The sequence below is a fragment of the Xanthomonas sp. F10 genome (assembly GCF_014206815.1).
Lineage (GTDB): Bacteria > Pseudomonadota > Gammaproteobacteria > Xanthomonadales > Xanthomonadaceae > Xanthomonas_A > Xanthomonas_A indica.
The window spans coordinates 618806-674888 of record NZ_JACHNP010000001.1; the positions used below are offsets into that span (position 1 = coordinate 618806).

Below are 56083 nucleotides of genomic sequence, written 5' to 3' on the forward strand. Positions count from 1 at the left end.
CTCCTGAAAAATCTACTGGCTCCGACTCTGCCATGGCTGCGGCCGGGCCACAAGCAGCGCAGAAACCCGTTGACAGCCGCCCGCTTCTCCATAAGAATTGGCGGTTCACCAGGGCTATGTAGCTCAGCCGGTTAGAGCACAGCACTCATAATGCTGGGGTCGGTGGTTCGAGTCCACCCATAGCCACCATGGTGTGTACGCCCAAGGCGTGCGATACTTGCAGTCCACATTGCCCCGTCGCCAAGCGGTAAGGCACCTGACTCTGACTCAGGCATTCGGTGGTTCGAATCCATCCGGGGCAGCCAAACACACAAAAAAGGCCGATCGAAAGATCGGCCTTTTTTGTGTGTTTGGCTGCGGGTTCGCGCAGGCGCGCAGCGCCTGCGCCCCACACCTTGCTGCGCAAGGTGCGGGCCCCGGCCTCCGCCTCCACATCCCCGCGCCTGTCGGCGCGCCCCCTTGGACTCCAACGGGGCTACTCCACCAGATGGAATTCGATCCACCGAAGCGGGCGCTGACGAGAGAACGAACTCATTCGACCCATGCCGACGGGACGCACGCGCCCCTGACCCTGCAGACATGCGACTCCGCAGGCATGAGCCTCTTGCGGCGACACCGGGTCTTCGGGCCAGACGGGCAATCACCCGAATGCCATGCGCAAATCCAGCGCGCCAAACCGGCGACGGCACACACGTGCTTCCAGCCCAAGCCCGCGGACCCAGAACGACAAAAGCCCGGCCGAAGCCGGGCTTTTGCGTGGTCCCAGCAGGCTCCCGAAGGAGCCCACGCCAGGCGCGATGGATCAGCGCTTGGAGAACTGGGTGGCGCGGCGGGCCTTGTGCAGACCGACCTTCTTACGCTCGACTTCGCGGGCGTCGCGGGTCATGAAGCCGGCCTTGCGCAGCTCGCTCTTCAGGGTTTCGTCGTACTCGACCAGCGCACGGGCGATGCCCAGACGGATCGCACCGGCCTGGCCGGTGGTGCCGCCGCCGGTGGCGGTGACGACGATGTCGAAGCTCTCGGTGTTCTTGGTCAGCTCCAGCGGCTGGCGCACGATCATGCGCGCGGTCTCGCGGCCGAAGAACTCGTCCAGCGGACGGCCGTTGACGGAGATGTTGCCGGTGCCCTTGCGCAGGAACACGCGGGCAGTGGAGGACTTGCGGCGGCCAGTGCCGTAGTTTTGCGAAATCGCCATGATTAGATATCCAGAACCTGCGGCTGCTGAGCGGCGTGCGGATGCTCCGCACCGGAATAGACCTTGAGCTTGCGGTACATCGCGCGGCCCAGCGGGCCCTTGGGCAGCATGCCCTTGACCGCGATTTCGATCACGCGCTCCGGGTGGCGCTCCAGCGCCTGCTCCAGGCTCTCGGTCTTCAGGTTGCCGATGTAGCCGGTGAAGCGATGGTACTTCTTGTCCTTGAGCTTGTTGCCGGTGACGACGATCTTCTCGGCGTTGATCACCACCAGGTAATCGCCGGTATCGACGTGCGGGGTGTAGACCGGCTTGTGCTTGCCGCGCAGGCGGCGTGCCAGTTCGGTGGAAAGCCGGCCCAGCGTTTTGCCGGCGGCGTCGACGAGATACCAGTCGCGCTGGACGGTCTCGGACTTAGCAGTGAAGGTGCTCATTATAAGACTCGGTTGGTCGGGCGGATTCCTGCAGCGAACGGCCGGAACTTTGCCACGCGTTGTGAATTGCAAAAACGCAAGAGGCGAAATTCTACGTGGCCCGGCCGCGGCGCGCAAGTCCACCCCTGACCGGCGGCCGCAGGCCCGGCGGCACGCTTGGCAGTGCGCCGGCCGGGGGCCAAAATCGAGGGCCCCACCGCTTCGGGCTTTCCCCATGATCGCCAGCCGCCAGCATTCCCCGCTCGATCGCGCCCTGGTCGAGGCCCAGCGCGCGCTGGAGACCGTGTTCGGCGACCCGCCGGCGCAGCGCCCCTACCCCGCCGCGGCCACCGCCGACGTGGTGCTGGCGCCGGACGAGCGCCGCCACGCCGCCGGCCTGATGCGCATCAACCACGTCGGCGAGGTCTGCGCCCAGGGCCTGTACTTCGGCCAGGCCGCGGTCGCGCGCGATCCGGCTACCCGCGCGCACCTGCTGGAGGCGGCGCAGGAGGAGACCGACCACTTGGCCTGGTGCGCGGCGCGGCTGCGCGAGCTCGACAGCCGCCCCAGCCTGTTCAATCCGCTGTGGTACGCCGGCAGCTACGCGATCGGCACCCTGGCCGGGCTGCGCGGCGATGGCTGGAACCTGGGCTTCGTGGTCGAGACCGAGCGCCAGGTCGAGGCGCACCTGGACGAACACCTGCAGACCCTGCCGCCGGCCGATCTGCGCAGCCGCGACATACTGAACGTGATGAAGGCCGACGAGGCCCGCCACGCCGAGCACGCCGAACAGGCCGGCGCACGGCGCCTGCCGCCGCCGATCCCCACGGTCATGGCCGCCGCCTCGCGGCTGATGAAGGCCGTCGCCTATCGGCTGTAGGCGTCCGCCGGTCGGGCTGGCGCCACCCCGGCTGGCATTACCGGCTCGATCGCGTTAAAGTGAACGAACGCTGACTGATTCCACGTCGGCGCACGCCGTTCGAGCCGCGGTGCGTCCCTCGTGCCGTCCGCTCTCCGAAGTACCCGCGCCGAGTCACGCACGCGTGCGCTCCGCCTGCCGATCGCCATGCCCGCATCTTCGCTCCATCTACCGTCGCCCCGCACCCGCTGGTTGTCGCGCCTGCTGTTCGCGAGCCTGTTCGCGCTCGGCGGCGGCGCCCTGCTGCATCACCTGCTCGGCGACTATCGCCAGGCCAGCGCGATCCTGCGCGACCACTCGGTCGCCACCGTGCCGGTGATCGCCGACGGCGCCTTCGGCATGCAGACCCAGCCGCTGGTGCGCTATCGCTTCCATTACGTGTTCGAGAGCAAGGGCCGCCTGCACAGCGGCGCCTTCGAAGCCAGCGGCGCCGAAGCCGCGCCGCTGCTGCTGGACGGCGCCACCGTCGAGATCGCCTACGCCAATGCCGATCCCTCGCGCTTCGGGCGCCTGGACCAGCTGCAGCACGCCGGCAATCTCGGCAGCGTGTTCACCCGCGCGATGATCGCGCTGTCGATCGCCGCGCTGCTGGCGGTGGTCGCGCACCGGATGCTGATCGGCCGGGTCCTGACCCGGCGCCGCATCGCCGCCTGAGTCCTGCGCTCGCACGCCGCGCTCAGTGGCCGACCAGCTTCAGGCCGATCACCCCGACCACGATCAGGCCGATGCAGGCCAGCCGCGCCGGCGAGGCGCTGTCGCCGAACAGGACCACGCCGAGCACGGCCGTGCCCAGCGCCCCGATCCCGGTCCAGATCGCATAGGCGGTGCCGAGCGGGATGTGCTTGAGCGCCTGGGTCAGCAGCCATAGGCTGAGGCCGGCACCGGCCAGGGTCGCCACGGTCGGCCAGGGCCGGGTGAAGCCTTCGCTGTACTTGAGGCCGAGGGCGAAGCCGATCTCGAACAGGCCGGCCAGCAACAGGTAGATCCAGGGCATTGTCTTTCTCCGTAGACAAATCCAAATGAAAACGGCCCGATGTCTGCACATCGGGCCGCCGTCGGCAGGGGTCGCAGCGCAGGCTGCGGGCGGGCCGTCCCGCCGATTCGAGGTCGCTTACTCGGACAGGTTGCGCCCGTGGAACAGCTCCTCGATCTCGCGCTTGAGCAGCGCCTCGATGCGCATGCGCTCCTTGAACGAGAGGTTCTTGGCCTTTTCCTCGAACAGGTACTGGTCCAGGTCGAAGTCCTTCAGGTGCATCTTGGTATGGAAGATGTTCTCCTGATAGACGTTGACGTCGAACATCTCGTAGCGCGACTTGACGTTCTTGGCCAGGAAGTTCTGGATCGAGTTGATCTTGTGGTCGATGTAGTGCTTCTTGCCCTTCACGTCGCGGGTGAAGCCGCGCACGCGGTAGTCCATGATCACGATGTCCGATTCCAGGCTCTCGATCAGGTAATTGAGGGCCTTCAGCGGCGAAATCACGCCGCAGGTGGCGACGTCGATGTCGGCGCGGAACGTGGCGATACCGTGCTGCGGATGGGTTTCCGGGTAGGTATGGACGGTGATGTGGCTCTTGTCCATGTGCGCGACCACGGCGTCGGAAATGATCTCCTTGCCCGCCGCCTTCTTGTCGATGACCGGCTCTTCGGAGATCAGGATCGTCACCGAAGCGCCCTGCGGATCGTAGTCCTGGCGCGCGATGTTGAGGATGTTGGCGCCGATGATCTCGGCCACATCGGTGAGGATCTGGGTCAGGCGATCGGCGTCGTACTGCTCGTCGATGTACTCGATGTAGCGCTGGCGCTCCTCTTCGGAAATCGCGTAGCAGACGTCGTAGATGTTGAAGCTCAACGCCTTGGTGAGGTTGTTGAAACCTTGCAGCCTCAGGCGAGGCAACGGCTTGACCACGGCGTGGATCCTCTGGAAGTGGGGGGAAAGACACTCAATTATGAGCCAAATGGCCCGACTGCGAAACGTGGCGCCCGTCTCTTGTTTGCCGCCGCGAACGCGTCCCGTTAAGCTTCAGGAATTACGCCGTAGCGAAGCCGCCATGAGCCCCGGAAACACATCGACTGCAGCACCTGTGCGCATCGCTCCAAGTCCTCTGACGTTGGACACCGCCACCATCGACCGCTTCCTGGCCCACAGCCACCGTCGCCGCTATCCGGCGCGGACGGACGTGTTCAGGCCAGGCGATCCGGCCGGCACCCTCTACTACGTCGTCAGCGGCTCGGTCAGCATCATCGCCGAGGAAGATGACGACCGCGAGTTGGTGCTGGGCTATTTCGGCAGCGGCGAGTTCGTCGGCGAGATGGGCCTGTTCATCGAATCCGACCAGCGCGAGGTGATCCTGCGCACCCGCACGCCCTGCGAGCTGGCCGAGATCAGCTACGAGCGCCTGCACCAGCTGTTCCTGGGCTCGCTGTCGTCCGACGCGCCGCGGGTGCTGTACGCGATCGGCGTGCAGCTGTCCAAGCGCCTGCTGGACACCTCGCGCAAGGCCAGCCGCCTGGCGTTCCTGGACGTCACCGACCGCATCGTGCGCACCCTGCACGACCTGGCCCAAGAGCCGGAGGCGATGAGCCACCCGCAGGGCATGCAGCTGCGCGTGTCGCGCCAGGAACTGGCGCGGTTGGTCGGCTGCTCGCGCGAGATGGCCGGCCGGGTGCTGAAGAAGCTGCAGGTCGACGGCATCCTGCATGCCCGCGGCAAGACCGTGGTGCTGTACGGCGCGCGCTGACCGCCATGGGGCGCTAGGCCCGGTGCGATGCTGCTGAGCGAGACCTTCTACTGGTTCGTGCTGGTCGGCCTGGCCGCGCAACTGGTGGACGGCGCGCTGGGCATGGCCTTCGGCCTGGTCTCCTCCTCGGTGCTGCTGAGCCTGGGCCTGCCGCCGGCGGTGGTCAGCGCCAGCGTGCACAGCGCCGAGGTGTTCACCACCGGCGCCTCCGGCCTGTCGCATCTGGCCCTGGGCAACGTCGACAAGCGGCTGTTCCTGCGCCTGGCGCTGCCGGGCATGGTCGGCGGCATCGCCGGCGCCTATGTGCTGACGCAGCTGCCGGGCGAGCTGATCCGCCCCTTCGTCTATCTGTACCTGCTCGCCCTGGCGGTGCTGATCCTGCTGCGCGCGGCCGGCCGTGCACTGCCGCGCCGCGAGGTGCAGCGGGTGCCGCTGCTGGGCTTCGTCGCCGGCCTGCTGGACGCCAGCGGCGGTGGCGGCTGGGGGCCGGTGGCGACCTCGACGCTGCTCGCCCGCGGCGGCCAGGCCCGCACCACCATCGGCACGGTCAACGCCGCCGAGTTCCTGGTGACGCTGTCGATCTCGCTGACCTTCCTGCTGACGATGGGCCTGCAGCACCTGGACATCGTGCTCGGCCTGCTGGTCGGCGGCATGCTCGCCGCGCCGCTGGCGGCGCTGTTGGTCAAGCGCGTGCGCGAGCGCTGGGTGCTGGTGGCGGTCGGCCTGCTGGTGCTGGGCATCAGCCTGTATCAGGTGGGCGGGGCGCTGTATCGCTGGCTGGGCTGACGCCCGGGATTTGGAAGTCGGGATTGGGGATTCGCAAAGGCGGTCTCCGCGGCGCCTGAAGCCGTTGCGCTGGTGATCCGATCTGCGGTCAGGCCGCGTTCGCTTTTCCCTGGGCGGGCCGCGCGATGATCGCGGCCGGGACGCTGCCGCCGATGGCTGTGCGTCTCACCACTCCCCTGCCCCGCGAGACCGCCATGCGTGCCATCCCGTTGCTCCTGGCCCTGTTGTGTCTGGCGCTGCCGGCGCCGCGCGCGCAGGCCGACGACGCCTTCGCCCGGCTCGGGCGCGGGGTCAACATCCTCGGCTACGACCCGCTGTGGAGCGACCCGGCGAAGGCGCGCTTCCGTCCGCCGCTGTACCGCACGATCCGCGACGGCGGCTTCCGCACGGTCCGGGTCAACCTGCAGGCCTTCGCGCACATGGACGCCGCCAACCGGCTCGACCCGACCTGGCTGAAGACACTGGACACGGTGGTCGACCAGGCCACCGCCGCGGGCCTGAACGCGATCCTGGACGAACACGACTTCCACCCCTGCGCCGCCGATGCGGCGGTGTGCCGGACCAAGCTGCTGGCGTTCTGGAGCCAGGTCGCCCCGCGCTACCGCCACGCACCGGCGTCGGTGCTGTTCGAGATCCTCAACGAGCCCAACGGCCAGATGACCAGCGCGGCGTGGAACGACCTGCTGCGCGATGCGCTGCAGGTCATCCGCCGCGACAACCCGACCCGCACCGTGGTGGTGGGCCCGGCCAGCAGCAATTCCTTCACCGCGCTCGACAGCCTGCGCCTGCCCGATGACGATGCGCACCTGCTGGTCACCGTGCACTACTACAACCCGTTCCGCTTCACCCACCAGGGTGCGCCGTGGGCGCCTGCGGACATCCGCGACCACACCGGCGTGGCCTGGGGCAGCGCGGCCGACCGGACCAAGCTGTACGGCGAGTTCGACCGCATCGCGGCCTGGGCCACGGCGCACCATCGGCAGGTACTGCTGGGCGAGTTCGGCGCCTACGAGCAGGCGCCGCCGGCCGATCGCCTGGCCTGGACCGTGGCCGTGGTCAATGCCGCGGAGAAGCGCCATTTCGCCTGGGCCTACTGGGAGTTCGAGGGCAGCTTCGGCGCCTACGACATCGACCGCGGCCAGTGGGTCGCGCCGCTGCACCATGCCTTGGTGGGCAGCGACAGCGCTTACGCCAGGTCCGGCGGCTGATCGCCGCAGCGGGCGCACGCAGGGCCATGCGGACGACGTTGGCCGTGACGAGCGCTGCGCGGTCGCGGCGCCCGACGGCAGCAGCGGTTAGCGGCCGGCGCCCTCGCCACCGCGGTCGCGGCAGCCCCAGTTGAGGATCGGCGTGCCGGACGGCAGCAGCCGGCGGAACACCGCCACCGCGCTGTGCTTGGGATTGACCACCACCGGCGTGGCCGCGGCCTGCAGCAGCGGCAGATCGGCGGTGCTGTCGGAATAGGCCATGGCGATCTCACCGTAGCCCAGTTCGCGCAGCATGCGCATCTTTTCCTCGTTGTGGCAGTGGCGCGTGGCGGTGACCGCGCCCAGGCGCGGGCCGATCAGGCTGCCGACCACCGGCACGTCCTGGTGCGCGACGAAGCCGAGGATGGCGCGCGCCAGTTCCGGCGGCGCGCCGGTGGCGACCACGACGCGATCGCCGGCGGCGCGGTGCCGGGCGAACACCTCCAGCGCCTGCGGCAGCAGCCGCTGGCGGATCTGCGCCTGATGCTGCAGCACGTACTGGTCGATGATGCGATTGAACTCGCGGGCGCGGCGCAGACCGAAGCTGGCGATCCAGACGTAGCCGGAGATGCCGGTGCGCCGGGTCGGCAGCATCGCCACCAGCGGCCCCAGCAACGGCGTGGCCAGCACCGCGGCGGCCAGGCGCAGCGGATTGCGCTTGATCAGCCAGGCGAACAGGTGGCTGCCGGAGTCGCCGTCGTACAGGGTGTGGTCGAAATCGAACACCACCAGCGGCGCATCGGCGCGCGGCAACGGGTAAGGACTCGGCGCCTGCCCGCTCATGCCGCGAAGAACAACTGGCGCAGCGCCTCGCCCGGCTCCTCGGCGCGCATGAACGCCTCGCCGACCAGGAACGCGTGCACGCCGGCACCGCGCATCAGCGCCACGTCGTCGGGGCCGAGGATGCCGCTTTCGGTGACCAGCAGGCGGTCGCGCGGCACCGCGTTCCGCATCGACAAGGTGGTCTGCAGCGACACCTCGAAGGTGCGCAGGTTGCGGTTGTTGATGCCGATCAGCGGCGCCGGCACCTGCAGCGCGCGCTCCAGTTCGTCGATGTCGTGCACTTCCACCAGCACGTCCATGCCCAGTTGCAGCGCCAGCGACGACAGCTCGGCCAGTTGCAGGTCGTCCAGCGCCGCCACGATCAGCAGGATGCAGTCGGCGCCGAGCGTGCGCGCCTCGTACACCTGGTACGGATCGATGGTGAAGTCCTTGCGCAGCACCGGCAGCGTGCAGGCGTCGCGCGCCTGCTGCAGATAGCGGTCGTGGCCCTGGAAGAAGTCCTCGTCGGTCAGCACCGACAGGCAGGCGGCGCCGCCGAATTCGTAGCTGACCGCGATGTCGGCCGGATGGAAGTCCGGCCGGATCACGCCCTTGGAGGGGCTGGCCTTCTTGACCTCGGCGATCACCGCCGGGTCGCCATTGGCGATGGCGGCCTGCAGCGCGCGGGCGAACCCGCGGGTGGGCGGCATGGCCTCGGCGCGGGCGGCCAGCTCGGCCAGCGGCACGCGCGCGCGGCGCGCGGCGATCTCGTCGGCCTTGCGCGCGAGGATGGTGCGGAGAATGTCGCTGCTCATGCGGTGGGGATCCTGGGGGATGGCCGGATTATCGGCGATGTGGGGTTAAAGAAGGGATCGGGACCTGGGACCTGGGAGCTGGGACCCGGGACCCGCAACAGCCTGGGCAGCCACGCACGTGTTGCAACTGACGACTGGATGGGCGAGCGCCAATCGCCCCAGATCCGCGAACTGCGCTCCTACCGGGTCCCGGGTCCCGGGTCCCGGGACCCGACCAACCGCTGCGTACACGCCACATACGCCTCCAGCTTGGCCCGCGCACGCCCATCGGCGATGACCGCGCGCGCCAGGGCGATGCCGGCGCCGATGTCGTCGGCCAGGCCGGCCACGTACAGCGCCGCGCCGGCATTGAAGGCGACGATGTCCAGGGCCGGGCCCGGCACGTTGTCGAGCACGGCGCGCAGCATCGCCATCGATTCGGCGGCGTCGGCGACCTTGAGGTTGCGGCTGGCCGACATGGCGATGCCGAAATCCTCCGGATGCACCTCGTACTCGCGGACCTGGCCGTCGCGCAGCTCGCCGACCAGGGTGCCGGCGCCGAGCGAGAGTTCGTCCATGTCGTCGCGGCCCCATACCACCAGCGCGCGCTCGGCGCCCAGTTCCTGCAGCACGCGCGCCTGGATGCCGACCAGGTCGGGGTGGAACACGCCCATCAGGATGTTCGGCGCGCCGGCCGGGTTGGTCAGCGGGCCGAGGATGTTGAAGATGGTGCGCACGCCCATCTCGCGCCGCACCGGCGCCACCACCTTCATCGCCGGATGGTGCACGGGCGCGAACATGAAGCCGATGCCGGTGGCCGCCAGCGCCTGCGCCACCTGCTCGGGCTGCAGCTCGATCGCCGCGCCCAGCGCCTCCAGCGCGTCGGCGCTGCCGGACTTGGAAGAGACGCTGCGGTTGCCGTGCTTGGCGACCTTGGCGCCGGCCGCGGCGGCCACGAACATCGCGCAGGTGGAGATGTTGAAGGTGTGCGAGCCGTCGCCGCCGGTGCCGACGATGTCGACCATGTGGGTGCGGTCGGCGACCGGCACGGTGCGCGAGAACTCGCGCATCACCACCGCCGCACCGGCGATCTCGCCGACCGTTTCCTTCTTGACCCGCAAGCCGGTGAGGATGGCCGCGGTCATCATCGGCGACACCTCACCGCGCATGATCTGCCGCATCAGCCCGACCATCTCGTCGTGGAAGATCTCGCGGTGCTCGATGGTGCGCTGCAGGGCTTGCTGGGGGGTGATGGTCATGGGGAGGATCTGCTCGTAGGCTGAAATATGTGAGGCGCCGCGCCGGATGCGCTCAGCGCGCCTGCGTCGGCCGCGGCATGCGCAGGCGCCCTTGCGCCAGCACCTCGAAGTAGTCGGCCGGACCGCCGGCACGCAGCAGGGTGGCGACCGCGGCCGGATCGTAGATGCCGTCCTGCAGCGCGTGCGTGGCGATGTGCACGCCGACCACCTCGCCCAGCACCAGCCAGGTCTGGATCGGCTCGCCGCGCGCGCTCTGCAGCGGCAGCAGCTGGCTGAGGCGGCACTCGAAGCTCACCGGGCTGGCGGCCACCCGCGGCGCGCCGATCAGGCGCGACGGCGCGGCGGTCAGGCCAGCCAGGGCGAACTCGTCGACCTCCGGCGCCACCGCGGCGGAACTGGCGTTCATCGCCTCGGCCAGCGGCCGCGTGGCCAGGTTCCAGGTGAACTCGCCCGTGGCCTCGATGTTGCGCACGCTGTCCTTCCAGCCGATGCTGGCGAAGCCGACGATCGGCGGGACGTAGTTGAAGGCGTTGAAGAAGCTGTAGGGCGCCAGGTTGGCGACGCCGTCGGCGCTGCGCGAGCCGATCCAGCCGATCGGCCGCGGCCCGACGATGGCGTTGAACGGATCGTGCGGCAACCCGTGGCCGTGGGCCGGTTCGTAGAAGTGGAAGGCGTCGGTGCGATCGTGCATCGGCAGGGTCCGGCAGTGACGGAAGGCGGGCGGCGCCGTCGCGGCGCGCTCAGCGCTCCAGGAAGTTCTTCAGCAAGGCGTGGCCGTGCTCGGTGAGGATGGACTCGGGGTGGAACTGCACGCCCTCGACCGGGAACTGGCGATGGCGCAGGCCCATGATCTCCTCCACCGTGCCGTCGTCGTGTTCGGTCCAGGCCGTCACTTCCAGGCAATCGGGCAGCGTGGTCTTCTCCACCACCAGCGAGTGGTAGCGGGTGGCCTCGTAGCGGTCCGGCAGGCCGGCGAACACGCCGCGGCCTTCGTGGCGGATGCGCGAGGTCTTGCCGTGCATGATGGTGCCGGCACGCACCACCTGCCCGCCGTAGACCTGGCCGATGCTCTGGTGGCCCAGGCACACACCCAGGATCGGCGTGCGCTGGCCCAGCCGCTCGATCAGCTGCAGCGACACCCCGGCCTCGTTCGGCGTGCACGGCCCCGGCGAGATGACGATGCGCTCGGGCGCCAGGCGCTCGATCTCGTCCACGCTGAGCGCGTCGTTGCGCACCACCTTGACCTCGGCGCCGAGCGCCTGCAGGTACTGCACGAGGTTGTAGGTAAAGCTGTCGTAGTTATCCAGCATCAGCAGCATGGCGAAGGTCTCATTGCGCGATCAGGAAGACCGCATAGACGTTTTCGGAAAGGGTGAGGGTGCCGGCTTCGAGGGATTCGGCCATGCCATCGGCCGCACGCGCTGCCACGAGGTCGATAACCGGCGATGGCGGCGCACTCACCAACTGCATCCTGACTGGCTCGGAGGGCCAATGCCCGGCCTGGATGCCATAGGCGAAGTCCGGCGCCACCTCGGAGATTGTGTACAGGCCGCCCAGGCGCACGCCGTAGGCCTTGGCCAGGGATTGCGCGGAGCTGCGGGTCTGCTCGGCCGCCTGGCGCTTGAGCTCGGCGCGCAGCGCGGCTTCGCCGCTGTAGCGCGGCGCGATCCCCGACACCTGCAGTTCCTCGCTGGTGACCAACGCGCCCAGCAAAGCGCGTACATCGTCCAATGCGGCGAAGTCGGCCGAGAGCGTGCGCTGCACGCGCGTGCCTTCGAACAGCTGCTTGTCGTCTTGGTAGCGACGCTCGGGCGCGATCGACAGCGTCGTGGCCTGCACGCTGCCGGCCAGCGCGTGGTGCTGTGCGAACCCGGCCAGCACCTTCTCGGCATTGGCCTGCACGCGCTTGCGCGCCGCACCCGGGTCGGCATCCACGGCGCTGAGGGTGATGGTCAAACCGAAGCGGTCCGGCACCACCTCGCGCTGCGCCTCACCCTTCACCAACAAGTGCGGCTGCGACGGCAGGCTGTTGACCTGTGCGCTGGCGATGGCCGGCAAGGCCAGCACCGCGGCAACGGCCCAGGCACCAAACGTGCGAATGTTCATCTTCCTCTCCTTGGCGGAATGTCAGCCGGCCGCACGCTGCGTGCCGGACCGGGTCAGCGCAGCGAAATCCACGATCAACGTATCGACCGCCGCGTCCTGCGTGGCCCACGAGGTGACGAAGCGGATCACCCAGCGGCCGTCGCCCAGCCGTTGCCAGCGCTCGAAGTCGTAGCGCTGCGCCAGCAGTTCGACCGCGGCGGCCGGCAGGATCACGAACAGCTGATTGGTCGGCGAGTCCGAGGCGAACTGCGCGCCGGCCGCGGCGAGCCCGTCGCGCAGCCGTGCGGCCATGCGGTTGGCGTGCGCGGCGAGTTCGTAGAACAGGCCATCCTCGAACAGCGCGGCGAACTGGGTGCCCAGCACCATGCCCTTGGCCAGCAGCGCGCCGCGCTGCTTCAGCAGGTAGCGGAAATCCGCTTTCAACACCGGGTTGAGGATCACCAGCGCCTCGCCGAGCAGTGCGCCGTTCTTGGTACCGCCGATGTAGAACGCATCGGTCAGCGCAGCGATGTCGGCCATGCGCAGGTCGTTGCCCTCGGCGGTGAGCGCGCTGCCGATACGCGCGCCGTCCAGGAACAGCAGCAGGCCGTGCGCGTCGCAGAACGCGCGCAGCGCCTGCAGTTCGTGCCTGCGGTACAGCGTGCCGACCTCGGTGGTGTTGGACACGTAGACCAGCCGCGGCTGCACCAGGTGCTCGTTGCCATGCTCGGCCAGCAGCGGCGCGATCCGCTCAGGCGTGAGCCGACCATCGCTCGCGTCCACGGTGAGCACCTTGTGCCCGGTGGCCTCGATCGCGCCGGTCTCATGGGTGGCGATATGGCCGCAGGCCGCAGCGATCGCCGCCTGGTGCGGACGCAGGAACGCGGCGATCGCGGTGAGGTTGGTCTGGGTGCCGCCGACCAGCAGGTGCACGTCGGCGTCGGCGCAGCCGATCTCGGCACGGATCAGCTCGGCGGCGCGCGCGCTGTGCCGGTCCAGCCCATAGCCGGCATTCTGCTCGGCGCTGGCGGCGGCCAGCGCGGCGAGCAGGCGCGGGTGCGCGCCTTCGCTGTAGTCGTTGCGGAAGCCGATCCGCGGCGCGGCGGCGCTCACAGCCCCTTCGCCGCTTCGGCGACCGCGCGGAACAGCGCGCGGCCCTTGTTCATCGTCTCGTCCCACTCGGTCTGCGGGTCGGAGTCGTAGACGATGCCGGCGCCGGCCTGCACATGCAGGCGGCCGTGCTTGATCACCGCCGTGCGGATGGCGATGGCGGTATCGGCGTCGCCGTGCCAGCCGAGGTAGCCGATGCTGCCGGCATAGACGTTGCGCTTGATCGGCTCCAGCTCGCGGATGACTTCCAGCGCGCGGATCTTCGGCGCGCCGCTGACGGTGCCGGCGGGAAAGGTGGCGCGCAGCACGTCGGCGTAGCTGAGCCCGGGCAGCAGAGTCCCGGTGACCTCGCTGACGATGTGCATGACATGGCTGTAGCGCTCGATCACGAAGCGCTCGCCGACGGCGACGCTGCCGGCCTGCGAGACGCGGCCTGCATCGTTGCGGCCCAGGTCGATCAGCATCAGGTGTTCGGCGCGCTCCTTCGGATCGGCGAGCAGCTCCGCCTCCAGCGCCTGATCCTCTTCCGGGGTCTTGCCGCGCGGCCGGGTGCCGGCGATCGGGCGCACGGTGACCTGGCCGTTCTCCAGCCGCACCAGGATCTCCGGCGAGGAGCCGACCACCTGGGTGTCGCCGACGTCGAGGAAATACATGTACGGCGACGGATTCAGCGCACGCAGCGCGCGGTACACGTCCACCGGGCGTGCGGTGAACGGCACGCTCAGGCGCTGGCTCAGCACCACCTGGAAGATGTCGCCGGCGCGGATGTAGTCCTTGGATTTCTCCACCGCGGCGATGAAGCCCTCGCGGGTGAAGCCGGAGACGAAGTCGCTCTCGTCCAGCACGTCGCGCGCCAGCGGCGCGGGGTAGCCGGCGCCGGGCTGGCGCAGCGTGGTCGTAAGCGCATCCAGACGCGCCTGCGCGCGCTCCCAGGCGTCGGCCTCGGCCGGGTCGGCATGCACGATCAGGTACAGACGGCCCTTGAGGTTGTCGAAGACCGCCACTTCCTCGGACAGCATCAGCAGGATGTCCGGGGTATCGAGCTCGTCGCGTGCGACACCACCGGCCAACCGCGGCTCGATATAGCCGATGCATTCGAAGCCGAACCAGCCGACCAGGCCGCCGGTGAAGCCGGGCACGCCTGCGAGCTTGGGCACGACATGCTGCGCGCGCAGCGCCTCCACTTCGGCAAAGGGATCGGCGACCTCGCGGCGCTCGATCAGCTCGCCATGGTCGCGCACGTCCAGGGTATGGCCGCGGAAGGTGTACACGCGGCGCACCGGCAGGCCGATGATCGAGTAGCGACCGAAGCGTTCGCCGCCTTCGACCGATTCGAACAGATAGGTGTGCGGGGCGTCGGCGAGCTTGAGATAGACCGACAGCGGCGTGTCCAGATCGGACAGCACTTCGCGGACGACGGGGATGCGGGTGTGACCTTTAGCGGCGTAGCGCTGGAACTGCTCGCGGGTAATCAAGACGGCTTTCCTTCCGGGACTCGGTGACAGGGCGGACGACGGCTGCAGGCCACCATCGCCACGCACGGCGAGCGGAAGTGAAGGAACGCGGGGTCGTCAGGCTGGACACGGCGGCTACTTTACCGCAACTGCGGCGACTGGCAACGGTTGCAGACGCCACCAATCGATCGCGGCGCGGTGGTGGTCGGTGAGGATGTCGCGTCGGGACTGAAGTCCCTCCCACAAGGGATTCATTGCCTGGGAACATCTCCGTAGGAGCGGCTTCAGCCGCGACGGGCGTTACCGGGAATGCCGGTCGCGGCTGAAGCCGCTCCTACGAGAGCAACACGCGAGCGACACGATCGCAGATGGAAGGCGTGCGCTGCGGCGTTCGCTAGCGCCCGCGTGCCTGCAGCAGCGGCGACTCCGGCGGCAGGTGCATGCGCAGGCGGCCGGGCACGCAGTCGATGCGGAAATGGCGCGAGGTTTCCGGTTCGCCATCCAGGTTCAGGGTCAGCGGCTGCGCCGCTTCGATCCGCAGCCACGGCAGGCGCGCGCGCACCGCCACCCGCTCCAGCGCGGCCTGTTTGCCGGACGTGACCAGGGTGCCGAGGGTCGCGGCGACTTCGCCGGTCAGTTCCGGCACCAGGGTCAGGTCGAGCAGGCCATCGTCGAGCAGCGCGTCCGGGCACAGCACCTGGCCGCCACCGGCCTGGCGGCCGTTGCCCAGGCCGAGCGCGATGAAATCGCCTTCCCAGGAAAATTCCGGCCCCTCGAAACGGGCCCGGATCGGATCGATCCGGCCCAGCCGGCTCATACCGGTGACCAGGTAGGCCAGCCCGCCCAGCATCTTCTTCAGGCCTTCGTCGGTCTCCACCGTGACCTGGGTACCGAAGCCGCCACTGGCGACATTGGCGCACCAGTGCGGGCCGTGCTCGGCCTCGATGCGCAGCAGGTCAATCGGCCGTGCCGGCGTGCGCGCGATCAGTTCCAGCGCCTCCAGCGGCGGCAGCGGGATGCCGGTGGCTGTGGCGAAATCGTTGGCCGTGCCCAGGGCCACCAGGCCCAGCGCCGGCAATGCCGCGGCCGGCTCCTGGCGATGCGCCAGCGCGCTGGCGACCTCGCTCAGGGTGCCGTCGCCACCGGCGGCGACGATGCAGGCGGCGCCATCGGCCACCGCCTCGGCGACGTAGCGCTCGGCATCGCCCTGCTCCCAGGTGACCCGCACCTGCAGCGCCACGCCGCGTGCACGCATGTCCATGACCGCCTCGCGCAGCGTCTCGTCGCCGGCCGACTTGCCGTTGAGGATCAAACGCCAGTGCGCTGCAGCCATGCGAACCATCCCGGGATGAGGCGCCCACGCTAACGGGCGCGGCATGGGCGATGCGTGAATCCCGGCGCGGCCGTTGTCATACGCACGTCACCGTGCGTCCGGAACATGGAAGGCCATAGCAAGGAAGACGGATGGAGGCAGGATCAGCCTCCGATTTCTCTCCCAGGGGCCGCACCGGCGACGGTGCGGTTCTTTTCTTTTGGTCGCCCGGCGCCGCTCAACCGGCGGCAAACCTGGCCAGCGCCTCGCCCTGCAGCCGGTACACGGTCCACTCGTCCTGCGCGAGGGCGCCGACCGCTTCGTAGAAATCGATCGCCGGCTGGTTCCAGTCCAGCACCGACCATTCGAAGCGGCCGCAGCCCTCGGCCACCGCCTGCCGCGCCAGATGCTGCAGCAGCGCCTTGCCGGCGCCCACGCCGCGGTGCGCCGGGTCCACATACAGGTCTTCCAGGTACAGGCCGTTGCGGCCCAGCCAGGTGGAGTAGTTGTAGAAGTACACGGAGTAGCCGATCGGCTGGCCGTCGGCCTCGCAGATCAGTGCCTGCGCGCGGGCGTCGGCGCCGAACAGGCTGGCGCGCAGGCCGGCCTCGTCGGTCTGCACCGCGTCCTCGGCGCGCTCGTAGCGCGCCAGGTCGCGGATCAGGCGCAGGATCAGCGCCGCGTCGTCGGCCACCGCCGGGCGGATGTGCAGGACCGCCACCTCAGCGCTCCGCCACCGCGGCGCGCATGCGCGCGATCACCTCGGCATAGTCCGGCGCATTGAAGATGGCCGAGCCGGCGACGAAGGTGTCGGCGCCGGCGGCGGCGATCGCGGCGATGTTGTCCGGCTTGACCCCGCCGTCGATCTCCAGCCGGATCGGCTTGCCGCTGGCGTCGATGCGGGCGCGGATCGCGCGCAGCTTGTCCAGCGCCGAGGGAATGAAGGCCTGGCCGCCGAAGCCCGGGTTGACCGACATCACCAGCACCAGGTCCAGGTCGTCCAGTACCCAGTCGAGGATGTCCACCGGGGTGGCCGGGTTGAGCACCAGGCCGGCCTTGCAGCCGTGCGACTTGATCAGCTGGATGCTGCGGTGCACGTGGCGGCTGGCCTCGGGGTGGAAGCTGATGATGCTGGCGCCGGCCTCGGCGAAATCCGGGATCAGCCGGTCCACCGGCTCCACCATCAGGTGCACGTCGATCGGCGCGGTGACGCCGTGCTTGCGCAGCGCCTGGCAGACCATCGGGCCGATGGTCAGGTTGGGCACGTAATGGTTGTCCATCACGTCGAAGTGGATCCAGTCGGCGCCGGCGCGCAGCACGGTATCCACTTCCTCGCCGAGGCGGGCGAAATCGGCGGACAGGATGGACGGGGAGATGATGCAGTCGGACATGGCGGGGTCTCAGCGCTTGCGCAGGGTGCGGATACGGTCGTAGGCGGTGTTGAGCTGGCTGGCCTTCTTCTCGGCGCGGGCGCGCAACTCGGGGCTGGCGCTGGCGACCTTGTCGGGGTGGTACTGGGACATCAGCCGGCGGTAGGCCAGTTCGATCTCGGCGTCGGTGGCGTCGCGGGTCAGGCCCAGCTCCCGGTACGGATCCTCGCGCTGGGACAGCTTGAACCAGTCAGCATCGAAGGCATGCCCGATCAGCAGCCCGATCAGCGCGCCCAGCACCGGCGTGGGCCGCAGCAGCAGGGCCCCGGCGATGGCGCCGAGCAGTTTTCCGTACCAGGGCATGGGGCAAGGCGGGCGCGGCGTCAGGGCCGGCCATTTTACGGCACAGCGGGGCATTCCGGCCGTACACTACGCGGCCCGCCGTCCGCCGCGGGCCCGCCGGGTCCCGGGACGGTCGCCATTGCGAAGTCCGTAGGAGTGCCTGTGTCCACCACGCTGTTGCAATCCGATCTGCCCGGCCTGCCCTTGCGCCACCGCGGCAAAGTCCGCGACGTGTACGATATTCCCCGCGAGCGCCTGCCGGCCGACGCGCCGCCCGGCGACTACCTGCTGATGGTCGCCACCGACCGCCTCTCCGCCTTCGACGTGGTGCTGCCGGACCCGATCCCCGGCAAGGGCGAGATGCTGTGCCAGGTCTCCAACTTCTGGTTCAAGAAGACCGAGCACCTGATGCCCAACCACCTCACCGGCATCGACGTGGCCGCAGTGCTGCCCGAGGGCGTGGACACCGCGCTGTACGCCAAGCGCGCGGTGGTGACCCGCAAGCTCAAGCCGGTGCCGGTGGAAGCCATCGCCCGCGGCTACCTGATCGGCAGCGGCTGGAAGGACTACCAGCGCACCGGCAAGGTCAGCGGCATCGAACTGCCCGACGGCCTGCGCCAGGCCGAGAAACTGGCCGAACCGATCTTCACCCCGTCGACCAAGGCCGCCGTCGGCGACCACGACGAGAACATCGACTTCGACGCCATGGTCAAGACCGTGGGCGCCGAACTGGCCGAGCGCGTGCGTGACGCCACCCTGCGCATCTACCGCTTCGCCGCCGACTTCGCCGCCGAGCGCGGCATCCTGCTGGCCGACACCAAGTTCGAGTTCGGCACCGACGCCGATGGCCGCCTGTACATCATGGACGAGATGCTGACCCCGGATTCCTCGCGCTACTGGCCGGCCGACGAATACGAAATCGGGACCAGCCCGCCGAGCTACGACAAGCAGTTCGTGCGCGACTACCTGGAGACGCTGGACTGGGGCAAGACCGCGCCCGGCCCGCGCCTGCCGCAGGACGTGATCGACCGCACCCGCGCCAAGTACGCCGAGGCGCTGCAGCGGCTGGCGGGGATTTCGGTCGACTGAGTGGGGTCGTGCGCCGGGTGGCCGGCGCATTGGGTGTTGTGGAAGGCACCACCATGCGGTTTCCGGACGCCATCGGGCTGCTTACGACCCGATGGCCCTGCCCGACCAGGCTCGGGCATCCGCACGAATGATTCCGAGCCCAGGAGGATGCGTTGGCCAGTTCGTCCCGACTTTTTGCCGCGTTCGCACTTTCCATGGCACTGGCCGCCTGCAACCCTCGGCAGGCCGACGCCGTACCGACCGCAAACCCCGTCGCTGACGCATCCACCCAATCGCAGACCGCGCGCCAGGATGACGGCGTTGCAGCGCTCGCCGAGTCCTTGCACCTGCGTTGTGAAAATGCGGCCAAGGGAAGCAGCTGCGTTTCGGGCAACATGGACGCCGGCGATTTCTACGACGTCGACGTGTCTCCAGGCTGTGGCGCAGACGGAAACTTCGCAGGCGTGGCCGAGCACGACGCCACACTTCTGGACGCCTTGCCGGTGACCGGCAGCAAGGCACAGGTCGCCGCCAAGCTGTCCGATGGGCAATTCGTCTGCATCCTCGCGACCGCGCATGCGGGTCAACAGGCCACCTACTACTACGTGGTCGCCCTCCCGCCTGCGAGCGTCAGCGCATGCCAGGGCAAGGCACTCTGCAAACAATATGGCGAGCGTCCGGTCGACTTCGTGACGCAGCGCAAGCGGGGTAGACCGTGCACCATCGCAGCCAATGCGCGTCCTGAAGGCGACTGTGCGCAGGGATGGATCGAACCGCAGAAGCTGGATGTCTTCGCGAACGGATTATGATCCGTCGCGACGCGCGGAGGTGCTCGATAGCGGTTGAGCGGGCGACTGCACCCCGGCGTTGGACGATGTGGACCCCGCGGCAATGCGCCGCCTCGGCTTCACGACATGATGATCCTGCTCGACTAAACTCAGTCGCCCGCAGGGCGATCGCCCGCCCGACCCGATCAGGAGGATCCGTTGGCTCTCGCACGCCCCATTCTGACGTCCCTGGCATTGGCAGCGACCCTGGCTGCGTGCAAGGCGCAACCGACCGGCTCCACGGTGGCGGCAGCAACGGCCGCGCCCTCGCAGGCCGCTCCCGCCGCAGCCGCGCCGCGTTGCCCGGATGCCGATTTCGACGCCTTCCTCAAGCGCTTCAGCGCCGACAGCGCGGTCCAGGAAAAGGCCACCGCCGACCCGTTGACGATGATTCACATCGACCCGGACGCGCAGCCGGAACCTGCGCCGGTCACCCGCAACGTGCCGCTGTCCGAGGTGGAATGGCCGGTGATCCCGAACCTGGACGCGGCCCGCAAGGGCGGGCGCGAGATCGTGGTGACGCAGAACGCCGAGGGCCGGCAGGTCATGGTCCGCACCCCCGATACCGGCGACCAGCAGATCTACCAGTTCGCGCAGAGGCCCTGCTGGACGCTGGTGAAGGTCGACGATCAGGCGTTGTAGCCGCGCGCGCAGGGAGACACGGCATGGATGCTTTTCGCCAGCGCAGCGCCACCCGCCATGTCGCGACAAACGCTCATCTTCTATCCGCCCTCGCCCCGTAATGGCCGGGCAGCATGTAGCTGCCCGCTCGCCAAGTGGCAATTGAACTAGCAGAGGAAATTCACGTGCATTTCCTGAAATTCTCTTCTTCGCTTCTCGCTCTGGCATTGGCAGCCTGCGGGGGAGCAACCGCGGATGGAAAATCCGCCGACGCGCGCGACGCGCAACAGCCGCCCCCGGTTTCCAGCCAGCAAAACCAGGCGCAGAACGCTCCCGCCACGCCTACTCAGCAAGGGAATGCCACCGTGCAAAATGTCGCCTCTTTCGTTCCTTCGGGCATGGAAACCGTGGACACGCTCCGCGGCGACCTCACCGGCACCGGTCGGTCAGATGCATTGCTGGTCGTCTCCCCCCCAACGTCCGCTGGCGAGAAGCTGGGTCAAGGTGCGCCAAGAACGGTGATCCTGCTGACCCAGGACGAACGTGGAGAGCTGCACAAGGCCGCGGAGAATGCGCATATCGTCCCATGCGCGAACTGCGGCGGCATGGCAGGCGATCCTTATGCGTTTTCGCGGATCGAAAAAGGGAAGTTCACCATCTCCATTTCGGGCGGCTCGCGCGAGCGCTGGGCTGACGACTTCACCTTCCGCTATGCACCCGCGAATAAAAGCTGGCTGCTGGAGAAGGTGGTGCGTGAACTCACCGATACGCAAACCGATCAGCACAAACAGTTGGAGCTGACGGCCAAGGATTTCGGGCAGGTGGCATTCGCGGATTTCGATCCTGCCAAGCTGCCCAAGGTCGCCCCACTGGACGAGGGCGCGTCGAGTACGAATTAAAGGGAGGTAATGGTTTCCGCGGACATGGAGGGTCCGTCCATCACGTTGCTGAGAAATGAGGAGCTACACCATGGCAACAGACAGAGAGAACCAGATGCTCCGCGCCGCCTACGCGGCCGGCATCACACAGCCCAGGGAACTGGCGAATTTCATGGCGCAGGTGGGCCATGAGTCCGGCGGACTTTCCAGGCTTGAGGAAAGCTTCAATTACACCAAGGGGATCGGACAGATCACTGCCAATGTGCGTTCCGCTTTGCGCGAAGGTCCGGAAGCTCTGGAAAGCGCGCGTGTCGAGGCACTCAGGGGACGGCCCGAACGGCTCGGCGAACTCATGTACGGCAACCGCCGGGATCTTGGCAACGATCAGCCGGGAGACGGCTATCTCTATCACGGCCGTGGCTACATGCAATTGACCGGCAAGGCGCAGTACCGCGCGGCTGGCGAGGCATTAGGCCTGGACCTGGTCAATCGACCAGAGTTGGCATCTCAGCCTGAGAACGCCTCGCGCATCGCCACTTGGTATTGGCAGCAGAAGGTACCCGAGGAGCAGCGCAACAGCGCCCGAGAGGCGGGTGCCGCCATCAACGGGGCCAACCCGCCGAACGGCTTGGCGGATCGCGAGCGGCGCTTCGAGCACTGGCAGCGCACGCTGACACCCGAGTTGATGCAGAACCTGGCGGCAGGGCGCCTTGGCGAACCCGTCGCTGCACCGACACAAGGCCATCGGCCTGCCACGGCAAACGTTGCTGCGCCCCACAGCACCTTCCAGCAGACGATGGAGCGCATGCTGCCGAGTCAGGGCAAGGTCGATCCGCACATCACCGGGCACTACGGCGAACACCGCGCGCGTGGCCCGCACGGCGGTACCGACTTCAACTACGAAGGCGGTCAGACGGGAATCAACCGGCAGCATCCGACGGTGCACGCGCCGATCTCCGGCACCGTGACCTTCTCCGGCGGCCAGTACGGCACGGTGAAGATCCGCGATGCGCAGGGCAACTCGCACGAAATCCTGCACCTGGATTCGCGCTCGGTGAAGGAAGGCGACGTGGTGCGCGCCGGCGATGCGATCGGCACCATGGGCGGACGCGGCCCGAACGGAGCGAACCAGTACGCGCAGCATGTGCACTACCAGATGCACGATGCGAACGGGAAGGCCGTCAGTCCGGAGACGTGGTGGAACCGCGGCCAGCAGGTCGAGGCCCATGGCCGCGATCAGGCGCAGCAGGGCAACGGCACGCTGCGCCAGGGCGACCGCGGCCCGGAGGTGCGTGAGTTGCAGCAGCAGCTCAACCGCCTCGGCATCCGCGACGCGCAAGGCCGTCCGCTAGCCGAGGATGGCCGCTTTGGCGACAACACTCACGAGGCGGTGACCGCCCTGCAGAAACAGCGCGGCCTCACCCAGGACGGCATTGTCGGCCGCGACACCCGTGCCGGGCTGGCGGCTGTCGAGCAGGCGCAAGCCAAGCCGGCGAAAGGCCCGCAGCTCGGCGAGCGCGGCCACCCGGATACCCCGCTGTACGACAAGATGCGCACGGAAGCCGATCGGGGTGCAGAGAAGGCCAATCCGCCGCATGCCAGGCTGTCGAACGAGGCGGTGGCCAATCTCACCCTGCAGGCCAAGCAGGCCGGGATCGATAGCCCCGACAAGCTGAAGGAGGTCAGTGTGGCGAACGACAAGGCCTTCGTCGCCGGGAACACGCCGGGCTTCCGTGCGGTGGTGGACCTGCAGCAGCCGGCACCGCCGCTGGAGCAGACCAGCGCGCAGTTGGCTCGCCAGTCCGCGCAGCAGCAGGAGTCGGTGCAGCGCGAGCAGCAGCAGGAAGCGAACAGGAGCATGGCGCGCGCCTGAGCCGCCAAGCAGTGATGGGGCGATCGTGCCGACAGCGCGGTCGCCCCTGATCGGCGACGCCACCGCTTGCCTGTGGTAACCGGCCAGGCGGCGTCCGACGCGTCTCGGACTTCGTTCGTCCAAACGGAAAAGCACGTCTCATACCTGCTTCGGGCACGATCGAGCCGCCTGCAAGGTCCTCCTGTAGGAGCGGCTTCAGCCGCGACGGGCACGTTCCCGCTCAAACCTGTCGCGGCTGAAGCCGCTCCTACGGGACACGTCCCAGAGATTCTAGAGCCCCTCGAAAGGTCGCTCCGCTGGCCGGGCAGCCTGCATGCTGGCTGCGCGGGCGGGGAACGTTGCGGAGTCGGGTCCAACCGGCAACGGGAAGGACGTCCGTGCCGCAGGCAACGGCTATCCGCTCCGCCGGATCGCCGCAGACGATCCCGTCGCCGCGCTCCTCGCCTCCCGCGGCCCAGTGTCTCCGCATCGCGCCAGCGATGGCGCTATGCTGGGCCGGTTCCTGGGAGGGAAGATGGATACCACCGCCTACGCGCGCCCGATCGACCGCTATTTCGCCAGTTATTCCGACGATCACCGCAATGCCGCCAATCAGCGCATCCACGTGGTCGCGGTGCCGGCGATCCTGTGGTCGGTGGTGGCGCTGCTGTGGTGTATCCCGGTGGGCGGCACCTGGTTCCAGAGCGGGCTGTGGGCGGCGCTGGGCATGTTCGCGGCGTGGATGTACTACAACCGCCTGTCGCGCCCGCTGGGCTACGGCATGCTGGCGGCGTTCTTCTTCTGCGGCTGCCTGTGCCGGCTGCTGGAGGCGCACCTGGGGCTGCAGGGGCTGTTGTGGCTGGCGATCGGCGTGTTCGTGGTGGCTTGGATCGCGCAGTTCATCGGCCATGCGCTGGAAGGCCATCGGCCCAGCTTCCTCACCGATCTGACCTACCTGCTGATCGGCCCGGCCTGGGTGATGGCCAAGCTGTACCGGCGCATGCACTGGCGCTACTGAGCGCGGCCGAGAACGCTGCCGGGCATCGCCAAATGAGCGGGGACGCCGGGCTTCTTCCCCTCGTCCACTCGATTGCAGCCCTCATCGGCATCGAGCTGGCGACTGCCGCGGTGCGACATCGCATCAACCCTGCGTCACCGTGTCCCCGGTCTCCAGACCCAGCATCGCCGCATCCGGCGCGAAGGCGCGCGGCGCGTAGCCGAAATCCTGCCGCGCCGGTTGCAGATCGAACGCCAGGTCCTCACGCATGCGCTGCAGCGCGGCGCGGTTCATGCCCTGCAGGCGGCCGCAGGCGTGGGCCAGCGCCAGCGCCAGTGCGAACAGCGCGTGCGGCAGCGACAGCAGCCGCGCCGGTGGCCTTAGGACGGCCAGGACCCGTCGCACCATCTCGCGATAGCTGAGCGTCTCGCCGCCACCGAGGGCATAGCTGCGCCCGTGCGTGGCCGGATGCGCCAGCACCGCCAGCGCCGCGTCGGCCAGGTCCTGCACGTGCACCGGCTGGCGCAGGCCGCTGGCGCTGCGTGGCAGCACGAACCAGCCGGTGCGCCGCGCCAGCGCCGCGATCGCGCTGAGGGTGCGGTCGCGGCCGGCGCCGTAGACCAGGGTCGGCCGCAGCACGGTCGCGGCCGCACCGCGCTCGGCCGCGACCGCGAACACGATGGCTTCGGCCTCGCGCAGGCGCCGGGCAACGTCGCGCTCGGCCGCATCCAGCGAGTCACGCTTGACCTCCAGGCTGGTGGAGCCGAAGGCGACCACGCGCGCAGCCGCGACCGGCGCGCGCCGGTACCAGTCGGCGAAGGCGTCCAGCGGCCCGCAACTGAACACCACCTCGGCCGCCACCGGCGGCGCCTGCAGCGCGCTGAGTTCGCCGGCATGCCAATGCAGGCCCGGCCGCGCCGCGCGCGCCTGGCGGGAATAGGCATGCACCTCCCAGCCGGCGGCCAGCAGGCGATGCAACAGGCGCTCGCCGATCTGGCCGCTGCCGCCGAACACCAGCGCAACGCGCGGCGACGCGAGGGACGAAGAGGAAGCGGATGCGGCGGCAGGCGAATCGGTCATCGACACAGGATAGTGCGTGCGCCGCCGTTTGCGGCCGCCACCGCGCCGGGTCGTTCCGCTGCACGGCGCGCCACGTCTGGCAGAGGCCGGCAAGGCGCGATGCAGAGAGGCGCGAGGCGCCGACGATCGCCACGCTCTTCGACGATCTCGCCCGCGCCGCACGCGCCCTCGTCAGCAGCGAGCGCCGCGAGGACTTCTGCTGCACAACGCGGCCACACAGGGCGATGCTCGCGCGATACGGCAAGCGCACGCGTGCAGCGCCGACGTTCGACATCGCCCATGCCACGCGCGCTCGCAAGCGCGTCACTTGCCCGCAGCTACGCTGTCGGCATGACCGTGCCCGTCTTCCGTCCCCGCGCCGGCCACCGCCGTGATGCGCCTGTTACACTCGGGCTCCTGCTCGCGAATCTCGTATTCCCTGCATGATCCCAGCCCTCGACCTCCTGCTGGCCTTGCCGTTCCTGATGGCCGTGGCCGTGGTTGCCCTGCGCCACCGCTCGCGCGCCACCCTGGCCTGGGCCGCGGCGCTGGCGCCGTTGGCGGGACTGGCGGTGCTGGGCGCGCTGACGCCGACGGTGCTCGAAGGCGGCATCGTCCGCGCCGACCACGCCTGGCTGCCGCAGATCGGCCTGCAGTTCTCGCTGCGCCTGGACGGCCTCGCCTGGATGTTCGCCGGCCTGGTGCTGGCGATCGGCGCGCTGGTGGTGATGTACGCGCACTATTACCTGAGCGCGCGCGAGAACGCGGCGCGCTTCTATGCCTGCCTGCTGCTGTTCATGGGCGCGATGCTGGGCATGGTGATCGCCGGCAACCTGCTGCTGCTGATGGTGTTCTGGGAACTGACCAGCATCAGTTCGTTCCTGCTGATCGGCTTCTGGTCGCACCGCCAGGACGCGCGCGACGGCGCACGCATGGCGCTGGTGATCACCGGCGGCGGCGGCCTGGCATTGCTGGGCGGCGTGCTGCTGCTCGGGCGCATCGTCGGTAGCTACCAGCTCGACGCGGTGCTCGCCGCCGGCGAGGTGATCCGCGCCAGTGCGCTGTATCCGTGGGCGCTGGGGCTGATCCTGCTCGGCATCTTCACCAAGAGCGCGCAGTTCCCGTTCCACTTCTGGCTGCCGCACGCGATGGCCGCGCCCACCCCGGTGTCGGCGTACCTGCACTCGGCGACGATGGTGAAGGCCGGCGTGTTCCTGCTGGCGCGGCTGCATCCGGCGCTGGCCGGCAGCGACCTGTTCTTCTACACGGTCAGCGGCATCGGCGCGATCACCCTGCTCACCGGCGCCTGGTTCGCGATCTTCCAGCACGACCTCAAGGGCCTGCTGGCGTATTCGACGATCTCGCACCTGGGCCTGATCACCATGCTGTTCGGGCTGTCCACGCCGATGGCGGTGGTGGCCGGCGTGTTCCACATCCTCAACCATGCGGTGTTCAAGGCCTCGCTGTTCATGGCCGCCGGCATCATCGACCACGAGACCCACACCCGCGACATGCGCCGGCTCGGCAACCTGCGCTGCTGGATGCCGATCACCAGCGCGCTGGCGATCACTGCCTCGCTGTCGATGGCCGGCATCCCGCTGCTCAACGGCTTCCTGTCCAAGGAGATGTTCTTCGCCGAGGCGCTGGGCGCCGACGGCCCGGCGGCGATGCGCGTGTTCACGGCGACTTCGGCACTGCTGGCCGGCGTGTTCGGCGTGGCCTACAGCCTGCGCTTCGTCTACGAGACCTTCTTCGGCCGCGGTCCGCGCGACCTGGACGCGATGCCGCACGAGCCGCCGCGCTGGATGAAGATTCCGGTGGAGATCCTGGTGCTGGTGTGCGTGGCGGTCGGCATCGTGCCGGCGCTGACCGTGGCGCCGGTGCTGCGCGCCGCCGCCGGCGCGATCCTCGGCGATGCCCTGCCCGACTACAGCCTGGCGGTGTGGCACGGCTGGAACGCGCCGCTGGCGATGAGCATCGCCGGCGTGGTCGGCGGTGTCGTGCTGTATTTCGGCCTGCGCCGGCTGACCGCGCTGTATACCGAGGTCAGTCGTTCGCTGGGCAAGCGCGTGTTCCACTGGCACGTGCAGACCCTGTTCGGCCTGGCCGCGCGCTTCACCCGCGTACTCGCCAACGGCAGCCTGCAGCGCAGCCTGCGCTGGCTGGTGCTGGCCGCGGTGGTGGTGGCCGCCGCACCGCTGCTGCGCGCGGCGCCGCTGTGGCAGCAGTGGCCGGCGCCGCAGGGCATGCCGCTGCTGGGCTGGGGCCTGTGGCTGCTGATCCTCAGTTGCGCGCTGTCCACGCTGTTCCTGTACCGGCAGCGGCTGCTGGCGGTGCTGGTGCTGGGTGGCAGCGGGCTGGGCGTGAGCCTGGTGTTCGTGTTCCTGTCGGCGCCGGACCTGGCACTGACCCAGTTGCTGGTGGAGATGGTCACCCTGGTGCTGATGCTGCTGGGCATGAACTACCTGCCCAAGGCCTCGCCACCGCAGCCGCGGCGTTGGCGGCGTTGGCGCGATGCGATCCTGGCGATCGCCGCCGGTGGCGGCATGGCGCTGCTGGCGTATGCGGTGATGACCCTGCCGGCGACGACCATGGCCGGCGAATTGCTGCAGCGCGCGCTGCCGGAGGCCTATGGCCGCAACGTGGTCAACGTGATCCTGGTGGACTTCCGCGGCTTCGATACCTTCGGCGAGATCACCGTGTTCGGCATCGCCGCGCTCGTGGTGCACGCGCTGCTGCGGCGCGCGCGGATGGCGCCGGAGAAGGTCATGCCCGGGCCGCCGATCAAGCTGCCGGTGCCGGCCGACCTGGCGCAGCTGATGTTCCCGCTGACCATGACCGTGTCGATCTTCCTGTTCCTGCGCGGCCACAACGCGCCCGGCGGCGGCTTCATCGCCGGGCTGGTGCTGGCGGTGCCGCTGCTGATGCAATACGTGATCCAGGGCGCGGCCTCGGTGGAGTCGCGCTTCGGCTTCGACTACATCCGCTGCATCGGCCTGGGCCTGCTGCTGGCCACGCTCGGCGGCATGGCCTCGATGCTGTTCGGCGTGCCGTTCCTGACCAGCGGCCATCTGGACCTGGAGGTGCCGCTGGTCGGCAGCGTGCCGCTGGCCAGCGCGCTGATCTTCGATACCGGCGTGTACTTGGTGGTGTTCGGCGGCACCATGCTGACCCTGTCGATGATGGGCACGATCAAGCCCTCGCGCACCCGCGATTCGCAGCGCGGGCAGATCGATCCGGCGCGGCGGTCAGCCATCACCGGGGAGATGCCCTGATGGAACTGGCACTGGCGAGCGCGATCGGGGTGCTGACCGCGGTGGGCGTGTACCTGCTGCTGCGCGCGCGCAGCTTCGACGTGATCCTGGGCATGACCGTGCTGTCCTACGCCACCAACCTGCTGATCTTCGCCGGCGGCCGACTGGTGCAGGGCAAGGCGCCGGTACTGCGCGACGGCATCGCCCCGACCCTGGCCGAACACGCCGATCCGCTGCCGCAGGCGCTGGTGCTGACCGCGATCGTGATCGCCTTCGCGATGACCGCGGTCAGCATCGTGTTGGCGATGCGCAGCCGCGGCGACAACCACAGCGACCACGTCGATGCGCGCCCGGACCCCGATCCCGCCGACGGGGAGGCGCCATGACCCATCTGCTGATCCTGCCGATCCTGATCCCCTTGCTCGGCGCGGCGCTGTCGCTGTTCGTGGAGCACCGCCGCTACGGCCGCAAGGTGCGCCGCGTGGTCGCCTGGACCGCGATGGCGGCGCTGGCTGCGGCGGTGCTGGCGCTGTGCGTGCAGGTGCGCGACGGCCAGGTCCACGCCTACCTGCTGGGCGACTGGCCCTCGCGGCTGGGCATCGTGCTGATGGCCGACCGCCTGTCGGCGTGGATGCTGGCCACCACCACCCTGCTCGCCGGCGCCTGCCTGCTGCACGCCTGCGCCGGCTGGGACCGGCGCGCACCGCATTTCCATGCGCTGTTCCAGTTCCAGCTGGTCGGCCTCAACGGCGCGTTCCTGACCGGCGACGTGTTCAACCTGTTCGTGTTCTTCGAGGTGATGCTGATCGCTTCCTACGGCCTGCTGCTCAGCGGCGGGCGCGGCCTGCGCCTGCGCGTGGGCTTCCACTACGTGGTCTTCAACGTCACCTCCTCCACCGTGTTCCTGATCGCGCTGGGTCTGCTGTACGCGCTGCTCGGCTCGCTGAACATGGCCGAGCTGTCGCAGCGCGTGGCGCAGGCGCCGCCGCAGAACGTGGCGCTGATCAAGGCCGCGTTCGGCCTGTTGCTGCTGGTGTTCTGCGCCAAGGCCGCGCTGCTGCCGCTGTACCTGTGGCTGCCGGAGACCTATGCGCGCGCGCCGGCGCCAGTGGCGGCGCTGTTCGTGATCATGACCAAGGTCGGCCTGTATGCGGTGCTGCGGGTGAGCACGCTGATCCTGAGCAGCCAGGCGCAGGCGCTGGACGGCTACGGCCGCGACTGGCTGCTGTGGCTGGGCCTGGCGACGTTGCTGCTGGCCGCGCTAGGCGTGTTGGCGGCGGTACGCCTGCGGGTGCTGATCGGCTACCTGGTGATCGTGTCGGCGGCGACGCTGTTCGTGGCCTTCGCCCTGGACGCGCCGGGCACGCTCGGCGCCGGGCTGTACTACCTGGCGCACAGCAGCTTCGTCGCCGCGGCGCTGTTCATGATCGCCGACCTGATCCGGCGCCGCCGCGGCGGCGCCAGCGACCGCAAGGAGATCATCGCGCCGCTGCCGGGCAAGACCGTGCCCGGCGTGCTGTTCCTGATCGCGGCGATCTCGGTGGCCGGGCTGCCGCCGCTGTCAGGCTTCCTGGCCAAGGTGGCGATCCTCAGCGCGACCCCGGGCGGGCTGACCGCGCCGGTGTGGGCCGCGGTGCTGCTCAGCAGCCTGATGGTGATCATGGGCCTGACCCGCGGCGGCGTGCGCCTGTTCTGGCGCGTGCCCGGCGATCAGGACACCGCCGAGGACGGCACCGTGGAAGTGCCGCGCCCGGCGCCGCGCAAGGCGCCGGCGCGGCCGCTGGAAACCGCCGCCACCGTGCTGCTGCTCGGCTACGGCGTGGCGATGACCGTGGCCGCCGGGCCGCTGCTGCGCTACAGCGAAGCCGCCGCCGCGCAACTGCTGCGCCCGGCCGACTACACCACCCAGCTGCGCGCCACCGCGCCGATCCTGCGGGAGCCCTGACATGTCCGCCCGTCCTTGGTCGCGCCGCCTGTTCCCGTCCTGGCCGCTGAGCCTGACCGTCATCGCGTTCTGGCTGCTGATGAGCGACAGCTTCAGTCTCGGCCAACTGCTGCTGGGCGCCGGGCTGGGCGTGGCGGTACCGTTGTTCGCCGCGCGCCTGGACCGCGAGTTCGCCCGCATCGGCTCGCTGCGCTCGGTGCCGAAAATGCTGTGCGTGGCGGCGTGGGACATCGTGCGCTCCAACGTGGTGGTGGCGCTGCAGGTGCTCGGCCCGGAGAAGCGCATCCACCCCGGCTTCATCTGGGTGCCGCTGGACATCGCCAACATCCACGGCATCGCCGCGCTGACCAGCATGATCACCCTGACCCCGGGCACGGTGTCGGCGGCGCTGTCGGACGACCGCAAATACCTGCTGGTGCACGTGCTGCACCTGGACGATGCCGAGACCGTGATCCGGCAGATCAAGACGCGCTACGAGGCACCATTGATGGAGATCTTCCCATGAACAGCCACATGTTCATCGAGACCACGATCGTGGTGTGCATGCACGTGGTGGCGCTGGCGATGCTGCTGGCGCTGTGGCGGCTGCTGCGCGGGCCGACCGTGCCCGACCGCATCCTGGCGCTGGACACGTTGTCAGTGACCGCCATCGCCGAACTGATGCTGTTCGGCATGTACCTGGATTCGCCGGTGTACTTCGAGGCCGCGCTGATCATCGCCATGCTCGGCTTCGGCAGCACCGTGGTGCTGAGCAAGTACGTGCTGCGCCGGGACATCGTCGAATGATCGGCGTGCTACAGGTGGGGCTGTCGCTGCTGCTGATCGTCGGCTGCTTCTTCATCCTGGTCGGCGCGCTGGGGCTGGTGAAGCTGTCGGACTTCTTCAAGCGCCTGCACGCGCCGACCAAGGCCAGCACGTTGGGCGTGGGCTGCGTGCTGCTGGCCTCGGTCGGCTACCACCTGTTCCTGGGCCAGGACCCGCAGCCGCGCGAGCTGCTGATCACCGCGTTCCTGTTCATCACCGCGCCGATCAGCGCGCACATGATGGCCAAGGCGGCACTGTCGCTGATGCTGGAACAGCGCCCGCAGGTGCCGGGCAGCGACCATGCCGAGCAGGAAGGCCTGCCGCCGCCGGAGCAGCCAGACGGGCCGTAGCACATCGGGTACCTCGTAGGAGCGGCTTCAGCCGCGACCGGGCGTTCCCGCGACAGCTCCGTCGCGGCTGATCCCACACAAGGGGACAAGAGCCGCTCCTGCGGCAGACGCCAGCCACTTTTTTCGAATCCCCGCTTTCAGCAGCCGCAGGCTGGTCACCACGCATCCCCACTCCCAGCTACTCACACTACCAACGCCAGCTCCAGCCCCACCCACGCCAGGAACGCCACCAGCAGCACCGCGCCTTCGCCGCGGCTCAGCCGCATGTCGCCGCGCAGCATCGGGTACAGCACCACCGCCAGCGCGATCGCCGCCGGCAATTCTAGCCGCACGAACGAGGCCGGCAACGGCACTGGCCGCAGCGCCGCCATGCCGCCGATCACCACCAGCAGATTGAACAGGCTCGAGCCCAGCACGTGGCCGACCACCATGTCGCCCTGGCCACGGCGCGCGGCGGCCACCGCGGCGGCCGCTTCCGGCAGCGCGGTGCCGATCGCCACCGGCAGCAGGCCGACCAGCAACGGCGACAGGCCCCAGGCCGCGCCCAGCCGCGGCGCGTGCTCTACCACCAGATTGGCGCCGGCGTTCAACAGCACCAGGGCGATCAGCAGGCGCAGCAGGTTCAGCACCAGCCCGGTGCGGGTCACCGCGTAGCCGGACACGCCGAGCTGGCGCGCGGCCGGCTCGTGGCGCGCGCGCAGCAGCAGGAAGGCGACCACGCCGACGAAGGCCAGCAGCAGCGCCACACCTTCGGCGCGCGAGATCGCGCCATCCAGGCCGAAGCCGATCAGCGCCAGCGTCGCCAGGGTCAGCAGCACCAGCAGCGGCGGCAGCAGGCGCGTGCGCAGCAGCAGCGGCGCCGCCAGCGCGGCCAGGCCCAGGGTCAGGCCGAGATTGGCCAGGTTGCTGCCGACCGCGTTGCCCAGCGCCAGGTCCTGCGCGCCGGCAGCGTAGGCGCTCGCATTGACCGCCAGTTCCGGCAACGAGGTGCCGAAGGCCACCAGCAGCAACCCGGCCACGAACGGCGAGGCGCCGCAGCGCTGCGCCAGGCCGGAGGCGGCCTTCACGATCGAATCCCCGCCCAGCGCGAGGAACGCCAGCCCCACCAGCACCCACCCGATCGCACCGGCCATCGCCGACTCCCTGCCCGCAAGATGCGGCGATTCTATGCGCAGGGTCGATGATGCCGCCGTGGTCGTGCCGCCGCCGCTCATGGCACGCTGCGGCCGCCGGCCGCGCGCGGCCCGCCACGACTGCACCGCGTTCATGCCCGACCGTGTCTGCTAGCGCCTGTCGCGCGCCCGACCGCGTCCCTCCCTTCGCCTTCGCCACAGGAGCCGCCCCATGTCCCGTCCCGATCCCACGCCGCCGCGCCGGCGGCCCTGGCCGGCGCTGGCCGCCATCGCCGCGATCGCCGCCGTGCTCGCCGCCGCCTTCGCCTGGAGCGCCGGCTGGCTGGGCGGCCCGCAGCGGCTGACCGCGCAGCGCATGACCGACGCCATCGAAGCCGGCGGCCCGCCGCATCCGGGCTTCCGCCGCGCGCATAGCAAGGGCGTGTGCGTCAGCGGCTATTTCGAGGGCAACGGCCAGGGCAGCGCGCTGTCCTCGGCGCGGGTGTTCGCACAGGCCTCGGTGCCGGTGCTGGGCCGCCTGTCGATCGGCGGTGGCGACCCGCATGGCGCCGACGGCGCCGCCCGCGTGCGCAGCATGGCGCTGCAGTTGCGCAGCGACGACGGCCAGGAGTGGCGCACGGCGATGAACAGCTTCCCGTTCTTCGTGGTCGCCAGCCCCGAGGGCTTCATGGCGCAGACCCTGGCCGCGCGCCCGGACCCGGCCACCGGCAAGCCGGACCCGGCGAAGATGGCGGCGTTCCTGCAGCGCTACCCGGAAGCAAAGAAGTTCCAGGAATGGGCCAAGACCGCGCCATGGTCGAATAGCTGGGCCAACACCCAGTACAACGGCGTCAACGCGTTCCGCTTCACCGCCGCCGACGGCAGCACGCACGCGGTGCGCTGGTCGATGCGCCCGCAGACCCCGTTCGCACCGCTGTCGGCCGAGCAACGCGCCAAGGCCGATGCCGACTTCCTCAGCGAAGACCTGCAGGCGCGGCTGGCGCGCGGCCCGCTGCGCTGGGACCTGGTGCTGACCGTGGCCGCACCCGGCGATCCGGTCGACGACCCCTCGCAGCCCTGGCCGCAGGACCGCCCACAGGTGGTCGCCGGCACCCTGGTGCTGGACCATGCCGAGCCGCAGGCCACCGGGCCATGCCGCGACCTCAACTACGATCCACTGATCCTGCCGCGCGGCATCGCCGGCTCCGGCGACCCGATCCTGGCCGCGCGCTCGGCGGTGTATTCGCAGTCCTTCAACCGCCGCGAGCGCGAGATCGCCCGCGGCCAGGCGCCCGACGCCACCGGCCGTCCGCACGGAGGTGCGCAATGAACCGCCACGACCGCTCCGCGCACTTCAACCTGCTCGCGCGCGTGCTGCACTGGCTGATGGCGGCGATGATCCTGACCATGCTGTTCGTCGGCGTGGGCATGGTCGCCTCGGTGTCGCAGCGGCCCTGGCTGCTGGACCTGCATCGCCCGCTGGGTATCGCCATCCTGCTGCTGGTGCTGGTGCGCCTGGGCAATCGCCTGCGGCACCGCCCGCCGCCGCTGCCGGCCGACCTGCCGCGCTGGCAGAAAGCGGCCGCGCATGCCTCGCATTGGTTGCTGTACGCACTGATGCTGGCGATGCCGCTGCTCGGCTGGTCGATGCTCTCGGCCGGCGGCTACCCGATCGTGCTGTGGCCGGGCGTGCAGTTGCCGCCGATCGCCCCGCACAGCCCGGCGCTGTACGCCTGGCTGCGCAGCGCGCACGGCTGGCTGGCCTATCTGCTGTTCGCCACGGTGCTGGCGCACCTGTGCGCAGCGCTGTTCCATGCCTGGGTGCGCCGCGACGGCGTGTTCTCGAGCATGGCGCGCGGCCCGGCGGCGGACGCGCGGCGCGAGCAGGGGTAGTCCACGCACGACGCGCCCGCGCAGCATGCGCGGGCGCCATGCGCCGCCTGCACTGGCCACGCCACGCGTACGCTGGCCCGCCACGCTCACAGCGGCGGCTCGGGTTCGCCCTTCATCCGACCCACGCGCAGCGTTTATGTCGGCGCCGACATGGTCCCAGCCTCTGACCGCCGGTACACTTGTCGGCGGACGGGCGCGCTCGTCCGCCCCTGTTCTTCCCGCGCACCGGGTGCCCCCTGGGGACCCGGCGCCGCGGCCGCGCCAGCCAGCGCCGTTGTCCCGCAGCCCGCCACCTCGGCGTGCGGGCCCACACGCCAAGCCAGCTCACCCTCGATCGTCGCCCGGCGCCGCATCCGCGCCAGCGACGGCCCTGCCTGCTGCCTTGGAGTCCGCGATGTCCCGTGTTGCCCCCACCTGTCGTTTTCCGCGCCGTTCGGCCCTGGCCGTGGCCTGCCTGCTGGCCGCCGTGCCGGCGTTCGCCGCGACCCCGGCCGCGTCCGCCGCCGACGGTGCGGACGACGCCGAGCGCGATGTCACCACCCTGGACAAGATCAGCGTCAAGGGCGAGCGCGCCGAGGGCTACAGCGTGCGCAAGACCAGTGCCGGCACCCGCTTCACGCTGGCGCCGCGGGAGATCCCGCAGTCGGTGAGCATCATCAGCCACCAGCGCATCGAGGATCAGGGCCTGGACGACATCATCGACGTGCTGGAGAACACCACCGGCGTGTCCAGCACGCGCTCGGACAGCGAGCGCTTCGAGTTCTACGCGCGCGGTTTCTATATCGACAACTACCAGTTCGATGGCATCCCGACCACGATGGTGCAGAACTGGAGCTACGGCGATTCGGCGCTGGACCTGGCCCTGTACGACCGCGTGGAGGTGGTGCGCGGCGCCACCGGCCTGCTCACCGGCGCCGGCAACCCCTCGGCCTCGGTCAACCTGATCCGCAAGCACGCCGACAGCGCCGAACTCACCGGCAGCGTCACCGTCAGCGCCGGCAGCTGGGGCCGCACCCGCTCCACGGTCGACGTCACCACCCCGCTCAACGCCAGCGGCACGGTGCGCGCACGAGTGATCGGCAGCTACCTGGACACCGATTCGTACGTGCAGCGCTACAGCCAGCGCAAGTCGCTGGGCTATGCGGTGATCGATGCCGACCTGACCCCGGACACGCAGCTGAGCGTGGGCTACGACTACCAGAACAAGCACTCCGACGGGGTCACCTGGGGCGGCTTCCCGCTGTGGTATGCCGACGGCAGCCGCACCGACTACCCGCGCTGGTTCAACCCGGCCGCCGACTGGACGTTCTGGGACACCACCAGCAAGCGCGCCTTCGCCACCCTGCAACACGCCTTCGGCAACGGCTGGCAGCTCAAGCTCAACGCCACCCACGACCAGACCGACGTCACCGACAAGCTGTTCTACCCGTACTACACCATCTACGGCTTCGACCGGCAGACCGGCGCCGGCGTGGTGCCGTATTCGGGCTACTACATCATCGGGCGCAAGGTCGACGGCCTGGACGCCTACGCCGAAGGCCCGTTCCAGCTGGGCGGGCGCGAGCACGAGCTGATGGCCGGGGTCAGCTACAACCGCCGCCGCTACGTGAACACCGGCGCGTCCGATTTCCCGGTCAAGTCTTACGACCCAGCCACTGGGTTTCCTTCCGAATACGCGACGCTACCTACCTATCTAGGCTGGAACGGGAACTATCAAGAACCGGCTTGGTCGCCGATCAGCGAGTTCAGCCGCGGCACCGTCACCCAGAAGGCCGGCTATGCGGCGGCGCGGCTGTCGCTGGCCGATCCGCTGAAGCTGATCGTGGGCGCGCGCTACACCGACTGGAAGGTCGACGGCAGCGAGGGCGGGGTGGGCTACGTCCTGCACCAGGAGAAGACCACGCCCTATGCCGGCCTGGTGTACACGCTCGACGACGTCTGGTCGGTCTATGCCAGCTACACCGACATCTTCCAGCCGCAGACCGCGCGCACCGCCAGCGGCGCCTACCTGGACCCGGTGATCGGCAAGAGCTACGAGGCCGGAGTCAAGGGCGCCTGGTTCGACGACCGCCTCAACGCCGCGCTGTCGGTGTTCCGCATCGAGCAGGACAACGTCGCCCAGGCCACCAGCGGATTCGTGCAGGGCACCACCGAGACCGCCTACATCGCCGCGCAGGGCACGGTCAGCCGCGGCGTGGAGTTCGAATTGAACGGCGAACTGGCGCCGGGCTGGAACGCCACCTTCGGCGCCTCGCGCTATGTCGCCAAGGATGCCGCCGGCGCCGACATCAACAGCCAGCTGCCGCAGACCACGCTCAAGCTCTACAGCAGCTACACCCCGCGCAGCCTGAGCGAACTGACCTTCGGCGGTGGCGTCAACTGGCAGAACCGCATCTACTACGTCGACGCCACCTACGGCCGCTTCGAGCAGAGCGGCTACGCGCTGGTCAGCGCCTTCGCGCGCTACCGCCTGTCGCCGGCGTTCTCGGTGCAGCTCAACCTCAACAACCTGCTGGACAAGCGCTACTACGCGCAGATCTACGGCTACGGCGCCTGGGGCGAGCCGCGCAGCGGGACGCTGAGCTTCAGCTGGTCGTTCTGAGTCGATCGCCGACCCGTGCATGCCGCGACGCGGCATGCGTGGCGATGGAGGAGGCGCTTAGGCCTCGACGACGCGCAGCGGCACGTCGCCGGCGGCGGCGACGCGATTGCGGCCGCTGCGCTTGCCGCGGTACAGCGCCGCGTCCGCGCAGCGCAGCAGTTCCTCGGTGCTGCCGCCGTGGTCCGGGTAGGCGGCCACGCCGATCGACACGGTCACCGGTGGCAGCACCTGGCCCTGGTGCTGCACCTGCAGGTCCGCCACCGCGGCGCGGATCTGCTCGGCGCGGCGCTGCGCCACGTCGGCGGCGGCGCCGGGCAGGATCACCGTGAACTCTTCGCCACCATAACGGCAGGCGATGTCCTCCGGCCGCACCAGCCCGGCCAGCAACTGGCCGAACGCGGCCAGCAAGGCATCGCCGCCGGCATGGCCGAGGCGGTCGTTGAGGGCCTTGAAGTGGTCCAGGTCCAGCATCATCAGCGCCAGCGGCTGCTCGCGGCGCTCGCAGCGGGCCAGCTCGCGCAGCAGCGATTCTTCCAGGTAACGGCGGTTGTACAGCCCGGTCAGCGGATCGCGGATCGACTGCATGCGCAGACGCTGGCGCAACTGCAGGTTGTGCAGCGCCATCGCCAGCTGTTCGGCCACCACCTCGACCAGCGGCAGGCGCTCAAGCACGGTCGGATCGCGGCTGGACAGATGGATCAGGCCCAGCGCCTCGCCCTGCACCACCATCGGCACGCAGGTGCCATGCCGCGCCGCGCCAGCGTGGGCGCAGGCCGGCGCGGCACCGGGCCGCTGGATCTGGGTGGCGCGGCTGCGCAGGCCTTCGCAGCCGCCGAGCGACAGCGTCGGCGCACACACCGCGTCCTCGCCCCAATGTGCGACGCAGACCGCCTGCTCGCCCGCCGCGTCGGTGCAGTACACGCTGCAGCCGGCATCGCCGAGCAGGCGTTCCAGCGCCTGCCGCGCGACCTCCACCGCCTCGTCCGCCTGCATGCAGCTCTGCAGTCCGCGGCTGCAGCGGTTGAGCGTGCGCAGATCCTGTTCGGTGCGCTGCATCTGCTGCACGGTGCCCACCAGCAGCGCGTTGGTCTGGTGACCACGCTGCTCGGCCTGGCTGCGGCGGCCGATCTCGCGGCGCAAAAGCAGGTACAGCACCAGGGTCAGCGCACACACCGCCGGGATGCCGACCACCGCCAGCCGGCGCAGCAGGTCGGCGTTGGCGGCGGTGGAGCGGGCACTGTCGGCCAGCGCCGCGCGCTCGCTGCGCACCATGATGTCGGTGTTGCGGCGGATCGCCTGCGACAGCGCGCGGCCGTGGCGCGCGCGCTCGGGGTCGGGCTTGACCATGCCCGCGCCCTTGCCCTGGAAGCGGGCCACGGCGCGTGCGCTGTCGCGCATGCGCGTCTCGATCTGGACTCGGACCTCCTGTAGCCGCTGCTGCTGGGCCGGGTTGTCCTGCAGCAGCGTGGCCAGTTGCTGCAGCCGCGGCGGCAGCGCGCGCTGGCACTGCTGGAAATCGACCAGGTGTTCGTGGGTTTCCAGCAGCAGGAAACCGCGCAGGGAGGCATCGCAGTCGGCGAGGTTGAGCTGCAGGCCGTCGATCTCGGCGATCACCCGGTGGCTGCGTTGCACCGCCGCGGTATCGGCCAGGAAGCGCTGGCTGCCCACCAGCACGCCGCCGCTGATGCCCAACAGCAGCAGCAAGGCCAGCGGCACGCCATAGCGGTTGATCGTGGTGGAGGGCATGGCATCGGCCAATGGGTGGGTGGGAGGCCGCGCGCGCCCTGCACTGCGCTGCGCAGTCAAGCGCAGGGAGCCATGCAAGTTGCAGGCCGAACGGCATGCCGCGTCACAGCCAGCCCTTCTGCCGCGCCAGCCGCGCCGCCTCGATGCGGTTGCCGGCGCCGAGCTTGCCGATCGCCTCGGACAGGTAGTTGCGCACCGTGCCCGACGACAGCCCCAGCTGCGTGGCGATGTCGCCGGCCGAGGCGCCCTCGCCGGCCAAGCGCAGCACCTGGCGCTCGCGGTCGTTGAGCGGGTCGGCCTCCGACCAGGCTTCCAGCGCCAGTTCCGGATCGATCGCGCGGCCGCCGCGGTGGACCTGGCGGATCGCCTCGATCAGCCGCTGCGGCGGCGCGTCCTTGAGCAGGTAGCCGCCGACTCCGGCGTCCAGCGCGCGCCGCAAGAAGCCGGGGCGGGCGAAGGTGGTGACGATGACGACGCGTACCGGCAGCTGCTGGCGCTGGATGCGCTGGGCCAGTTCCAGGCCGCTGAGGCCGGGCATCTCGATATCGGTGACCAGCAGATCCGGGGAGTGCGCCTGCAGTGCGCGCCAGGCGGCCTCGCCGTCGGCCGCGCTGGCGACCACGTCCAGATCCGCTTCCAGGCCCAGCAGTGCGCCCAGCGCACCACGCACCATCGCCTGGTCCTCCGCCAGCACTAAACGAATCACGGCACCCCCCGGTCCTTGTCGGCCCATTGTAGTGCCCGGGCCGGGCCGGCGCTCAGCCGAGCGCGGCGTCCTGGTCCGCCGGGGCGGGCCTCCGCGCCGCCGTTGCGGCCTCCGGCACGACGGCCGCCTCGACCCGCGGCAACGGCGCCGCGGCGACCAGGCAGGTGCCCAGGCCGCGCTCGGAGGCGATGCGCAGGCTGCCGCCCACCGCCTCCAGCCGTTCGCGCATGCTGCTCAGCCCGGTGCCCGGCTGCAGCGCGCCGCCGCGGCCGTCGTCGCGCAGTTCCAGCAGGGCCTGGCCGCGCTCGCACCACAGCCGCAACTGCGCGTGATTGGCACGGGCATGGCGCTGGATGTTGGTGGCGGCCTCGCGCAGCACCAGCGCGAACACCGTCTCCAGCTGCGGGCATGGCGGCAAGGCCTCGACCTGGTAGCGGAACGTCACCCCCGACGATTCCAGCAGCAGCTTGGCCGCGGCGATCTCCGCCGCCAGTTGCGCGGCGCGGATGCCGCTGACCGCGCGCCGCACCTGGCCCAGCGCCTCGCGTGCGACCTGGCCCACCTCCTCCATCTCGCGCTGCGCCGCAGCGGCATCATGGGCGAGCAGGCGCGTGGCCAGGTCCGACTTCAGCGCGACCAGCGACAGGGTGTGGCCGAGCAGGTCGTGCAGGTCGCGGCCGATGCGCTCGCGCTCGGCCACCGCCGCCAGGCGCCGCACTTCCTCGTGGCTCAGGCGCAGTTGCGCCTCACCGCGCGCACGGCGCTCGAAACTGATGTTCATCAGCCCCACCGACAGGCCGACCACCACCGCGCTGACCATGTACAGCGGCGACCAGCCGCGCAGCATCCAGGCCAGCGCGAACAAGGCCAGCACCAGCAGCATCGCCGCCACCGCCCGCACCGGCTCCAGACAGAACGCCAGAAAGGCACACGCATAGATGATGTAGCACTGCGCACCGGGGTTGTACGGCAGCAGCACGAACGCCAGCGCCGCCATGCCCGCCACGCACCAGGGCAAGTAGCGCCGGTGGAGGTAATAGGCCACGTAGTACAGGGCGAGGAACACCGCATAGCTGGCCAGCGTCGGCGGGAACCAGTTGCGGAAGTAGTGCGGCTCGTACAGCGGGGTGACGAACAGCCAGATCGACCACACCAGCGACAGCCACACGAACCAGTGGGTGCTGGACTTGGCCGAGCTCCAACCGATGCGGCGGGCAATCAGCGAGTCGGGCGAGGCGTGCAGCAAGGCGATCACGTCGGGCTCCCAGGGCGGCATGGCCGCCGCGGCGCATAGCTTAGCGAAGGCGCCGGCGCGCGGAACCGCGCGGCGACGCCGGGATGGACGCGGCGTGCCATCAGCCGCGGCGCAGGCGCCGCTGCGCCAGTGCGTAGAACACCACCGTCACCGCCAGCAGTGCGGCGACGTGGCCAGCACTGCCATGGCCGTCGCTCTGCCCGACCACGCGCAGCGCCAGTTGGCCCAGGTGGTAGGACGGCCACAGCGGCGCCAGCGTGGTCAGCCACGCCGGCAGCAACTGCAGCGGGATCCACAGCCCCGACAGGAACGCCATCGGCAGATAGATCAGGTTGACGAGCGCCGGCGCGCCGCTGCCGCCGGCGTAGGTCCCCAGCGCCAGCCCGATCGCGCAGAACGGCAGCGTGCCCAGCACATCGATCAGCAGCAGCCAGAGCCGCTGCCCCGGGGGCAGCATGACCCCGCCGAGCAACCCGGCCAGCACCTGCAGCAACACCCCGATCGCCAGCGCGAATGCCATTGCCAGCGCGGTCCGCGCCAGCAGCAGCGCCATCGGCGGCACCGGCATCGCCCGCTTCAGCGCCAGCAGGCCGCGCTCGCGGTCCAGGGCCAGGCCGACGCCGAAGCCGAACAGCGCCGGCGCCATCACCCCGAACACGCTGTAGCTGGCCATCAGGTACACCGCCGCGTCGTGGCGCCCATGATTGAGCAGCACGCCGAACAGCAGGTAGAACAGCGGCGGGAACAGCAACGTCGGCAAGGCGAACGACGGCGTGCGCAGCCAGCGCAGCACCTCGTAACGGATCTCGCGCAGCAGCAGCGCGAGCTGGTCGCGCAGCGACCAGGCGGCCGGCGGCGAAGCAACAGGAAAATCGCTCGGGTTCATGCGGCCTCCGCACGGGTGAGGGCGAGAAAGGCGTCGGCGAGGCCGGCGCGGCGCACTTCCAGCGCCGTCAGCGCCGGATCGCTGGCGAGCAGCCGCGCCACCACCGGCTCGGCCGGCTCGGCGACCACCTCGAGCACCCCGTCGCGGGTGTCGGCGCGGCGCACCTGCGGCCACTGCGCCACCTGCGCCGCCGGCAACGCGCTGCGGCAGCGGATGGTGCATTGCTCGAAGCGCGCACGCAGGTCGGCGACACTGCCCTCGGCAATCAACGTGCCGCGCTGCAGCACCGCCACCCGATCGGCCAGCGCCTCGGCTTCTTCCAGATAGTGCGTGGTCAGCAGCACCGCACAGCCGTCGGCGACCAGTTCGCGGATCGCCCGCCACAGGCCCTGCCGCGCCTCGATGTCCAGACCGGTGCTGGGCTCATCCAGGAACAGCACCTGCGGCCGCCCGCAGATCGCCATCGCGAACTGCACGCGCCGCTGCTGGCCGCCGGACAGCTGGCCGTAGCGGCACGCCATCAGTCCTTCCAACCCGGCCAGCGCCACGCAATCGGCGACGCTGCGCGGGCGCGGGTAGTAACCGCGCGCCTGCAGCAGCAGTTCGCCCACGCGCAGCGTCTCCGGCAGCCCGGCGGTCTGCAGCATCGCCCCGGCCTGGCGGCGCGCCGCCAGCGAGCGCGGCTCCCGCCCGCACAGGCGCACACTACCGCCATCGGGCGTCTGCAGCCCGAGCAGCAGGCCCACCGCGGTGCTCTTGCCGGCGCCGTTGGCGCCCAGCAGCGCCAGCAACTGGCCGCGGTGCAACTGCAGGTCGACGCCATCGAGCGCGACCAGCGCGCCGTAGCGCTTGTGGACGCCGCTGAGCTGCGCCAGCGGCAACGCATCGTGGTCGGGCATGGGACACTCCGGTGGTGGCAGGGAGTGCCTAGGCTGCGCCGCGGCGGGGACGCGGCCCAGTGCGGCGCGTCAACTGCATCGAATGACATCTGTCACTGGCAGCCCCGGCACGATTGCCGCATGCTGCGGGCCACGCCGAGGGGCGGCGTTCTCCCGCTACAGCGCACCGCAGAAAGTGACTTCCGGCCATGCCCACGGCGGCCCGGGACTCGCACACTGCAGCGCGCCGACCGTTTCGTTCAAGGACACGATGAGTACTTCCTCCGACCTGCTCAAGGAACTCCGTATCGACCGCAAGGCGCCGCCGAGCGAGCCGCCGTCGCGGCGCGGGCTGTGGATCGCCGTGCTGCTGGTGGTGCTGCTCGCCCTCGGCGCCGGCGCCTGGCTGCTGTTCGGCCGCAGCAAGCCGCTGGAGGTGCGCACCGCCGCGGTGGTGGCGATCGCCCCCGGCAGCAGCAGTGCCTCGGTGCTGGACGCCAGCGGCTACGTGGTGGCGCGGCGCATGGCCACGGTCTCGGCCAAGATCACCGGCAAGGTCCGCGAGGTGCGCATCGAGGAAGGCATGCGCGTGGAGGAAGGCCAGGTGATGGCGACACTGGACCCGATCGACGCCAACGCGCAGCGGGTGCTGTCGGCCTCGCAACTGGACGCGGCGCGCAGCCTGGTGGCCAACATGCAGGCGCAGGTACGCCAGGCCGACGCCGACGCGCAGCGGCTGCAGACCCTGGCAGGCCAGCAACTGGTCTCGCGTTCGCAGTACGAGCAGGCGGTGGCGCAGCGCGATGCCCTGCGTGCGCAGTTGCAGAATGCGCAGCGCAACGTGGCGGTGGCCGGCAACCAGTTGTCGATCTCCGATCTCAACGTCGACAACACCATCGTGCGCGCGCCGTTCTCCGGCGTGGTCACCGCCAAGGCGGCGCAGCCGGGCGAGATCGTCTCGCCGCTGTCGGCCGGCGGCGGCTTCACCCGCACCGGCATCGGCACCATCGTCGACATGGATTCGCTGGAAATCGAGGTCGAGGTGGGCGAGTCCTACATCGGCCGGGTCAAGCCAGGCATGCCGGTGGAAGCGGTGCTCAACGCGTATCCGGACTGGAAGATCCCGGCCGAGGTGATCGCGATCATCCCCTCCGCTGACCGCGGCAAGGCCACGGTGAAGGTGCGGGTGGCGCTGAAGCAGAAGGACGCGCGGATCGTGCCGGAGATGGGCGTACGGGTCAGTTTCCTGGAGGCGCCGCAGCCGCAGGCGCAACACACGCCGCAGGGCGTGCGGGTGCCGGGCGCGGCGATCGTCAAGCGCGCAGGCCAGGACGTGGCGTTCGCGGTGAAGGAGGACAACACGGTCGAGCAGCGCGCGCTGAAGACCGGCATCGCCCTGGGCGACGACCGCCAGGTACTGTCCGGCCTGGCCGCCGGCGACACGGTGGTGCTGGATCCGCCAGAGGCCTTGCATGCCGGCATGAAGGTGAAGACGGCGGAGGCCGCGGCGCAGTAATGCGACGTCGTCTCACCGAAGGTTTCCCGATGTTCCAACCGCGTCCATACCGCAACCGCAATACATAGCGTTCGCTGTCGCTGTTTTGCTTTTGCTTTTGCTGTTGCGCCGTTGCTTTTGCTTCTGCTTTACCCGGGCCCCCTCGGCGCGGCAGCCACGGCGGGGAAAAACCCGAAGGGCGGCGTACATGGATGTACGCCGTTCGCGGCAGGGGCAGGATGCCCCTTCCGCGAATCCCCGTCGTGGCTGCGAACCCGGAGCGCGAAGCGCGGAGGGCGCGCTGCGGGGTGTGCTTTCTTTTGGTTACTTTTCTTTGCACAAGCAAAGAAAAGTGACCCGCGTTAGCGGAAGCTGTTGCTCTTGCTTCAAGCGTTTAAAGCTTTAGAGCTTTAACAGCAAAAGCATCAGCAACGGCAAAGGCTTTCGCCCTTGCGGGCGAGTTACTTTTCTTTGCTCGCGCAAAGAAAAGGTAACCAAAAGAAAGCGCGCCCTGCCTCGCGCCCTCCGCGCTAACGCGCTCCGGGTCCGCGTCCGTGCCGGGGATTCGCGGAAGGGGCATCCTGCCCCTGCCGCGAACGGCGCACGTCCATGTGCGCCGCCCCTTCGGGGTTTTTCCCCGGCACGGCCGCCGCTTCGGAAGGGAACCCGGTAAGGCAACAGCAACAGCAACAGCAAGAGCAACAGCAACAGCAAGAGCAACAGCAAGATGCACGGCGACAGCACAGCAGTACTTGCCGCTGCGGCGGCTTGGGTAACAACCTTGGAGTGGACATGGACCCGATCGACACGCGCGCCCTGCAGGACCTGGATGCCGCGCACCACCTGCACCCGTTCAACGACAACGGCGCCCTGGCGCAGAAAGGCACCCGCATCCTCACCCGCGGCGACGGCGCCTACGTCTGGGACGCCGAAGGCAACCAACTGCTCGACGCCTTCGCCGGCCTGTGGTGCGTCAACGTCGGTTACGGGCGCAAGGAACTTGGCCAGGCCGCCGCGCGGCAGATGGAGCAACTGGCGTACTACAACAGCTTCTTCCAGTGCACCACCGAACCCACCATCCGCCTGGCAGCCAAGCTCGCCGAACTGGCGCCCGGCGACCTCGACCATGCCTTCTTCACCAACTCCGGCTCCGAGGCCAACGACACCATCCTGCGCCTGGTGCGGCACTTCTGGGCTGTGCAGGACCAGCCGCAGAAGAGCATCTTCATCGGCCGCCACGACGGCTACCACGGCACCACCATGGCCGGTGCCAGCCTCGGCGGGATGAAGGGCATGCACCGCCAGGGCGGATTGCCGATCCCCGACATCCACCACATCGATCCGCCGTACTGGTTCGGCGACGGCGGCGACCTGGACCCCGAGGAGTACGGGCTGCTGGCCGCGCGCAGGCTGGAGGACAAGATCCTGGAACTGGGGCCGGAGCGGGTGGCCGCGTTCATCGGCGAACCGATCATGGGCGCGATCGGCGTGTACATTCCGCCGCGCAGCTACTGGCCGGAGATCGAGCGCATCTGCCGCCGCTACGACGTGTTGCTGGTCGCCGACGAGGTGATCTGCGGCTTCGGCCGCACCGGCGAATGGTTCGGGGCGCAACACTTCGGCTTCCAGCCGGACGTGATGACCATCGCCAAGGGCATCACCTCCGGCTACATCCCGCTCGGGGCGGCGATGTTCGGCACGCGCGTGGCCACGGTGCTGAAGGAGCAGGGCGGCGAACTGGCGCACGGCTGCACCTATTCCGGCCATCCGGTGTGCGCGGCGGTGGCGCTGGAGAATCTGCGCCTGCTGCGGGACGAGGGCATCGTCGAACGCGCGCGCAGCGAGATCGCGCCGTACCTGGCGCAGCGCTGGGCCGAGCTGGGCGAGCATCGGCTGGTCGGCGAGGCGCGCATCGTCGGCATGATCGGCGCGCTCGAACTGGTGCCGGACAAGCCGCGTCGGCACTCCTTCCCCGAGCGTGGCAAGGTCGGCGCGCTGTGCCGCGACAACGCGCTGCGCCGCGGCCTGATCCTGCGCGCCACCAACGACGCGATGCTGCTGTCGCCGCCGCTGATCCTCAGCCGCGCCCAGGTCGACGAACTGTTCGACAAGGCCTGGCTGGCGCTGGAGGACACGGCGCAGGCCCTGGGCAAATAGCCCGGCGCTGGGTAGTCTGGAGCGTCTACCCCGGATCCGGCACGCGGCGCGGATCCTTCCCACTCTTGCCCATGGACCTGCGGAGACCTGCCATGACCTTGCGACTGCTCACTCTATCCCTGGCCACGGCGCTGCTCGCCGGCTGCGGCGGTTCCGGCAGCGACGCGGACAAGGCGGGGCAGGGCGAGGCGAAGGTGCTCAACGTGTACAACTACTCGGACTACATCGCCGAGAACACGATTCCCGAGTTCGAGAAGCAGACCGGGATCAAGGTCACCTACGATGTCTTCGACAGCGACGAGATGGTGGAGACCAAGCTGCTGGCCGGCGGCAGCGGCTACGACGTGGTGGTGCCGACGCTGAACTTCTTCGGCCGGCAGATCCAGGCGGGCGTGTTCCTGCCGCTGGACAAGAGCAAGATCCCGAACCTGGCCAATCTCGATCCGCAGATCATGCAGCGCATCGCGCAGCAGGATCCGGGCAACAAGTACGGCGTGCCGTACATGGTCGGCACCACCGGCATCGGCTACAACGTGGACAAGGTCAAGGCCGCGTTCGGCAGCACCGACATCGCCAACAGCTGGGATCTGGTGTTCAAGCCGGAGAACCTGGCCAAGCTCAAGGACTGCGGCGTGACCCTGCTGGACACGCCCTCGGACCTGATCCCGATCGCGCTGCATTACCTGGGCGAGGATCCGCACAGCACCGACCAGGCCAAGATCGAGCAGGCCGCGGCGCTGATCAAGCGCATCCGCCCGTACGTGCAGAACTTCCACTCCTCGCAGTACGTGACCTCGCTGGCCAACGGCAGCACCTGCCTGGCGGTGGGCTGGTCCGGCGACATCATCCAGGCGCGCGACCGCGCCGAGGAAGCCAAGAACGGCGTGCACGTGGCCTATTCGATTCCCAAGGAAGGCGCGCCGCAGTGGTTCGACATGCTGGCCATCCCCAAGGACGCCAAGCACCCGGACAACGCCTACGCGTTCATCAACTATCTGCTGACGCCGAAGGTGGCTGCGGCCAATACCGACTTCATCCACTACGCCAACCCGGTGCCGCAGGCGACCCCGCTGGTGGACGCGGCGATCCGCAACGACCCGACCATCTATCCGCCGCCGGAAGTGGCCGCGAAGATGTTCACCTACTCGATCAACCCACCCGAGGTGGACAAGCTGTATACCCGCCTGTGGACCGAGATCAAGACCGGTCGTTGAGCCGCAGGCCTCAGGGGGCCGGGTAACGTCTCGGTGTTGACGTGGGCAAGCAGCGCGCTTGCCCAAACCGGCCATGCCAAGCACCAGCACCGTTGTGGGAGGGGTTTCAGTCCCGACGCGATGCTGACTGGGACGCATCGCGTCGTCGCCCGTCGCGGCTGAAGCCGCTCCTACAGCTGTTGTTGGTGCACGCAGATACCACGCCGGCAAGCGCGCCCGGCCGGTATCGGCCAGGGCAAGTCCGCTCCCGTAGGAGCGGCTTCAGCCGCGACCGGCCTTCCCGATAGCGCCTCGTCGCGCGGTTGAAGGCCGCCCCGCACATGGGTTCCAGCGGGATGACAGGCCCGGAAACCATTGGCGCGAAGCAAGCGGCCGGGTGGCGCGCTGCACACCGTCCGCAATCGCGCAGACGCCCAGAGCCCGCCTGCCACCCGATGCTCACACACCCTGTACCCACCGGTACAAATAATGCGCCGATGCGGCGTACGCTACCGTCTGGTGGCCCGCCGTCCCGACCCGGCGACGTTCTTCCTCTCCCCAGGAATCAGCGACTTGAGCAACCACGACCCAGACTCCTCGCAGGCGCCGCGGCAGGCCGCCGCGCACGACGCCCATGACGACCAGGGCCAGGCCGGCAAGCGCCGGGATGACGCGCGCCGGGACGGCGCGGGCGGCGACGACACCGGCAAGTCCGATACCCCATCGCCGCTGAAGAACCCCAAGGTCAAATGGACCCTGCTGCTGATCGGCTTGGTGGTGGTGATCGGCCTGCTGGTGTGGCTGATCTACTACCTCACCACCGGCCGCTACCTGCAGGAGACCAACAACGCCTATCTGCAGGCCGACACCGTGGCGGTGGCGCCGCGGGTCAACGGCTACGTGACCGCGGTGTACGTGCGCGACAACCAGACCGTCGCCGCCGGGCAGCCGCTGCTGGAGATCGACCCGCGCACCTACCGCGCCACCCTGGAACAGGCGCAGGCCGCCATCGCGGTGCGCCAGGCCGACATCGCCGCCGCCGAGGCCGGGTTGCAGGCGCAGCGCGCCAGCCTGCTGCAGGCGCGCACCCAGGTGACCGCGGCCGCCGCCAGCCTGCGCTTCGCCCAGGGCGAGGCCAAGCGCTTCGGGCCGCTGGCCGCGTCCGGCGCCGATACCCACGAACACTACGAAAGCATCCTCCACGACCGCGACCGCGCGCAGGCGCAGTTCGACGCGGCCAAGGCCCAGGTGGTCGCCGCCGAGAGCCAGGTGCAGGGCACCAGCGCCCAGCTCGACCAGGCGCGGGCCGCGTTGGTGCAGGCGCAGGCCGATGCCGCGCAGGCGGAAGTGGCGGTGGAGGACACCCGCCTGACCGCGCGCATCGCCGGCCGCATCGGCGACAAGACCGTGCAGGTCGGCCAGTTCGTCGCGGCCGGCACCAGGCTGATGAGCGTGGTGCCGGTGGAGGCGCTGTACCTGAGCGCCAACTTCAAGGAAACCCAGGTCGGGCTGATGCGGCCGGGGCAGCCGGCGCGGATCGAGGTCGATGCGCTGTCCGGCGTGGAACTGGACGGCGTGGTCGAAAGCATCGCGCCCGGCACCGGTTCGCAGTTCGCGCTGCTGCCGCCGGAGAACGCCACCGGCAACTTCACCAAGGTGGTGCAGCGGGTGCCGGTGCGGATCCGCATCAAGGCCGGCGCCGAGGCGCGCAAGGTGCTGGTGCCGGGCATGTCGGTCACGGTGACGGTGGATACGCGCAGTGCCAAGGACGCCAAGGAGCGCGTGGAGGAGGAGGACGCGCAGGGCCAGGATGCGGTCGCCCCGCGCGGGCGCAACCCGTGAGCGAAGCGGCCGCGGCGGCCGGCGCGCAGGCGCCGCAGAAGGCCGACATCGGCGCCTGGCTGGCCGTGGCCGCCGGCACCATCGGCTCGTTCATGGCGACGCTGGACATCTCCATCGTCAACGCCGCGCTGCCGACCATCCAGGGCGAGGTCGGCGCCAGCGGCACCGAGGGCACCTGGATCTCGACCTCCTACCTGGTCGCCGAGATCGTGATGATCCCGCTGACCGGCTGGTTCGTGCGCACCCTCGGGCTGCGCAACTTCCTGCTGATCTGCGCGCTGCTGTTCACCTTCTTCTCGGTGGTGTGCGGGCTGTCCAACAGCCTGACCATCATGATCCTGGGCCGCGTCGGCCAGGGCTTTGCCGGCGGCGCGCTGATCCCCACGGCGCTGACCATCGTCGCAACGCGCCTGCCGCCGGCGCAGCAGACCCTGGGCACGGCGCTGTTCGGCATGACCGTGATCCTGGGCCCGGTGATCGGGCCGCTGCTGGGCGGCTGGCTCACCGAGAACGTGAGCTGGCATTACGCCTTCTTCCTCAACGTGCCGGTCTGCGCCGGCCTGGTGGCGCTGCTGCTGCTCGGGCTGCCGCACGAGCGCATGTACCTGCGCGGCCTGCTCGACGCGGACTGGCTCGGCATCTTCGGCCTGACCGCCGGGCTGGGCGCCTTGACCGTGGTGCTGGAGGAAGGCCAGCGCGAGCGCTGGTTCGAGTCCACCGAGATCGTGCTGCTGAGCGTGGTCTCGTTGGTCGGCTTCATCGCCCTGGTGGCCTCGCAATTCCTCAGCCGGCAGCCGGTGATCCGCCTGTCGATCCTGCTGCAGCGCAGTTTCGGCGCGGTGTTCGTGATGGTGATGGCGGTGGGCATGATCCTGTTCGGGGTCATGTACATGATCCCGCAGTTCCTGGCGGTGATCTCCGGCTACAACACCGAACAGTCCGGCTACGTGGTGCTGCTGTCGGGCATTCCCACGGTGCTGCTGATGCCGATGATGCCCAAGCTGCTGACCACGGTGGACGTGCGTGTGCTGGTGCTGGGCGGGTTGAGCTGCTTCGCCGCGGCCTGCTTCGTCAACATGCATTTGACCGCCGAGTCGGTGGGCATGCATTTCGTCGCCGGGCAGCTGCTGCAGGGCTGCGGGCTGGCGCTGGCGATGATGTCGCTCAACCAGGCGGCGATCTCCTCGGTACCGGCGGACCTGGCCGGCGATGCGTCCGGCCTGTTCAACGCCGCGCGCAACATGGGCGGCTCGATCGGGCTGGCGCTGATCTCCACCTTCCAGGAGCGGCGCATGGTGTTCCACACGCAGATGCTCGGCAGCGGCACCACCGCCAATTCGCCGTTGGCGCAGGACTACCTGCACGGCATCGCCGCGCAGCTGCAGTCGGCCTCCGGCGCCGGCGCGGCGATGCAGTCGCTGGCGCAACTGGCGCGGCTGGTGCAGCAGCAGGCGCTGGTGATGACCTACAACGACCTGTTCTGGATCTTCGGGGTGATCGTGGTCTGCACGATCCCGCTGGCGTTCCTGCTCAAGCCGCTGCCCAAGGGCGGCGCTCCGCTCGCGATGCATTGAGGATTCCATGGCCCAGCGTTTCTCCCGCGTTCTCGTCGCCGCCGCGCTGCCGTCGCTGCTGTCGGCCTGCATGCTCGGCCCGGACTACGTGAAACCGCCACCGGTGGCCGAGGCGGCGCTGGCGCAGCCGCGGCTGCATCGCGCCGATGCCACGGCCGCCGCCGCCGGCGTCGTGCCGGCGCCGCCGCCGCAGCGCTGGTGGGAGACCCTGCACGACCCGCAGCTGAGCATGCTGGTCGAGCAGGCGCTGCAGCACAGCCCCAACCTGCGGGTGGCGCAGGCGCGCCTGCGTGCCTCGCGCGCGCTGGTCGACCAGCGCCACGCCGAGCAGTTGCCCAGCGTCGGTGCCAACGCGGCCTACCTCAACGCGCGCGCGCCGGATGCGCTGACCGACCGCCTGGGCAGCATCGCTGCCGGCACCGGCCAGCCGGTGGAGATCGATCCGCGCATGCAGCTCTACAGCGTCGGCATCGATGCCAGCTGGGAACTGGATTTCTTCGGCCGCCGCCGCCGCGCCAGCGAAGGCGCGCTGGCCGACGCCCAGGCCGACGAGGCCGACCTTGCCGATACCCAGGTACAGATCGCCGCCGAAGTGGGGCAGGCCTACCTGGGCTACCGCAGCACCCGTGCGCGCATGGTCGTGGCCCAGCGCAACCTGGAGGCCGCCCGGCAGACCCTGCAACTGACCCGCCAGCGCCGCGAGCGCGGCGCCGACGCCGACCTTCAGGTGGAACGCGCGCAGGCGCAGTTGCAGCAGCAGGAAGCGGTGCTGCCGGATCTGCAGGCGCAGGCGCAGGTGGCGCTGGACCAACTGGCGTTGATGATCGGCCGCGAGCCGGGCGCGCTCGATGCCGAACTGGCCGCGGACCGGCCGTTGCCGACGCTGCCGGCGACGGTGCCGGTGGACGATGCCGGCGCGCTGATCCGCCGGCGCCCGGACGTGCGCCGCGCCGAGCGCCAGCTGGCCGCCTCGTCGGCGCAGATCGGCGAAGCGCTGAGCGCGTATTTCCCGCAAGTGCGGCTGCTCGGCAACATCGGCATGGCCGCCACCTCGCCGGGCGATCTCGGCCGCGATGCGGTCAACAGCGTGGTGGCGCCGTTCCTGCAATGGTCGATTTTCGACTTCGGCGCCACCCGCGCCAAGGTCGAGCAGGCCCGCGCCGGCAACGATGCGCGCCTGGCCGCCTACGAGGGCACGGTGCTGGCCGCACTGCAGGACGCCAACGGCGCGCTGGCGCGGTTCGGCGCCGCGCGCCAGCAGGCGCTGGCGGCGGACAAGGCCGCGGCGTCGGCGGATCGTTCCGCCGCGTTGCTGCAGCAGCGCTATGCCGCCGGCGCGTCGTCGCTGATCGATGCGCTGGACGTGCAGCGCCAGCAGGCCTCGGCCCAGGACAGCGCGCTGCAGGCGCATACCCAGGTGCTGCTGCGCTACGTCGCGTTGCAGAAGAGCCTGGGCCTGGGCTGGGCGGCACCAGAGGCACCGGCGCCGACCACGACGCAGTAGGCGCGCACCGCTTTTGCGAATCCCCAATCCCGACTCCCGAATCCCACGCCGTCACAGCTACACTGAAGATCACCGCGCCGCGGTCGCCGCTGCATCGGCGCTCCGCACGACGGCGTGCTTCACGGGGAATCACCGATGGCGTTGAGCGAAGCGAGAACCGACCATCTGCCGGCGCAGCCGCCGGCCAAGGGGGCCGGCTATGTGTCCATCGCCGGGCTACGCAAGGAGTTCGACGGGTTCGTCGCGCTGGACGACATCGACCTGGACATCGGCCAGGGCGAGATCTTCGCGCTGCTCGGTGGCTCCGGCAGCGGCAAGTCGACGCTGCTGCGCTGCCTGGGCGGGTTCGAGCAGCCCAGTCGCGGTCGCATCGTGCTCGACGGCGAGCCGCTGGATGGGCTGCCGCCGTACCGGCGCCCGCTCAACATGATGTTCCAGTCCTATGCGCTGTTCCCGCACATGAGCGTGGAGCAGAACATCGCCTTCGGCCTCAAGCAGGACGGGCTGTCGCGCAGCGCCATCGCCAGCCGCGTCGGCGAGATGCTGGAGCTGGTGCGGCTGGGCACGCTCGGCAAGCGCAAGCCGCATCAACTCTCCGGCGGCCAGCAGCAACGCGTGGCGCTGGCGCGCTCGCTGGCCAAGCGGCCCAAGCTGCTGCTGCTGGACGAGCCGATGGGCGCACTGGACAAGAAGCTGCGCTCGCAGATGCAGCTGGAACTGGTGTCCATCATCGAGACCTCGGGGGTGACCTGCGTGATGGTCACCCACGACCAGGAGGAGGCGATGACCATGGCCACGCGCATCGCGCTGATGGAGCAGGGCCGCATCCGCCAGGTCGGCACGCCGGGCGACATCTACGAGTCGCCGAACAGCCGCTTCGCCGCCGAGTTCATCGGCTCGGTGAACATGTTCGAGGGCCGGATCGACCAGGACCACCCCGACCACGTGACCGTGCTGTGCCCGCAGTTCCCGGTGCCGATCTACATCAGTCACGGCATCACCGGCGTGGAAGGGCAGGAGGTGGCGTTCGCGGTGCGCCCGGAAAAGGTCTGGATCACCAAGGGCGAACCCGAGCAGACCTACAACAAGGCGCGTGGCACCATCGAGGACATCGCCTATTTCGGCAGCCACTCGATCTTCCATGTGCGCCTGCCCAGCGGCATCCGCGTGCAATCCAACTTCGCCAACCAGAAGCGCTGGGACAGCGAAGGCATGACCTGGGGCGACGCGGTGTGGGTGTCGTGGGACGACAACGACGGCGTGGTGCTGACCGCATGAGCGCGCCCGTCGTCCCGGTGCCGCCGGAACCGACGCCGCGGCTGCGCCTGCCGCAACGCGTGCGCCTGGGCTCGCTGCCGGCGCTGCGCTGGCTGGTGATCGCCGCGCCGTACCTGTGGCTGCTGCTGTTCTTCGCGATCCCGTTCCTGATCGTGCTGCGCATCTCCTTCGCCGAGCAGGCGATCCGCAGCCCGCCGTACAGCGAGCTGCTGGAGATCCGCGATGGCGCGCTGACGCTGAAGCTGACCCTGCAGAACTACCTGGCGCTGCTGCGCGACCACCAGTACATCGAGGCCTACTGGGGCTCGATCAAGATCGCCGGCATCTCCACCGCGCTGACCCTGCTGATCGGCTATCCGATGGCCTACGCGATCGCGCGGCTGTCGCCGTCGGCGCGCAACATCGCGATGATGCTGGTGGTGCTGCCGTCGTGGACCTCGTTCCTGATCCGCGTCTACGCCTGGATCGGCATCCTCGACAGCAACGGCGTGCTCAACCGGGCGCTGCTGGCGCTGGGCCTGATCGATGCGCCGCTGCACATCCTCTACACCCCGGTCGCCGCCTACATCGGCATCGTCTACTGCTACCTGCCGTTCATGGTGCTGCCGCTGTACGCGACCCTGGTCAAGCTCGACCAGCGCCTGCTCGAGGCCGCCTACGATCTGGGCGCGCCGCCGTGGAAGGCGTTCCTGACCGTGACCCTGCCGCTGTCGCGGCCGGGCATCGTCGCCGGCTGCATGCTGGTGATGATCCCGGCGGTGGGAGAGTTCGTGATCCCGGAAATGCTCGGCGGCCCGGACACGCTGATGATCGGCCGGGTGCTGTGGGGCGAATTCTTCAACAACCGCGACTGGCCGACCGCTTCGGCGGTGGCGATCGCCATGCTGGCGCTGCTGATGGTGCCGATCCTGATCTTCAACCGCTACCAGCAGCGTCAGCTCGAAGGCGGGCAGGCATGAGCGGCGTGCGCGGCGGCATGGGCACGGTGCTGCGCTGGACGGTGCTGGGCGCCGGCTTCGCCTTCCTGTACCTGCCGATCCTGCTGTTGATGGTGTATTCGTTCAACGCCTCCAAGCTGGCGACGGTGTGGGCCGGCTTCTCCACCAAGTGGTACGGCGAACTGCTGCGCGACCGGCAGATCCTGCAGGCGGCGTGGATCAGCCTGAAGGTGGCGTTCTGGACCGCGACCGCGTCGATGGTGCTCGGCACGCTGGCGGCGATGGCGATGACCCGCTTCCGCCGCTTTCCCAGCAAGAGCCTGTTCGGCGCGCTGGTGACCGCGCCGCTGGTGATGCCGGAGGTGATCATCGGCCTGTCGATCATGATGATGCTGGTGTCGATGGGCGGCGTGCTCGGCATCCCGCCCAAGGGCGTGGTGGCGATCTGGGCGGCGCATGTCACCTTCACCCTGTCCTTCGTCACCGTGGTGGTGTCCTCGCGCCTGCAGGAACTGGATCGCTCGCTGGAAGAGGCGGCGATGGACCTGGGCGCCAACCGGCTCAAGGTGTTCTTCCTGATCACCGTGCCGATCATCGCGCCGGCGCTGGTGTCGGGCTGGTTGCTGGCGTTCACCCTGTCGCTGGACGACGTGGTGATCGCCAACTTCGTCGCCGGCCCGGATTCGACCACGCTGCCGATGACCGTGTTCTCGTCGGTGCGCATGGGCCTGAAGCCCAAGATCAACGCACTGGCCACGCTGATGGTGCTGGCGGTGTCGATCGCCGCTGTCATCGGCTGGTGGCTGATGGCGCGCAGCGAGAAGCGGCGCCAGCGCGATCTCCAATTGGCGCAGCAGCAGGTGGGTTAGGGCATTGCCTTGCTCCTACGGACATGGCGGAACACTGTGAGCCATCGCGCTCGACGGCATCGCCACGCTGCCGCAACCTCCACCGCGCTAGGCTGGCCGGACATTTTTCCAGGAGTCCGCGCGATGCCTTACGACACCGTCAATCCGGCCACCGGCCAGGTCGAATACAGTCTCGAACTGATGGATGCCGCTGCCGTGGAACAGCGCCTGGCCGCCGCCGCGCAGGCATTCCCGGGCTGGGCGGCGACGCCGCTGGAGCAGCGTGGCGCGCTGGTGCGCAAGGTCGGCGCGCAGTTGCGCGAACAGCGCGACGCGATCCAGCGGGTGATGACCGCGGAAATGGGCAAGCTGCGCAAGGAAGCCCTGGCCGAACTCGACAAGTGCGCCGCGGCCTGCGACTACTACGCCGAGCATGCGGCCGAGTACCTGCGCGAGCAGCCGGTGGCCACCGACGCGCAGCGCAGCTACGTGCGCTACGAACCGCTGGGCTGCGTGCTGGCGGTGATGCCGTGGAACTTCCCGATCTGGCAGGTATTCCGCTTCCTGGCGCCGGCGCTGATGGCCGGCAACGTCGCCCTGCTCAAGCACGCCAGCAACGTGCCGCGCTGCGCCGACGCGATTCGCAAGGTGCTGGCCGACGCCGGCCTGCCGGCCGGCGTGTTCGACGTGCTGCACATCGACAACGACCAGGCCGCAGAGGTACTGCGCGATGCGCGC

53 protein-coding genes and 2 tRNA genes (1 of these 55 only partly in view) are annotated in these 56083 nt (G+C 69.6%); 32 read left to right on the top strand and 23 right to left on the bottom strand.

Annotated features, from left to right (window positions below; all coding sequences use genetic code 11):
* Positions 1–112 precede the first annotated feature (112 nt).
* Positions 113–189: transfer RNA gene (locus FHR56_RS02735), tRNA-Met, on the top strand.
* A gap of 41 nt (positions 190–230) precedes the next feature.
* A tRNA-Gln gene (locus tag FHR56_RS02740) sits at positions 231–305 on the top strand.
* A gap of 497 nt (positions 306–802) precedes the next feature.
* Here the strand turns inward: FHR56_RS02740 and rpsI are convergent.
* Both rpsI and rplM read right to left on the bottom strand, forming a co-directional pair.
* A complete protein-coding gene (gene rpsI, locus FHR56_RS02745; RefSeq protein ID WP_019797755.1) occupies positions 803–1195 on the bottom strand; it encodes a 30S ribosomal protein S9 in 393 nt (130 codons plus the stop codon).
* A 2-nt stretch (positions 1196–1197) separates the two neighbouring features.
* Positions 1198–1626 (bottom strand): 50S ribosomal protein L13, encoded by a 429-nt coding sequence (rplM, locus tag FHR56_RS02750; protein WP_010341420.1) that lies wholly within the window; start codon positions 1624–1626, stop codon positions 1198–1200.
* Positions 1627–1840: 214 nt separating this feature from the next.
* On the opposite strand from rplM, the gene coq7 reads away from it, so the two are divergent.
* Positions 1841–2485: a 2-polyprenyl-3-methyl-6-methoxy-1,4-benzoquinone monooxygenase gene (coq7, locus tag FHR56_RS02755; RefSeq protein ID WP_160946130.1), complete on the top strand. Its 645-nt coding sequence runs from the start codon at positions 1841–1843 to the stop codon at positions 2483–2485.
* 186 nt (positions 2486–2671) lie between these two features.
* Positions 2672–3178 (top strand): hypothetical protein, encoded by a 507-nt coding sequence (locus FHR56_RS02760; RefSeq protein WP_237473071.1) that lies wholly within the window; start codon positions 2672–2674, stop codon positions 3176–3178.
* 22 nt (positions 3179–3200) lie between these two features.
* Here FHR56_RS02760 and FHR56_RS02765 read toward each other — a convergent pair whose 3' ends face one another.
* Both FHR56_RS02765 and speD read right to left on the bottom strand, forming a co-directional pair.
* Positions 3201–3518 carry a multidrug efflux SMR transporter gene (locus tag FHR56_RS02765; protein WP_160946129.1) on the bottom strand — a complete coding sequence of 106 codons (318 nt, stop codon included), beginning with the start codon at positions 3516–3518 and terminating at the stop codon, positions 3201–3203.
* Positions 3519–3635: 117 nt separating this feature from the next.
* A complete protein-coding gene (speD, locus tag FHR56_RS02770) occupies positions 3636–4430 on the bottom strand; it encodes an adenosylmethionine decarboxylase (RefSeq protein ID WP_017910332.1) in 795 nt (264 codons plus the stop codon).
* Positions 4431–4572: 142 nt separating this feature from the next.
* Between speD and crp the strand changes: the two genes are divergently transcribed.
* The 3 genes from crp to FHR56_RS02785 all read left to right on the top strand — a co-directional run bounded on the left by crp (position 4573) and on the right by FHR56_RS02785 (position 7256).
* Entirely contained in the window at positions 4573–5262 is a 690-nt protein-coding gene (crp, locus tag FHR56_RS02775; protein WP_010341415.1) for a cAMP-activated global transcriptional regulator CRP, read from the top strand.
* A gap of 27 nt (positions 5263–5289) precedes the next feature.
* Positions 5290–6048, top strand: a complete 759-nt coding sequence (locus tag FHR56_RS02780) for a sulfite exporter TauE/SafE family protein (protein ID WP_160946128.1) — start codon at positions 5290–5292, stop codon at positions 6046–6048.
* Between the two features lie 194 nt (positions 6049–6242).
* Entirely contained in the window at positions 6243–7256 is a 1014-nt protein-coding gene (locus FHR56_RS02785) for a glycoside hydrolase family 5 protein (protein ID WP_237473070.1), read from the top strand.
* An 87-nt stretch (positions 7257–7343) separates the two neighbouring features.
* Here the strand turns inward: FHR56_RS02785 and FHR56_RS02790 are convergent, their stop codons facing one another.
* The 12 genes from FHR56_RS02790 to FHR56_RS02845 form a co-directional block, all read right to left on the bottom strand.
* Positions 7344–8078: a haloacid dehalogenase-like hydrolase gene (locus tag FHR56_RS02790; protein ID WP_160946126.1), complete on the bottom strand. Its 735-nt coding sequence runs from the start codon at positions 8076–8078 to the stop codon at positions 7344–7346.
* Positions 8075–8872, bottom strand: coding sequence for an indole-3-glycerol phosphate synthase TrpC (gene trpC, locus FHR56_RS02795; protein WP_160946125.1), 798 nt, complete (start codon positions 8870–8872; stop codon positions 8075–8077). Before trpC ends, FHR56_RS02790 begins: the two co-directional genes overlap by 4 nt.
* Positions 8873–9051: 179 nt before the next feature.
* Positions 9052–10110 (bottom strand): anthranilate phosphoribosyltransferase, encoded by a 1059-nt coding sequence (gene trpD, locus FHR56_RS02800; protein WP_160946124.1) that lies wholly within the window; start codon positions 10108–10110, stop codon positions 9052–9054.
* A 52-nt stretch (positions 10111–10162) separates the two neighbouring features.
* Complete coding sequence (locus FHR56_RS02805; RefSeq protein WP_160946123.1) at positions 10163–10801, bottom strand: flavin reductase family protein; 639 nt, start codon at positions 10799–10801, stop codon at positions 10163–10165.
* Between the two features lie 49 nt (positions 10802–10850).
* Entirely contained in the window at positions 10851–11429 is a 579-nt protein-coding gene (locus FHR56_RS02810; RefSeq protein WP_017913955.1) for an aminodeoxychorismate/anthranilate synthase component II, read from the bottom strand.
* 10 nt (positions 11430–11439) lie between these two features.
* Positions 11440–12216: an SIMPL domain-containing protein gene (locus FHR56_RS02815; RefSeq protein WP_160946122.1), complete on the bottom strand. Its 777-nt coding sequence runs from the start codon at positions 12214–12216 to the stop codon at positions 11440–11442.
* A 21-nt stretch (positions 12217–12237) separates the two neighbouring features.
* The gene (locus FHR56_RS02820; RefSeq protein WP_160946121.1) at positions 12238–13308 is read right to left on the bottom strand and encodes an aminotransferase class I/II-fold pyridoxal phosphate-dependent enzyme; all 1071 of its coding nucleotides are present in this window, start codon (positions 13306–13308) and stop codon (positions 12238–12240) included.
* Entirely contained in the window at positions 13305–14780 is a 1476-nt protein-coding gene (gene trpE / locus FHR56_RS02825) for an anthranilate synthase component I (protein ID WP_160946120.1), read from the bottom strand. The genes FHR56_RS02820 and trpE overlap by 4 nt, the downstream gene beginning before the upstream one ends.
* Positions 14781–15153: 373 nt before the next feature.
* A complete protein-coding gene (gene yegS, locus FHR56_RS02830) occupies positions 15154–16092 on the bottom strand; it encodes a lipid kinase YegS (RefSeq protein ID WP_160946119.1) in 939 nt (312 codons plus the stop codon).
* A gap of 217 nt (positions 16093–16309) precedes the next feature.
* A complete protein-coding gene (locus FHR56_RS02835) occupies positions 16310–16792 on the bottom strand; it encodes a GNAT family N-acetyltransferase (protein ID WP_160946118.1) in 483 nt (160 codons plus the stop codon).
* A 1-nt stretch (position 16793) separates the two neighbouring features.
* Positions 16794–17462 (bottom strand): ribulose-phosphate 3-epimerase, encoded by a 669-nt coding sequence (gene rpe, locus FHR56_RS02840; protein WP_160946117.1) that lies wholly within the window; start codon positions 17460–17462, stop codon positions 16794–16796.
* 9 nt (positions 17463–17471) lie between these two features.
* Positions 17472–17804, bottom strand: a complete 333-nt coding sequence (locus FHR56_RS02845) for a DnaJ domain-containing protein (RefSeq protein WP_010341396.1) — start codon at positions 17802–17804, stop codon at positions 17472–17474.
* Positions 17805–17945: 141 nt separating this feature from the next.
* Between FHR56_RS02845 and FHR56_RS02850 the strand changes: the two genes are divergently transcribed.
* The 6 genes from FHR56_RS02850 (at position 17946) to FHR56_RS02875 (ending at position 24047) form a co-directional block, all read left to right on the top strand.
* Positions 17946–18872: a phosphoribosylaminoimidazolesuccinocarboxamide synthase gene (locus FHR56_RS02850; protein ID WP_160946116.1), complete on the top strand. Its 927-nt coding sequence runs from the start codon at positions 17946–17948 to the stop codon at positions 18870–18872.
* 152 nt (positions 18873–19024) lie between these two features.
* A complete protein-coding gene (locus tag FHR56_RS02855; protein ID WP_237473069.1) occupies positions 19025–19660 on the top strand; it encodes a hypothetical protein in 636 nt (211 codons plus the stop codon).
* Between the two features lie 177 nt (positions 19661–19837).
* A complete protein-coding gene (locus FHR56_RS02860) occupies positions 19838–20320 on the top strand; it encodes a hypothetical protein (protein ID WP_184502401.1) in 483 nt (160 codons plus the stop codon).
* Between the two features lie 344 nt (positions 20321–20664).
* Entirely contained in the window at positions 20665–21198 is a 534-nt protein-coding gene (locus FHR56_RS02865; RefSeq protein WP_160946319.1) for a hypothetical protein, read from the top strand.
* Between the two features lie 70 nt (positions 21199–21268).
* Positions 21269–23050 (top strand): peptidoglycan-binding protein, encoded by a 1782-nt coding sequence (locus FHR56_RS02870; protein WP_160946115.1) that lies wholly within the window; start codon positions 21269–21271, stop codon positions 23048–23050.
* Positions 23051–23564: 514 nt separating this feature from the next.
* Complete coding sequence (locus FHR56_RS02875; RefSeq protein ID WP_160946114.1) at positions 23565–24047, top strand: Mpo1-like protein; 483 nt, start codon at positions 23565–23567, stop codon at positions 24045–24047.
* A gap of 123 nt (positions 24048–24170) precedes the next feature.
* Here the strand turns inward: FHR56_RS02875 and FHR56_RS02880 are convergent, their stop codons facing one another.
* Positions 24171–25106: an NAD-dependent epimerase/dehydratase family protein gene (locus FHR56_RS02880; protein WP_160946113.1), complete on the bottom strand. Its 936-nt coding sequence runs from the start codon at positions 25104–25106 to the stop codon at positions 24171–24173.
* Between the two features lie 422 nt (positions 25107–25528).
* Here FHR56_RS02880 and FHR56_RS02885 point away from each other — a divergent pair, with 422 nt between their 5' ends.
* Genes FHR56_RS02885 through FHR56_RS02910 form a run of 6 tightly spaced genes read left to right on the top strand, consistent with a single transcriptional unit; the run spans position 25529 to position 31438 of the window.
* The gene (locus tag FHR56_RS02885) at positions 25529–28360 is read left to right on the top strand and encodes a monovalent cation/H+ antiporter subunit A (RefSeq protein WP_160946112.1); all 2832 of its coding nucleotides are present in this window, start codon (positions 25529–25531) and stop codon (positions 28358–28360) included.
* A complete protein-coding gene (locus tag FHR56_RS02890) occupies positions 28360–28725 on the top strand; it encodes a Na+/H+ antiporter subunit C (RefSeq protein WP_017908199.1) in 366 nt (121 codons plus the stop codon). Before FHR56_RS02885 ends, FHR56_RS02890 begins: the two co-directional genes overlap by 1 nt.
* Positions 28722–30284, top strand: a complete 1563-nt coding sequence (locus FHR56_RS02895; protein WP_160946111.1) for a monovalent cation/H+ antiporter subunit D — start codon at positions 28722–28724, stop codon at positions 30282–30284. The genes FHR56_RS02890 and FHR56_RS02895 overlap by 4 nt, the downstream gene beginning before the upstream one ends.
* Position 30285: 1 nt before the next feature.
* The gene (locus FHR56_RS02900) at positions 30286–30789 is read left to right on the top strand and encodes a Na+/H+ antiporter subunit E (protein WP_160946110.1); all 504 of its coding nucleotides are present in this window, start codon (positions 30286–30288) and stop codon (positions 30787–30789) included.
* Complete coding sequence (locus tag FHR56_RS02905; protein ID WP_019797516.1) at positions 30786–31070, top strand: K+/H+ antiporter subunit F; 285 nt, start codon at positions 30786–30788, stop codon at positions 31068–31070. Before FHR56_RS02900 ends, FHR56_RS02905 begins: the two co-directional genes overlap by 4 nt.
* On the top strand, positions 31067–31438 hold the full coding sequence (locus FHR56_RS02910) for a Na+/H+ antiporter subunit G (RefSeq protein WP_019797517.1): 372 nt from the start codon (positions 31067–31069) through the stop codon (positions 31436–31438). Before FHR56_RS02905 ends, FHR56_RS02910 begins: the two co-directional genes overlap by 4 nt.
* Positions 31439–31620: 182 nt before the next feature.
* On the opposite strand, the gene FHR56_RS02915 is transcribed toward FHR56_RS02910, so the two are convergent.
* The gene (locus FHR56_RS02915) at positions 31621–32571 is read right to left on the bottom strand and encodes a calcium/sodium antiporter (protein WP_160946109.1); all 951 of its coding nucleotides are present in this window, start codon (positions 32569–32571) and stop codon (positions 31621–31623) included.
* Between the two features lie 211 nt (positions 32572–32782).
* Here FHR56_RS02915 and FHR56_RS02920 point away from each other — a divergent pair, with 211 nt between their 5' ends.
* The 3 genes from FHR56_RS02920 to fhuE all read left to right on the top strand — a co-directional run bounded on the left by FHR56_RS02920 (position 32783) and on the right by fhuE (position 37045).
* Positions 32783–33880 carry a catalase family peroxidase gene (locus FHR56_RS02920; RefSeq protein WP_160946108.1) on the top strand — a complete coding sequence of 366 codons (1098 nt, stop codon included), beginning with the start codon at positions 32783–32785 and terminating at the stop codon, positions 33878–33880.
* Positions 33877–34443: a cytochrome b gene (locus tag FHR56_RS02925; RefSeq protein WP_160946107.1), complete on the top strand. Its 567-nt coding sequence runs from the start codon at positions 33877–33879 to the stop codon at positions 34441–34443. Before FHR56_RS02920 ends, FHR56_RS02925 begins: the two co-directional genes overlap by 4 nt.
* A gap of 394 nt (positions 34444–34837) precedes the next feature.
* Positions 34838–37045 (top strand): ferric-rhodotorulic acid/ferric-coprogen receptor FhuE, encoded by a 2208-nt coding sequence (gene fhuE, locus FHR56_RS02930; protein WP_160946106.1) that lies wholly within the window; start codon positions 34838–34840, stop codon positions 37043–37045.
* 57 nt (positions 37046–37102) lie between these two features.
* On the opposite strand, the gene FHR56_RS02935 is transcribed toward fhuE, so the two are convergent.
* The 5 genes from FHR56_RS02935 to FHR56_RS02955 form a co-directional block, all read right to left on the bottom strand.
* Complete coding sequence (locus FHR56_RS02935; RefSeq protein ID WP_160946105.1) at positions 37103–38791, bottom strand: diguanylate cyclase; 1689 nt, start codon at positions 38789–38791, stop codon at positions 37103–37105.
* A 103-nt stretch (positions 38792–38894) separates the two neighbouring features.
* Positions 38895–39497: a response regulator transcription factor gene (locus FHR56_RS02940; protein ID WP_160946104.1), complete on the bottom strand. Its 603-nt coding sequence runs from the start codon at positions 39495–39497 to the stop codon at positions 38895–38897.
* A 52-nt stretch (positions 39498–39549) separates the two neighbouring features.
* A complete protein-coding gene (locus FHR56_RS02945; protein ID WP_202406870.1) occupies positions 39550–40773 on the bottom strand; it encodes a sensor histidine kinase in 1224 nt (407 codons plus the stop codon).
* A 79-nt stretch (positions 40774–40852) separates the two neighbouring features.
* Complete coding sequence (locus FHR56_RS02950; RefSeq protein ID WP_160946103.1) at positions 40853–41638, bottom strand: ABC transporter permease; 786 nt, start codon at positions 41636–41638, stop codon at positions 40853–40855.
* Positions 41635–42537, bottom strand: a complete 903-nt coding sequence (locus FHR56_RS02955; RefSeq protein WP_160946102.1) for an ABC transporter ATP-binding protein — start codon at positions 42535–42537, stop codon at positions 41635–41637. Before FHR56_RS02955 ends, FHR56_RS02950 begins: the two co-directional genes overlap by 4 nt.
* 250 nt (positions 42538–42787) lie before the next feature.
* On the opposite strand from FHR56_RS02955, the gene FHR56_RS02960 reads away from it, so the two are divergent.
* From FHR56_RS02960 to FHR56_RS03005, 10 genes are all read left to right on the top strand, one after another.
* Positions 42788–44032 (top strand): efflux RND transporter periplasmic adaptor subunit, encoded by a 1245-nt coding sequence (locus FHR56_RS02960; RefSeq protein ID WP_160946101.1) that lies wholly within the window; start codon positions 42788–42790, stop codon positions 44030–44032.
* A gap of 771 nt (positions 44033–44803) precedes the next feature.
* Positions 44804–46168, top strand: a complete 1365-nt coding sequence (locus tag FHR56_RS02965) for an aspartate aminotransferase family protein (RefSeq protein ID WP_160945884.1) — start codon at positions 44804–44806, stop codon at positions 46166–46168.
* Positions 46169–46260: 92 nt separating this feature from the next.
* Positions 46261–47382 (top strand): polyamine ABC transporter substrate-binding protein, encoded by a 1122-nt coding sequence (locus FHR56_RS02970; protein ID WP_160945885.1) that lies wholly within the window; start codon positions 46261–46263, stop codon positions 47380–47382.
* A gap of 552 nt (positions 47383–47934) precedes the next feature.
* Positions 47935–49203 carry an HlyD family secretion protein gene (locus FHR56_RS02975; protein WP_160945886.1) on the top strand — a complete coding sequence of 423 codons (1269 nt, stop codon included), beginning with the start codon at positions 47935–47937 and terminating at the stop codon, positions 49201–49203.
* The gene (locus tag FHR56_RS02980; RefSeq protein ID WP_160945887.1) at positions 49200–50777 is read left to right on the top strand and encodes a DHA2 family efflux MFS transporter permease subunit; all 1578 of its coding nucleotides are present in this window, start codon (positions 49200–49202) and stop codon (positions 50775–50777) included. The genes FHR56_RS02975 and FHR56_RS02980 overlap by 4 nt, the downstream gene beginning before the upstream one ends.
* Before the next feature lie 7 nt (positions 50778–50784).
* On the top strand, positions 50785–52281 hold the full coding sequence (locus FHR56_RS02985; RefSeq protein ID WP_160945888.1) for an efflux transporter outer membrane subunit: 1497 nt from the start codon (positions 50785–50787) through the stop codon (positions 52279–52281).
* A gap of 135 nt (positions 52282–52416) precedes the next feature.
* Positions 52417–53559 (top strand): polyamine ABC transporter ATP-binding protein, encoded by a 1143-nt coding sequence (gene potA / locus FHR56_RS02990; RefSeq protein ID WP_160945889.1) that lies wholly within the window; start codon positions 52417–52419, stop codon positions 53557–53559.
* Positions 53556–54518 (top strand): ABC transporter permease subunit, encoded by a 963-nt coding sequence (locus tag FHR56_RS02995; RefSeq protein WP_160945890.1) that lies wholly within the window; start codon positions 53556–53558, stop codon positions 54516–54518. Before potA ends, FHR56_RS02995 begins: the two co-directional genes overlap by 4 nt.
* A complete protein-coding gene (locus tag FHR56_RS03000) occupies positions 54515–55366 on the top strand; it encodes an ABC transporter permease subunit (RefSeq protein ID WP_160945891.1) in 852 nt (283 codons plus the stop codon). The genes FHR56_RS02995 and FHR56_RS03000 overlap by 4 nt, the downstream gene beginning before the upstream one ends.
* A 123-nt stretch (positions 55367–55489) precedes the next feature.
* On the top strand, positions 55490–56083 hold the start of the coding sequence (locus tag FHR56_RS03005) for an NAD-dependent succinate-semialdehyde dehydrogenase (protein ID WP_160945892.1). The gene runs 771 nt beyond the window's last position; only the first 594 of its 1365 coding nucleotides appear in the window; it begins with the start codon at positions 55490–55492; its stop codon lies off the right edge, out of view.

Bases quoted from the DNA above. Each gene is read 5' to 3' on its own strand.
- FHR56_RS02985 (WP_160945888.1), top strand. From the start codon at position 50,785: ATGGCCCAGCGTTTCTCCCGCGTTCTCGTCGCCGCCGCGCTGCCGTCG.
- FHR56_RS02925 (WP_160946107.1), top strand. From the start codon at position 33,877: ATGAACCGCCACGACCGCTCCGCGCACTTCAACCTGCTCGCGCGCGTG.
- FHR56_RS02945 (WP_202406870.1), bottom strand. From the start codon at position 40,773: ATGCCGCCCTGGGAGCCCGACGTGATCGCCTTGCTGCACGCCTCGCCC.
- FHR56_RS02950 (WP_160946103.1), bottom strand. From the start codon at position 41,638: ATGAACCCGAGCGATTTTCCTGTTGCTTCGCCGCCGGCCGCCTGGTCG.
- FHR56_RS02870 (WP_160946115.1), top strand. From the start codon at position 21,269: ATGGCAACAGACAGAGAGAACCAGATGCTCCGCGCCGCCTACGCGGCC.
- rpe (WP_160946117.1), bottom strand. From the start codon at position 17,462: ATGTCCGACTGCATCATCTCCCCGTCCATCCTGTCCGCCGATTTCGCC.
- crp (WP_010341415.1), top strand. From the start codon at position 4,573: ATGAGCCCCGGAAACACATCGACTGCAGCACCTGTGCGCATCGCTCCA.
- FHR56_RS02970 (WP_160945885.1), top strand. From the start codon at position 46,261: ATGACCTTGCGACTGCTCACTCTATCCCTGGCCACGGCGCTGCTCGCC.
- FHR56_RS02760 (WP_237473071.1), top strand. From the start codon at position 2,672: ATGCCCGCATCTTCGCTCCATCTACCGTCGCCCCGCACCCGCTGGTTG.
- FHR56_RS02815 (WP_160946122.1), bottom strand. From the start codon at position 12,216: ATGAACATTCGCACGTTTGGTGCCTGGGCCGTTGCCGCGGTGCTGGCC.
- FHR56_RS02765 (WP_160946129.1), bottom strand. From the start codon at position 3,518: ATGCCCTGGATCTACCTGTTGCTGGCCGGCCTGTTCGAGATCGGCTTC.
- FHR56_RS02845 (WP_010341396.1), bottom strand. From the start codon at position 17,804: ATGCCCTGGTACGGAAAACTGCTCGGCGCCATCGCCGGGGCCCTGCTG.
- rpsI (WP_019797755.1), bottom strand. From the start codon at position 1,195: ATGGCGATTTCGCAAAACTACGGCACTGGCCGCCGCAAGTCCTCCACT.
- rplM (WP_010341420.1), bottom strand. From the start codon at position 1,626: ATGAGCACCTTCACTGCTAAGTCCGAGACCGTCCAGCGCGACTGGTAT.
- coq7 (WP_160946130.1), top strand. From the start codon at position 1,841: ATGATCGCCAGCCGCCAGCATTCCCCGCTCGATCGCGCCCTGGTCGAG.
- FHR56_RS02995 (WP_160945890.1), top strand. From the start codon at position 53,556: ATGAGCGCGCCCGTCGTCCCGGTGCCGCCGGAACCGACGCCGCGGCTG.
- trpC (WP_160946125.1), bottom strand. From the start codon at position 8,872: ATGAGCAGCGACATTCTCCGCACCATCCTCGCGCGCAAGGCCGACGAG.
- FHR56_RS02910 (WP_019797517.1), top strand. From the start codon at position 31,067: ATGATCGGCGTGCTACAGGTGGGGCTGTCGCTGCTGCTGATCGTCGGC.
- yegS (WP_160946119.1), bottom strand. From the start codon at position 16,092: ATGGCTGCAGCGCACTGGCGTTTGATCCTCAACGGCAAGTCGGCCGGC.
- FHR56_RS02805 (WP_160946123.1), bottom strand. From the start codon at position 10,801: ATGCACGATCGCACCGACGCCTTCCACTTCTACGAACCGGCCCACGGC.
- FHR56_RS02880 (WP_160946113.1), bottom strand. From the start codon at position 25,106: ATGACCGATTCGCCTGCCGCCGCATCCGCTTCCTCTTCGTCCCTCGCG.
- potA (WP_160945889.1), top strand. From the start codon at position 52,417: ATGGCGTTGAGCGAAGCGAGAACCGACCATCTGCCGGCGCAGCCGCCG.
- FHR56_RS02895 (WP_160946111.1), top strand. From the start codon at position 28,722: ATGACCCATCTGCTGATCCTGCCGATCCTGATCCCCTTGCTCGGCGCG.
- FHR56_RS02875 (WP_160946114.1), top strand. From the start codon at position 23,565: ATGGATACCACCGCCTACGCGCGCCCGATCGACCGCTATTTCGCCAGT.
- FHR56_RS02785 (WP_237473070.1), top strand. From the start codon at position 6,243: ATGCGTGCCATCCCGTTGCTCCTGGCCCTGTTGTGTCTGGCGCTGCCG.
- FHR56_RS02965 (WP_160945884.1), top strand. From the start codon at position 44,804: ATGGACCCGATCGACACGCGCGCCCTGCAGGACCTGGATGCCGCGCAC.
- trpD (WP_160946124.1), bottom strand. From the start codon at position 10,110: ATGACCATCACCCCCCAGCAAGCCCTGCAGCGCACCATCGAGCACCGC.
- FHR56_RS02920 (WP_160946108.1), top strand. From the start codon at position 32,783: ATGTCCCGTCCCGATCCCACGCCGCCGCGCCGGCGGCCCTGGCCGGCG.
- FHR56_RS02780 (WP_160946128.1), top strand. From the start codon at position 5,290: ATGCTGCTGAGCGAGACCTTCTACTGGTTCGTGCTGGTCGGCCTGGCC.
- FHR56_RS02885 (WP_160946112.1), top strand. From the start codon at position 25,529: ATGATCCCAGCCCTCGACCTCCTGCTGGCCTTGCCGTTCCTGATGGCC.
- FHR56_RS02900 (WP_160946110.1), top strand. From the start codon at position 30,286: ATGTCCGCCCGTCCTTGGTCGCGCCGCCTGTTCCCGTCCTGGCCGCTG.
- fhuE (WP_160946106.1), top strand. From the start codon at position 34,838: ATGTCCCGTGTTGCCCCCACCTGTCGTTTTCCGCGCCGTTCGGCCCTG.
- FHR56_RS02935 (WP_160946105.1), bottom strand. From the start codon at position 38,791: ATGCCCTCCACCACGATCAACCGCTATGGCGTGCCGCTGGCCTTGCTG.
- FHR56_RS02955 (WP_160946102.1), bottom strand. From the start codon at position 42,537: ATGCCCGACCACGATGCGTTGCCGCTGGCGCAGCTCAGCGGCGTCCAC.
- FHR56_RS02905 (WP_019797516.1), top strand. From the start codon at position 30,786: ATGAACAGCCACATGTTCATCGAGACCACGATCGTGGTGTGCATGCAC.
- FHR56_RS02810 (WP_017913955.1), bottom strand. From the start codon at position 11,429: ATGCTGCTGATGCTGGATAACTACGACAGCTTTACCTACAACCTCGTG.
- FHR56_RS03000 (WP_160945891.1), top strand. From the start codon at position 54,515: ATGAGCGGCGTGCGCGGCGGCATGGGCACGGTGCTGCGCTGGACGGTG.
- FHR56_RS02915 (WP_160946109.1), bottom strand. From the start codon at position 32,571: ATGGCCGGTGCGATCGGGTGGGTGCTGGTGGGGCTGGCGTTCCTCGCG.
- FHR56_RS02790 (WP_160946126.1), bottom strand. From the start codon at position 8,078: ATGAGCGGGCAGGCGCCGAGTCCTTACCCGTTGCCGCGCGCCGATGCG.
- FHR56_RS02960 (WP_160946101.1), top strand. From the start codon at position 42,788: ATGAGTACTTCCTCCGACCTGCTCAAGGAACTCCGTATCGACCGCAAG.
- FHR56_RS02890 (WP_017908199.1), top strand. From the start codon at position 28,360: ATGGAACTGGCACTGGCGAGCGCGATCGGGGTGCTGACCGCGGTGGGC.